A 57,671-nucleotide genomic window follows, 5' to 3' on the forward strand; every position below is an offset into this window, starting at 1 on the left:
GACGGTGGGCCCTCGTGTGACGATCATGAGTCCGCGACTGCCCTGACCGGCCCTCGGGAACCGTCGGGCAGCAGCCGGCCGTCGCCCGTCCCCGGGGCCTCGGTCCCGCGCAGCCACACCCGGCGCACGGCGCCGCGCAGCGCCATCCCGTCGTAGGGCGTTCCGGGGTGGCGGTGGTGCAGGGCGGCGGGGTCGACCTCGGCGACCTCGTCCGGGGCGAAGGCCACGAGGTCGGCGTCGCACCCGGGGGCGATCGCGCCCTTGGCGTCCAGGCCCGCGAGCCGGGCCGGGGCGGCCGCCGTCCAGCCCGCGACGTCGTCGAGGGTGTGGCCGCGCCCGGCGGCGCCGGACCACAGCACGCGCAGCGCGACCTCCAGCGAGGACACCCCGGTCGCCGCCGCGGCGAACCCGCCGTCCCGGGCCCCGGGCGGCCACGAGGCGTGGTCGGAGACGACGGCGTCGAGGCGGCCTGCGCCCAGCGCGCCCCACAGCAGCTCCCGGTTGGACTCCGAGCGCACCGGCGGGCAGCACTTGCCGAGGGTGCCCGCCATCGACTCGGCGGCCAGCGCCAGGTGGTGGGGACACGTCTCGGCGGTGAGCCGAGCCCCCGCGTCCCGGGCGGCCCCGATCTCCTCGGCCGCCTCGAACGCGGACACGTGCAGGACGTGGATCCGCGCGCCGGTGCGGCCCGCGACCGCGGCGAGCCGCAGGACCGCCGTGGTCTCCGCGCCCGGGGGATGGGCGGCGAGGAACGAGCGGTAGTCCGGGCCGGCCGGCGGCGCCTCGGAGAGCACGCCGTCGTCCTCGGCGTGCACGAGCAGCGGGAGGCCCTCCTCGGCGCAGGTCGCGGCGGCCAGCTCCAGGTCCTCGTGCCCGAGCGGCGGGAACCCGGGGACCCCGGCGTCGGCGAGGTGGCAGACGAGGCCCCGGACCCCGGCCCGCGCCAGCGCCGTCAGCCGTCCGCGGTCGACCCGTCCCGCCGCGTCCGGCACCCCGTCGCACAGCGGCACCGCCGCACCCCAGAAGGCGACGTCGACGGCCACCTGGTCGCGCGCCGCGTCCCGCGTGGCGGCCAGGGCCTCCGGGTCGAGGACGGGCGAGCGCACCGGCATGTCCACCAGCGTGGTGACGCCCCCGGCGGCGGCCGCGCGCGTCGCCGTCGCGAACCCCTCGCCCGCGGTGTGCACGTGCGTGTCGACCAGGCCGGGCAGGAGCACCTCGTCGTCGGCCAGGTCGACGACCGGTCCCGTCACCGGGGCGTCGTGCGGATCGACCGCTGCGATCCGTCCAGCTCGCACGGTCACGACGGCGGGTGCGGTCCCGCCGGGCAGGACGGCCCGGCGGGCGCGCACCACGAGATCGGGGGAAGGCATCGCCGGAGGACCCTAGAGGCCTCCCGTCGGCCCGGGGGCGGTCACCCGTTCGTCGCCGCGTCTCCGCGCACGGGGTTCGTCGCGTCCTCGGCGGCCACGGTCTCGCCGTCGCGCCGGCGGCGACGCCACCGCGAGAGCCGGCCGCCGCCCGGCCGGGGGCGCGACGAGGCGAGGAGCTCCTCGTCCGTCGGGCGGGGCGCCTGCGAGGGGTGCTCGTCGTCGGAGCGGGCCCGGGCGTCGATCTGCTCGTTGAGGTAGCGGACGATCTCGGCCGCCACCGCGACGACCGGGACGGCGAGGAACGCCCCGACCACGCCGGCCAGGCTGCTCCCACCGGTCACCGCCAGGATGACCACCGCGGCGTGCAGCCCGAGGCCCTTGCCCTGCACCAGCGGCTGGAGCAGGTTCCCCTCGATCTGCTGCACCGCGAGGATCAGCACCAGGACGATCACGGCGTTCGTCAACCCGTTGCTCACGAGCGCGACGAGCACCGACAGCGCCCCCGCGAAGAGCGCGCCGACGATCGGGATGAAGGCGCCGAAGAAGGTCAGCACGGCCAGCGGCAGGGCGAGCGGGACCCCGAGGATCACCAGGCCGACCCCGATGCAGGCCGCGTCGACGAAGCCGATGATCGCCTGGGAGCGGATGAAGCCCCCGAGCCGGTCCCAGGCCCGTCCGCCGACGGCCGCGAAGTGCCCGCCGGCCCCCGTCCCGACCTGGCGGCGCAGCCACGGCAGGAAGCGGTAGCCGTCCTTGACGAACAGGAACGCCAGGACGAGCGCGAGGACCAGGTCGATCAGCCCGTTCGCGATCGCGGTGATCCCGGTGACGAGCGTGCCCGCGATGGCGGTCGCCGAGTTCTGCAGCTGGTCGACGCCGGCCTGGACCGCCTGCCCGATCTGGCTCTGCCCGAGACCGAAGGTGCTCGAGAGCCACGTCTGGACGTCCTCGACCCCGCCGGTGGCGCTCTGCACCAGTTCCGGGATCTGGTTGGCGACCTGCGGTGCGATCGCGGTGATGATGCCGCCGACGATCGCGAGCGCGCCGAGGACGACGATGATCGCGGCGAGCAGCGGCGGGACCCGGTGCTGACGCAGCCAGGTGGCCGGTGGCTCCAGGACGGTCGCGATGATCAGCCCGAGCAGGACCGGCAGGACGACCGACCACAGCTCGCCGATGACGAGGCCCACCAGGACCACGCCGAGCGCGGTGAGGATGAGCCGCCCGCTCCACTGCGAGGTCCAGGCCAGCCCGTCGCCGATCAGCTGACCCCGGCTGCGCCGGACGCTCGATCTCGTCGTCCCGACGGGGGCCGGGGTCTCCTGCGTCACGGTCGCGTCCTCTCCTCACCCGCGCGTCCGGGGTCCGCAGGCGCGGGTCGCGTACCCGAATCGGACGGGTGACACCCGCGGGATCGGCGCGCGTGGAGGAGGTCGTTCAGCGGTCCGTGCGTTCGGCGGTGTCGCCTGGTGCCGACGGCGGCGGGGCGTCGGCCGGAGCAGGCGGATCGTCGTCGGTGTCCGGCTCGGTGTTCCCGGTGTTCCCGGTGTCCCCGGTGTCCTCGCCGGTCCGGCGGGTCACCTGCTGGTCCAGGTAGCGGAAGATCTCCGCGCCGACCGCGGCGACCGGGACCGCGAAGAAGGCCCCCGCGATGCCGAAGAGGCTGCTCCCGCCGGTGACGGCGAGGATGACGACCGCCGAGTTCAGGCCGAGCCCCTTGCCCTGCACCAGGGGCTGGAGCAGGTTCCCCTCGATCTGCTGCACCGCGAGGATGAGCACCAGCACCCCGAGCGCGACCGTCGGCCCCTGGACCACGAGCGCGATGAGGACCGCGAGGGCACCGGCGACGAAGGCGCCGATGATCGGGATGAACGCCCCGAAGAAGGTGAGGACGGCGAGCGGGAGCGCGAGCGGCACGCCGAAGATCACCAGGCCGATGCCGATGAAGAGCGCGTCGACCAGTCCGATCAGGGCCTGGGACCGGATGAACCCGCCGAGCCGGTCCCACGCGCGGCGACCGACCGCCTCGAGGTGCGCGCCCGCCCGCGGCCCGGTCCGGCGGCCGATCCACGGCAGGAAGCGGGGCCCGTCCTTGACGAACAGGAACGCCAGGATGATCGCGAGGACCCCGTTGATCACGCCGTTCGCGACGGCCGTGATCCCCGTGACGACGCCGCCGGCGATCTGCGCGGCGCTCTGCTGGAGGCGTTGCACCGCCAGGTCGAGGTAGCCGCCGATCTGGCTCGCGCCCAGGTTCAGCGGCGGTCCCTGCACCCACTGCTGGATCTGCTGGAGGCCGCCGACCGCGCCCTGCGCGATCGCCGGGGCCTGGCCCGCCACCGACGGGGCGAGCAGGGCGATCACGCCGCCGAGGATCGCGAGGCCGGCGAGGACGACGAGCAGCGCCGCGAGCGTCGAGGGCACCTTGCGTGCCCGCAGCCACGCCACCGGCGGGTCGAGCACCGTCGCGATGATCAGCCCCAGCAGGACCGGGAACACGATCGACCACAGCTGGCCGATCACCAGCCCGACGACGACGAGCGCGGCGGCCACCGCGAGGAAGCGCCAGCTCCACCGGGCGGTCCAGGCCAGTCCGTCGCCGATGACGCGGCCCCGGGTCGGGGCATCCGGATCGATCACGCGGCGCAGTGTGTCAGCCGACCCGTCGTCCGGGACGCACGAAGGGCACCCCCGGCAGCGCCGGGAGTGCCCTCCGGGAGTGCGGGACGGCTCAGGCCATCGCCTTCTGCAGGCCCTCGTCGATCGCGTCGAGGAAGTCCTGGGTGTTGAGGTACGGCGCGTCCTTGGCGATCAGCAGCGCCAGGTCCTTGGTCATCTTGCCGTCCTCGACGGTCTGGATGCAGACCTGCTCGAGCTTCTCGGCGAAGTCGACCAGCGCGTCGTTGGAGTCGAGGCGACCGCGCTGGGCCAGCCCGCGCGACCACGCGAAGATCGACGCGATCGGGTTGGTCGAGGTCTCCTTGCCCTGCTGGTGCTGGCGGAAGTGCCGCGTCACCGTGCCGTGGGCGGCCTCGGCCTCGACGGTGCCGTCCGGCGTCATGAGCACCGAGGTCATCAGGCCGAGCGAGCCGAAGCCCTGCGCGACGATGTCGGACTCGACGTCGCCGTCGTAGTTCTTGCAGGCCCAGACGTAACCGCCCTCCCACTTGATGGCGGCGGCGACCATGTCGTCGATCAGGCGGTGCTCGTAGGTGAGACCGGCCTTCTCGAAGTCGGCCTTGAACTCCGACTCGAAGATCTCCTCGAAGGTGTCGCGGAACATGCCGTCGTACGCCTTGAGGATGGTGTTCTTGGTCGACATGTAGACCGGGAAGCCGCGGTCCAGGCCGTAGCGCAGCGAGGCGCGGGCGAAGTCGACGATGGAGTTCTTGAAGTTGTACATGCCCAGCGCGACGCCCCCGTCCTCCGGGAACTTCGCGACCTGGAACTCCATCGGCTCGCCGTCACCGTCGGGCGTGTAGGTGATGGTGACGGTGCCGGGCCCGGGGACCTTGAAGTCCTGGGCGAGGTACTGGTCGCCGTGGGCGTGGCGGCCGACGACGATCGGCTTCGTCCAGTGCGGGACGTAGCGCGGGATGTTGGACGCGACGATCGGCTCGCGGAAGATCGTGCCGCCGAGGATGTTGCGGATCGTCCCGTTGGGCGACCGGTACATGCGCTTGAGGCCGAATTCCTCGACCCGCGCCTCGTCCGGGGTGATCGTCGCGCACTTGACGCCGACGCCGTGGCGCTTGATGGCGTTCGCGGCGTCGACGGTGACCTGGTCGTCGGTCTCGTCGCGGTGCTCGATCCCGAGGTCGTAGTACTCGAGGTCGATGTCGAGGTACGGGTGGATCAGCTTGTCCTTGATGAACTGCCAGATGATCCGGGTCATCTCGTCGCCGTCCAGCTCGACGACGGTGCCCTCCACCTTGATCTTCGCCACTCTTCGGGCTCTCCTCTCGCGCCTGGCATTCGGCGCCGCACGGATCTCGGGGGCGCGCGCCGGGCCCGGCCGGAGTCGGGAGGCCCGTGCGTTGCCTCTTTCCCAGACGCTATCAACGCGACACGTGCGGCGACCGTGCGTGGCGGGTCGCGCTCCTCACCCGGTCAGCGGACGGCGAGCGGCCCGCCGGTGATGGTGAGCGACAGCAGGATCACCACGGTGCCGAACAGGGCGTAGGTGAGCACGTCGGTGCGCCGGGGGCGGACGGCGAGCAGGCCGGCGGTGCGGTCGGGCAGCGCCACGCGCAGCACGGCCGCGAGCACCAGGGCCGCCCCGAGGATCGTCGTGCCGTCGCGCCAGTGCTGCAGCCCGATCCGCACGAACCCGAGCACGACGACCGCCAGGACGACCGCCAGGGGCGCCTGCGCCCGCAGCCGGTGCAGCAGCGCGCGGGCGTAGTCGCCGGCGGTGCGGGGTGGGCGCAGGTGCCGGGGACCCTCGGATCCCTCGGATGCCTCGGGTGCCTCGGGCACCTCCGGTGCGAGCAATGCGTCACTGCTGGCGCTGGGTGCCAGGTTCGCCGCACCGTCGTCGGTCTGCGTTCCCGACGCCGGGTCGGGGCCGGTCGTGTGCGCGGTGTCGTCGCCCGCCGTCGTCATGACCTCTCAGGCCCCCTCGGCGCGCTCGACGACGTTCGTGAGCAGCATCGCGCGGGTCATCGGGCCGACGCCGCCCGGGTTCGGGGCGACGAAGCCCGCGACCTCGCGGACGTCCTCGGCCACGTCGCCCAGGATCCCGTCCGGACCGCGGGAGACACCGACGTCGAGGACGGCCGCCCCGGGCTTGACCATGTCGGCGGTGATGATCCCGGGCACGCCGGCCGCCGCCACGATGACGTCCGCCGCCCGGGTCTCGGCGGCGAGGTCGCGGGTGCCGGTGTGGCAGAGGGTGACCGTGGCGTTCTCGGTGCGGCGGGTCAGCAGCAGCCCGAGCGGCCGCCCCACCGTGAGTCCGCGGCCGAGCACCGTGACCTTGGCGCCGTCGAGCGGCACGTCGTAGCGCCGGAGCAGTTCGACGATCCCGCGCGGGGTGCAGGGCAGCGGCGCGGGCTCGTTCAGCACCAACCGGCCGAGGTTGGTGGGGTGCAGCCCGTCGGCGTCCTTGTCCGGGTCGATCCGCTCGAGCACCGCGTTCGCGTCGACGCCCTTCGGCAGGGGGAGCTGGACGATGTACCCGGTGCAGGCGGGGTCGGCGTTGAGCTCGTCGACGGCCCGCTCGACGTCGGCCTGGGTGGCGTCCGCGGGCAGGTCGCGCCGGATCGAGGTGATCCCGACCTTGGCGCAGTCGCGGTGCTTGGCGCGCACGTAGGACTGCGACCCCGGGTCGTCGCCCACGAGCACGGTGCCGAGGCCGGGCGTCCGCCCGCTCGCCGCGAGCTTCGCGACCCGCTCGGTGAGCTCGGCGCTGATCGTCGCGAGGGTGGCCTTGCCGTCCAGGATCGTCGCGGTCACGCGGCCCATCATGTCCCGCCCGGCCCGGACGCGGCAGGGGCGCCGGCCCGTGAGGGCGTCGGTCAGTCCCGCGCGAGGGCGGCGCCGGTCCCGGCCACCGCCGCGGCGTAGACGACGTGCTGGGCGAGGCTCACGGTCATCAGGCGGGGCGTCCACCGCCACGGCACCGGGGTGTCACCGAGCACCGGGAACAGCGAGAGCGCCATCGTCTGGCAGCCCAGGAAGAAGGCGACCCCGGCCGCGGGCTCGCCGAGGTGGTGGCGCAGCTCGGCGTGGGTCGCGCCGACCACCGAGCCGTAGCCCCAGTGCACGAGCCAGAACAGGGCCCGCCGCGCGCCGGGGGACTCCGGGGCCCGGCCCACCACGGCCCGCAGCACCCGCGACGCGGCGACGACGACGTGGTCCGAGTCGTCGTAGTCGAGGATCTCGGTGATCTCCGAGGGGGCCATCCCCCGGCGCCGGGCGTACACCTCGCGGTGCAGCCGTCCGGTGACGGTCATCGCGGCCGTGCCGGTCGCGCCGGCCAGGGCACCGGCGAGGAGCCGGCGGGGAATCCCGCCCGCGCCACTCTCCGACCGGACGGGACGGAGCAGGCGTCGCATGGACCGTGAGCATGCCTGAACCGGTTCACGATCCGTCATGGCAGGCGCTTGCCCCTACGGACGGTCGGTTACCCGTGAGCAGTGCGTGAGATCACACTCGACCGGTCAGCGGGAGGTCGGGGTGCGCCGGGAGCAGGTGGCACGTCCGACCGGCCCGTCATCTCTGCACGAAGGAGTGGCGATGACCACAGTCGACGAGAGCACGGGGGCGCACGCCGCCGACGCCCGGGCGGCTGATGCAGCAGCCGCCGAGACCGCCGCGGCAGCGGCCAACCCGGCCCTGGTCGGTGTCCCCACGTTCGTGATCGGGTCGATCGCCCTCGGCCTCTACCTCGTGGGGTTCACCGGCTCGTCGGACAACGCGGCGATCGGCATGGTCCCGATCCTGTTCATGTGCACCGGGCTCGGTCAGGTCATCGCCTGCATCTGGGCGATCCGGACGGGGGCCGGAGCGGTCGCGGCGATCTTCGGCATCTTCTCCGGGTTCTGGTTGAGCTTCGCGCTGCTCGTGGTGGGGCTCGGGCACAACTGGTTCGGGGACGCGACGGCGGAGGGCGCGGCGGTCGCGGCCCAGGAGACGTTCCTGCTGACCTGGCTGATCGGGGTCGTGGTGCTGACGCTGGCGTCGCTGCGCCTGCCGTCGGTGTTCACGGTGCTCTTCGTGCTGGTCGACGTCGCGCTGCTGCTCGTGCTCCTCGGCACTGCGGGCGGGTCGACGGGGCTGCTGTTCGGCGGCGGGATCGCGGTGTTCGCGTTCACGCTGGTCGGCGTCTACCTGTTCTTCGACGCGATGGGCGCGGCTGCCGGCGGCAAGCCGCTGCCGATGGGCAAGCCGCTCGTCGGGGGCTGAGACCCGCACGACCCGCACGACCGCTGACGGGGGTGCCCCCGGCCGTTCGCACCGGCCGGGGACACCCCCGTCAGTCTGCCGGGATCCGGACGTTCCGCCCGTCCGGCCCCCGCGAGAGCGACATGACGCAGGATTCCGGGCCCCGGAGGCTGCCTGGAGTCGCACTCGACGAACGCGGCCCCCGGACGTCACTGGAAGTCGCGCGACCGGGACGGCACCACCAGGTCCAGGCGCTCCACCCGGTCGGCCACGAGGTTGACCACGCTCGGGGCGTCGTGGGCCCGCTCGACCCGGCCACGGATCACCAGCGCCGCGCTCGTCCGCGCCACGACCCGGTGGCGCGCCCACAGTCCCTCCGAGCAGACCACGTTGAGCATCCCGGTCTCGTCCTCGAGGTTGAGGAACGTCGTCCCGCCCGCCGTCGCCGGGCGCTGGCGGTGGGTGACGACCCCGCCGACCTCGATCCGCTCGCCCTCGGGCACCGTCGCCACCCCCGCGACGCTGTACGCGCCCCGCCGGTCCAGCTCGGCCCGCAGGTGGGTCACCGGGTGACCGTCGGGGGTGAGACCCGTGGCCCAGACGTCGGCGATCGTCAGCTCCACCGCGGACATCCCGGGCAGCGCGGGGGCCTCGAGGCCCACCGCGGTGTCGGGCAGGCGGTCCTGGCGGGCGCCCCCGCGCACCACCGCCGTGCCCGCGGCCGCCGCCCCCGCGGCCCACAGCGCCTCCCGCCGCTCCAGCCCGAAGCACATCAGGGCGCCGCCGGTGGCCAGGGCCTCCAGGTGCGCGGTGGTGAGGTCGGCGCGGCGGGCGAGGTCGGCCGGCCCGTCGAACGGGGCGCTCGCGCGAGCCGCCACGATCCGCTCCGCGACCTCGTCCCCGAGTCCCCGCACGGACGCGAGCCCCAGACGGACGGCGACCTCTCCCTCGCTGTCGGGGTGGGCCTCCAGGTCGGGTTCGGCGCGGCTGCGGGTGACGTCCGGCCCGAGCACCACGACCCCGTGCCGGCGGGCGTCGGCGACCAGGCTCTGCGACGAGTAGAAGCCCATCGGCTGCGCCCGCAGCAGGGCCGCGCAGAACGCCGCCGGGAAGTAGTGCTTGTACCAGGCCGACACGTAGACCAGGGACGCGAAGCTGATCGAGTGGCTCTCCGGGAAGCCGAAGTTCGCGAACGCCTTCGTCTTGGCGAAGATCCGGTCGGCGAGCTCCCCGGTGATCTGGTTGCGGGCCATGCCGGCGTAGAAGCGTTCCCGCATCCGCTCGAGGCGTTCCTCGGAGCGCTTCGCCGAGAGCGCCCGGCGCAGCTCGTCGGCCTCGGCGGCGGAGAACCCGGCGACGTCGGTGGCCAGCTGCATCAGCTGTTCCTGGAACAGCGGCACCCCGAGGGTCTTGTGCAGGGCGGGCTCGCAGAGCGGGTGGTCGTAGACCACCCGCTCGTCGCCGTTGCGCCGCCGGATGTAGGGGTGCACCGACCCGCCCTGGATCGGGCCGGGCCGGATGAGCGCGACCTCCACCACCAGGTCGTAGAACCTCCGGGGCTTCAGCCGCGGCAGGGTGGCCATCTGGGCGCGGGACTCCACCTGGAACACCCCGACCGAGTCGCCCCGCGCGAGCATCGCGAAGACCTCGGGGTCGGTGGGCTGCAGCTCGTGGAGCTCGATGCGCCGCCCGTGGTGGGCGGCGACGTAGTCGCTGGCGTAGTGCAGCACCGAGAGCATGCCCAGCCCGAGCAGGTCGAACTTGACCAGGCCGACCGCCGCGGCGTCGTCCTTGTCCCACTGGATGACGCTGCGGTCCTCCATCCGCGCCCACTCCACGGGCACCACCTGGTCGACCGGCCGGTCGCAGATCACCATGCCCCCGGAGTGGATGCCGAGGTGGCGGGGGAAGCCCGCGATCTGTTCGGCGAGGGTGGCCACCGCACGCGGCATCCCCGGCACCTGGTCGCCCAGGTCGGCCCCCGGGCCCCACCGGTCGATGTGCTTGCTCCACGCGTCCTGCTGGCCCTGGGAGTGCCCCAGCGCCCGGGCGGCGTCGCGCACCGCCGAACGCGGCCGGTAGGTGATGACGTTGGCGACCTGCGCGGCCCGGTCCCGCCCGTAGCGGCGGTAGACGTACTGGATGACCTCCTCGCGCCGGTCGGACTCGATGTCGAGGTCGATGTCGGGGTAGCCGTCGCGCTCCGGGGAGAGGAACCGCTCGAAGAGCAGGTCCATCTGCACCGCGTCGACGTGGGTGATGCCCAGCGCGAAGCAGACCGCCGAGTTGGCCGCCGACCCGCGGCCCTGGCAGTAGATGTCGGCCTCGCGGCAGAACCGCACGATGTCGGCGACGATGAGGAAGTAGCCGGGGAACCCCTGCCCCTCGATGATCGCCATCTCGTGGTCGATCACCTCCCAGGCGCGGGGGCTGTCGGTGCGGCTGCCGTACCGCCCGCGGCCGCCGTGGTCGACCAGGTGGCGCAGCCAGCTCGCCTCGGTCTCCCCCTCCGGGACCGTGAACGGCGGGAGCTCGGGCGCGAGCAGCGCCAGCTCGAACGCGCACTCCCGGCCGAGCACCGCGGCGTGGGTCACCGCCTCGGGGTGGCGGGCGAACCGCGTGGCCATCTCCGCCCCCGAGCGCAGGTGCGCCGTGCCCGGCGGCAACCAGCCCTCCGCCTCGTCGAGGCTGCGCCGGGCCCGCACCGCCCCCAGCGCCGCCGCGATCCGGGCCCGGTCGGGCGTCGCGTAGTGCGCCGCGGTGCTCGCGACGGTGGGCAGGCCGGCCCGGGCCGCCAGGTCGGCCAGCAGGTCGTTGCGCTCGACGTCGACCGGCAGCCCGTGGTCGGTGAGCTCCACGGCCACCGAGTCCGCGCCGAACAGCCCCACCAACCGGTCCAGCGCCGCGGCCGCCGCCTCCGGCCCCCCGGACGCCAGCGCCCGGCGGACGTGCCCCTTGCGGCACCCGGTGAGCACGACCACCCGGTCGCGCAGCGTCGCCGCGGTGCGCTCCAGGTCGTACACCGGGTGGCCCTTCTCCGCCCGCGGGTCCATCGCCGCCTCGGTGACCGCCCGCGAGATCGCGCGGTAGCCGTCCGGATCGCGCGCCAGGACCAGCAGGTGCTCACCCTCCGGGTCGGCCACCCCGTTCTGCGGGGCCGACAGTCCCAGCGAGAGCTCGGACCCGAAGACCGTGCGGATGTCCAGCTCGTGCGCGGCCTCGGCGAACCGGACCACGCCGTACATCCCGTCGTGGTCGGTGAGGGCGATCGCCTCCAGCCCCAGCCGGGAGGCCTCCTCCACGAGCTCCTCGGGCTGGCTCGCGCCGTCGAGGAAGCTGTAAGTGGAGTGGGCGTGCAGCTCGGCGTAGGGGACCGTGGCCGTGCTGTCCGCCCGGGGCGTCCGCGGTGGCGAGTACGGCGCCCGGGTGCGGCTCCAGGCCGGGGAGTCGCCCCCGTCGCCGGGATGCGCCACGTCCCGTGACCGGCTGGGACGCACCGGGACCGAGGTGACGTCGGCAGGGTGGACGGTGCCCGGGCCGTCGACCTCGCCCCGGGGACGTTCCCGCGACGGCGACCGGGCCGGCTTCCCCGCCAGGATCCGCTCCATCTCCGACCAGCTGACCGCCGGATTGCCCCAGCCCATCCCTCGGCCTCCCCGACCTCGATCTCGAACACCTGTTCGACATCGACGACTGTAGCGGGAGGGTCCGACAGCGTGCCGCGCGTTCACCGGATCCAGGTCGGTGCTTCTTCCACATCTTCTGGTCCTGATACCGTACCGCGATGGCTCCGGTGCTCCTGGCCCTGCCCACCGACGACCGCGTCCGTACGCACGCCTTCTACCGCGACCTCGGGTTCGACGCGGTCGGCGAGCCCGCCGAGGACGGCGTCCCGGAGCCGCTGCAGGTCGTGGTGAACGACGGACTGTGGCTGATGTTCATCCCGCGGGGCGGGTTCGGATGGGTCACCGGGGAGCACGACGTGGCCGCGCCGGGGGTCTCCGAGTGCCTGCTCGGGCTGTCCGCGGACACGGCCGCCGAGGTCGACACCGTGTTCGCCCGCGCGGAGGCGGCGGGCGCCGCGGTGGTCGAGCGGCCGACCGCGCCTCCGTGGGGCGGCTACTCCGCCACGTTCGCCGACCCGGACGGGCACCTCTGGCAGGTCGCCACCCCGCCCGGTCAGTCGTAGATCCCCTCGATCGCCCACCGGTCGTCACGCAGGACGAGCAGCAGCGCCAACCCGGCGGCATCGGCCGAGGAGGCCACCGGGTCGGGGGCGAGGTCGGCGGCCGGGTCGGGGTCCGAGTCGTCCTGCACGCACACCACCTGGATCCGCAGGCAGCCGGCGGCCGCCGCCGGGTCCCACCAGCGCCCCTCCTCGGGCCACGGACCGCCCCAGGCCCGCACCGGCGCGTACTCGCCGTCGCCGATCCCGACGAAGGCCGGCGCCGCAGTGAGCCGACCGCGGGGCGCCGCACGGACCGACCGACCGGCCGCGTCGAGGACCCGCGCCGGCGCCGGCTCGGGCGGGACCGTGGACGGCGACGGGGCCGGGAGCACACCGGGCCACGGCGCCTCGGGGTCGAGCGTGGGCGCGCGTTCGTCGCCCCACGGCACGGCCCGGATCCGTTCGGCGGGTCCGCGTCCTCCACCGGGCACCCCGGTGAGCACCGCCTCCGGCCCGAGCAGGCCCTGCACCCGGACGAGGGCCCGCCCGGCACGCTCGTCGGCCGCCCCGGTCTCCCCCCAGAGCCCGAGCTGCAGCCGCCCGGCGTCGACGACCTCCTCGGGCACCAGCCGCAGCACCGCCAGCCCGTCCCCGCTGCGCCCCGTGCCCGCGCGCTGGGACAACCACCCCTCGAGCTGCCAGCGCACCCGGTCCGCGGTGGCGGACGGGGTGAGCGGCTCGGCGCACCGCCAGGTCCGCGCGAGGTCGTCCCCACCGGTGGTGCGCGCCTGCACCCCGAGCCGGGTGCACGCCAGCCCGGCCTCGCCCAGGACGTGGTGCAGCCGCTCGGCGAGCGCCCGCGAGGCGAACGCGGCGGCGTCGACCCGGTCGACCGGCGGGTCGAGCGGGACCTCCACGGTCAGCTCGTCGGGCACCTGACGCCGGGACGGCGGCCGCTCGTCGAGGCCCCGGGCGAGCCGGTGCGCCCGGACCGCGGCGGCATCGAACCGGGAGGCGACGTCGACGGCCGGGAGCGCGGCGAAGTCGCCGAGCGTGGTCAGCCCGAGGCGGCGCAGCAGCCCGATCAGGTCCGCCCGGGCGGTCGTCCCCGGTCCGTCGGCCCCCGCGGTGTCCGGCTCCACCCCCGGCTCCAGTTCCAGCTCGATCACCGGACGCGGCGCGAGGAAGGCCCGCGACCCCCCGGGCAGCACGATCGTGCTGCGGCGCGCGGCGAGCGAGGCCGCGAACACCCCGTCGGCCACTCCGACCTGGCACTCCACCCGAGCCCGCGCGGCGACGTGGTCCACCAGCCGCTCGGCCACCACCTCCTCGCCGCCGAAGTAGCGCGCCGGCCCGCGGGCGGCGAGCACGACGAGCCCCGGCCGGATCACCTCCACCCCGGGGGTGAGCTCCTCCACCGCCGCGGCGACCGTCTCGAAGGCGCGCGCGTCGCGGTCGGCGTCCCGACCGAGCACCGCCAGGTCGGGGCACCGCGCCTGCGCCTCGCGCCGCCGCAGGCCACGCCGGATCCCCTGGGCCCGGGCGGTCGCGGAGCAGGCCACGACACGGTGCCCGACCAGCACCGCCGCCGGGCGGTCGGCCGGGATGCCGGACTCCGCGCAGGCCGCGACCACCGGCCAGTCCGGGCACCACAGCGCGACGACACGGGTCGAGCTCCGCTCCGCTCCGTCTCCCGCCACCCGGGTCGAGCTCCGCTCCGCTCCGTCTCCCGCCACCCGGGTCGAGCTCTCCGTCACCCCGCCCTCACGGGTGCGAGGTCCGCCCCGACCGGACCCGACTCGTCGTCGGGAACGGCGCAGCGGCCCCCGGGACCCGGCAGGAGGACATCGGAGCGCAGGTCCCGTGCCCGTCCGCGCGCGGCGCAGCGCAGGTGCACCCGCCGGGACCGCAGCCGGCCCGCACCGTCGCCCAGCAGCCCCGACCAGGTGCCGCCGGTGGCCTGCAGCTCGACGTCGGCCCCCGGCCACGCCCCGACCGGGACCAGCACCGCCCCCTTCTGCCGGACCCGGGCGGCGAGCCGCTGCCGGTCCCCCGCCCGCCACGCCGACGCGCCCCCGAGCACGACGACGTCCACCCCGTCGACCAGCGCCGCCACCACCGTCGCCGGGCGCGGACCGGGCCGCGGGACGAGGGCGGTGCGCGCGAGGTCCATCCCCGCCTCGTGGGCGGCCGCCATCCCGACCCCCGGCAGCCCCACCAGCGCACACCACGACCCCGCCCGCGAGGCCTGCGCCACCAGCGCGAGCAGCAGGGCGGTCGACCCGTGCACCGACACCGTCGAGCCCCGCCGCAGACCACCCCACGGGAGCAGACCGCCGAGCGGGCCGGGCACCGGCAGCAGGGCCTGCTCGGGATCGTGCGCGGGCTCCGGCTCCGGATCGTGTGACGACTCGGGCGAGGCCGGCACCGGGGCCGGGCGGGTGTGCGAGGCTGCCGCCCGGGCACCCCGCGCGGGCAGCTCCGAGGCCCGGACGAGCCCCAGCTCCGCGACCCGACCGGCCAGCAGGTCGTGCGCCACCGACATCGCAGCCTCCTCGATCATCGAACATGAGTTCGAACGAGGAGAACGGTAGCCCACCCCACCGACAACGCGCCACGACGCGACGACGACGTCACTCGGGCCGGTCGGCAGCTCACCCGACAGCTCGGGGACGCACGCACCGAGCCCGGTCGTCCTTGATCAACGAGCACCCCGGGGGGGCACCTCGGCCACCAGCCACCGGCAGTGCTCGTTGATCAAGCCAACCTCACGGATGCCGGTCGATCGGGCCGAGGTCGTCCTCGGTCTCGTACTCGAGATCGGCGATCGCCGGGGCAGGCCCCGGAGGAGGCGGGTAGTCCCTCGACACCATGCATTCGCAGGGGACGAGCCGCCGGGTCTCCCCCTCCGGCATCGGCCAACCGTCGAACCCGATGTCGCCATAGCAGAGAAGCACCTTGAGCAACTCGTGCAGAGGCTCGTCGTCGGTGCCCCATCGTCCGCTGAGTCGACGGTGGTGGAGCCAGAGCCAGAGGAACTCCGGCAGGTCGTCCGGGTAGTCGCAGTCCGCGAGGCTGCACCAGTTCCAGAGGTGGTTCCGGTAGAACGAGTAGAACGACGCCCGGTCCCACCCTCGGTGGGACGTCTGCGAACGGTCGTCGTCTTCGACCGCGTGCACCAGTGCAGCGACATCTGGATTCACGTCCCGTCCCATCACCGCGCTCCAGGCGACGAACGTGTCGATCGTCGCCGCGTGCTTCACGCGGGCGGCGGCGACCACATCGGACAGCGGCGTCGGACGACGGATCGTCAACGGACCGGGTTCGGACGGTATGCGGCGCAGGGTCACGGGACCTCCTCGACGATGGGAGCACCCGACAGGGCGCCCTCACCTCTTGGAGTGGTCACCCGCAGCGTCGGTTCCCACGAATCCCATGACGACCACGAGAGCTACACCAGGCACGTCCGAACGCCCCCGAAGCTGCCTCATGTAGCTCTCGGAACCCACCGGGCCCGGACCCGCCCCCGAGAGCTACACCAGGCACGCAGGGACGCCCCGGGAGCTGCCCGGTGCAGCTCTCGGCGAAAGCCACCTAGTGCGCGAAGTGCCGCGTCCCCGTCAGGTACATCGCGACGCCCGCCTTCTCGGCGGCCTCGATCGTCGCCGCGTCACGCACGGACCCGCCCGGCTGCACCACCGCGGCGACGCCGGCCTCGGCGAGCACCTCGAAGCCGTCGGGGAACGGGAAGAACGCGTCCGAGGCGGCCACCGAGCCGCGGACCCGGTCGCCGGCCCGGGCGACGGCGAGGCGGGCCGAGTCGACCCGGTTGACCTGCCCCATCCCCACACCGACCGTCGCCCCGCCCGAGGCCAGCAGGATCGCGTTCGACTTCACCGCCCGGCACGCCCGCCACGCGAACGCGAGGTCCGCGAGCACGGAGTCCGACACCGCGGTGCCGGTCGCCAGCGTCCACGACGACGGGTCGTCCCCGGGGGCGTCCACCGCGTCGCGCTCCTGCACGAGCACGCCGCCGGAGATCGGCCGCTGCTCGACCGCCGCGGGCGACCACTGCGCCGTCAGGACCCGGATGTTCTTCTTCCGCGCGAGCACGTCGACCGCGCCCTCGGCGTAGGACGGTGCCACGACGACCTCGGTGAAGATCTCCGCGATCTGCTCCGCCGCGGCCACCGTGACCTCGGCGTTCACCGCGATCACCCCGCCGAACGCCGACGTCGGGTCGCACGCGTGCGCCCGGGCGTGCACCTCGGCCACGTCGGAACCCACCGCGATGCCGCAGGGGTTCGCGTGCTTGATGATGGCCACGCAGACCTGGTCGTCCGCGTGGTCGTGCGCCGCCCGCCACGCCGCGTCGGCGTCGACGTAGTTGTTGTAGGACATCTCCTTGCCGTGCAGCTGCGTCGAGCCCGCCAGCCCCGAGGCGTCGCCCGGCTCGCCGTAGAGCGCCGCCGCCTGGTGCGGGTTCTCGCCGTAGCGCAGGGTCTGGCGCAGCCGGCCGGTGGAGCCCACCCAGTCCCCGAAGCCCTCCGAGGGTGCCAGCGTCGACCCCATCCACGTCGCCACCGCCACGTCGTAGGACGCGGTGTGCCGGAACGCCTCGGCGGCGAGCGCCCGCCGGTCGGCGAGGGTCACGCCGCCGTTCTTGGCCTGCTCGAGCAACCAGGCGTAGCGCGTCGGGTCGGTGATCACGGTCATCGTCTCGTGGTTCTTCGCCGACGCCCGGATCATCGCGGGACCGCCGATGTCGATCTGCTCGACGCAGTCGTCGGGCGAGGCGCCGGAGGCCACGGTCTGCGTGAACGGGTAGAGGTTGACCACGAGCAGGTCGAACGGCGCGATGCCGAGGTCGGAGAGCTGCTGGACGTGCTCGGGCAGCCGCGAGTCGGCGAGCAGGCCGGCGTGCACGCGCGGGTGGAGGGTCTTCACCCGGCCGTCGAGGCACTCCGGGAACCCGGTGAGCTCCTCGACGCGGGTGACCGGCACCCCGGCGTCCGCGATCCGCGACGCGGTGGAGCCGGTCGACACGATCTCGACGCCCGCGGCGTGCAGGCCGGTCGCGAGGTCGAGCAGACCGGCCTTGTCGAACACACTCACGAGCGCGCGGCGGATGGGCCGGCGGCCTTCGGTGTCGCTCACGGGATCCTCACTGTCCGTCCGGTGGTGGTGGCGCCGTGGCGGACGAGCGCCCCCACGGTCTCGACGAGCATGCGGCGCTCCACGACCTTGATCCGCTCGTGCAGCGACGCCTCGGTGTCGTCCGGCTCGACGACGACGGCCTCCTGGGCCAGCACCGGGCCGGTGTCCACGCCGTCGTCGACGAGGTGCACGGTGGCGCCGGTGACCTTCACCCCGTACGCGAGCGCGTCGCGGACGCCGTGCGCGCCGGGGAAGGCGGGCAGCAGCGCGGGGTGGGTGTTGATCGTGCGCCCGCCGAACCGGGCGAGGAACGCCGGGCCGAGGACCTTCATGAAGCCCGCGGAGACCACGAGGTCCGGCGCGGCCGCGGCGACCGTCCCGGCCAGCGCGGCGTCCCACGCCGAACGGTCCGGGTGATCGGAGACCTTCACGACGGCGGGTCGGACGCCGGCGGCGCGCGCCCGGTCCAGGGCGGCCACGCCGTCGCGGTCGGAGACCAGGGCGACGATCTCGACCCCGCACCCGTCGGCCTCGTCGAGCAGGGCCTGCAACAGGCTGCCGGAGCCGGAGGCGAGGACCACGACGCGGGCGGGCGCGGGAAGCTCCCAGCGGGTCTGCGTGCTCAGCGGGACTCCTTGCCGCCGTGCACAGACCTGGGCTCCGGCGTCTCGACGATCCTCGCCGACCACCCTAGCCGCGCGCGGGATCCTCCGGCGTGTCGGGCTCGACACGCTCGACGACCGGCTCCGCGACGACGGGTCGGGCCGGGGCGGGCGCGGCGAGCGCGGCCACGACCGCCCCCGGCACCCCGATCCACGCGAACCCGGCGAGCAGCGTCCACCCGACCGGCACGACCACCGGGTCGAACGGCCCCGCACCGAGCCGCCCACCCGCGAGCAGGGCGGCGACCGCGAGGGCGAGGCCGGTGGTCCCCGCGGCGACCGCGACGGTGCGCAGTCGGGTCGCGGTGTCCGGTGACGAGGTCGCTAGCGTCCAGCCCACGACGCTGCCCACTGCGAGCGGCAGCGCGAACACCACCCCGGCCCAGGTCGGCGGGGTCCCCGACGGGAGCAGCGCGGCCAGGGGGAACGGTGGCACGAGTCCCGGGACGGCCGCGGTGGGCGCGGCGCTCACGGTTCCCACCGCGTAGCCCGGACCGAGCACCCAGGCGGTCGCGGCGACGAGGGCGTTGGGCAGGTAGGCGACCGTGAGCACCCACAGGCCGGCGCCGCTGCCGACCTCCGGCGCGACCGTGGCGAACACGGCCGCCACCGCGTCGGTGTGCGCGAGCAGCACGACCAGCAGGACGAGCGTCCCGGCGGCGAGCAGGGCGGTCGTCGCGGCCACCCCGGTGCGGATCCCGCGCCGCAGCCAGGCGGGCAGGGTGGCGGTGAGCCGGCCGAGCCCGCAGGGACCCGCCACCCCCACGCCGGCCGCCGTCGCCGCGAGCAGCCCCGCCACCACGCCGGCCGCCGCGGGTGAGGCGTCGGCCGGGACAGCGGCGGCGTCGGGCGTCAGCAGGGCCGCGGCGAGGACGCCGGCGGCGGCGTGCACGGCCGCGGCCGCCGCGACGACCGGGACGGCGCACGAGGTCCACCGGTGCTGCTCGGTCGCCGGGGTCAGCAGCCGGCGGACACCCCGGCGGGCCAGGGCGGCGACGAGCACGGCGACCCCGATCGCCGGGCCCAGCGGGAGCGCACCCAGGGGCGCCCCGGAGATCGTCAGCGGGACCAGGTGCACGGCCAGCCACAGCGGCACGCCGGTCCCGAGGGCCTGCGCCAGCCCCGGGTCACCCCCCGGGGAGGTGCCCGACGCGGCCGCCGTGATCAGCGCGGCCAGGACGACCACGGCGAGGTAGGAGACCGCCACCGGCACGAACGCGACCTCGGCGAGCACCGCCAGCCGCGGGGCAGCCGGTGTCGCCGGTGCCGACGGCACCGCCGGACGGACGGTGGTCGGGTCCTCCGTGTCGTCCGGGGCCGGTGCGTTCACGCGCGCCGACGATTCCAGGCCCGGGCCGCGACGGGCGGCTGCCACGCCGGGACGTCGGCGGTGACCCGGTCAGCGCTCGTGCGCCCCGGGCCGCTCGGAGTTCGGGCCCTGGCCGTCGCGGTCGGGCACACCCCAGCCGGTCGGGCGGGGGATCCCGGACGGCGGGGTGTCCTCGGACTCCGACGCCCGGTGCTCCTGGGACGGCGTCCCGCCGCCGCTCTGCGAGGCCATCATGGCGCTCGCCGGACGGCCGCCCTCGCCCGCGGAGGGACCCGACGCCGCCCCGGCGTCGGACGGGGCCTCGCCGGACGGGGACACGGCCCGGCCGTCGGTGACGGGTGCCGACGAAGGGTTCGCGGCATGGTTCGCGGCGTGCGGGGAGGACTCCCGCGTCGGTTCGTCCGTGGTCCGCGACTCCGTGCCCGGCGCCGACTCGGCCGCGACCTCGGTCGTGGACGACGCCGGTGAGGTCGCGACCACCTGGGTCCGCGCGGCCGCGTCCTCCATCGACGGCTGCGGCCCCGTGGCCCCGCGGGACGGACCCGACGGACCCGAGGCCCCGAACGACGGCGCCACCTGGGTGGGCGCCTGCTGCTGGGGTGCCTGCGGGTGGTGGACGCGCTGGGTCGCCTGCTCGGGCGGGCCGGAGAACGCCGGCGGCGCGCCGAAGGGCGACGCCGGCCCCGGACCGCGGTTCTGCCCGGGGGCGGCGGCCGGAGCCGCGGCCACCGACCGGGTGCCGCCACCCGCGATGAGCCCGACCGCCGAGAGCGCCGCGACGACCGCCGCGGCCGCCGTCAGGACCGCGAGCACGACCACGACGATGTCCGAGCCGTCGGTCACCGACAGCGTCTGCAGGCTGACCAGGGCCGCGGTCAGCGAGACCACGGCACCCGGCACCACGGTGCGCGGGGCCGCGGGCAGCACGGCCGCGCCCACGAGCAGGCCGCCGCCGACGACGAGGGCGGGCAGCAGGCCGGCGGGGTCGAAGCTGGTGAAGAAGGTCGCGATGAAGGTCAGCAGCCCCAGCCCGGCGGCCGCGAGGGCGGCGATGCGGCCCGGACCGGCCGGGACGCCGTCGGTGGTGCCCGTCGACGGGGAGCCCGACGACGCAGCGGACGACGGGGCGGACGACGCGGCGGGGGCGGCGGGGACGGTCGCCGCCGCGTACGGGTTGGGCGCCTGCGGACCCGCCGGGACGCCCCGGCTCGGGGTCGGCGGCGGTGCGGGGCGGCCCCACGGCGACCCCGGGGCGGGCGCCTGCCCGCCGGGGGCCGGGCCGGACCCTGGCGCGCCGGCTCCGGCCCAGGAGGACCCGCCGTAGGGCGACTGGCCGCCGAACGGCTGGCTCGGGGGCCCGGCGGCCGGGTTCGGAGCCGACGGCGGCTGCCCCGGGTGGGGCGGACCGCCTCGACCGGGCGGGCCGCCGGGCCCGGACTGCTGCGCACCCGCCGTGGGTCCACTACTCATCGGACGAGCCCTCCTGCGGTGACGACACCGTCGAGCCGACCGCGGGAGCGCCCCGCGGTCGGCCCACCCTGCCTCAGACCGGACCTAGGAGACCAGCGACCGGGCGAGGTCGGCGGTCTCGGTCGGGGTCTTGCCGACCTTGACGCCGGCGGCCTCGAGGGCCTCCTTCTTGGCCTGGGCGGTGCCGGCGGAGCCGGACACGATGGCGCCGGCGTGGCCCATCGTCTTGCCCTCGGGAGCGGTGAAGCCGGCGACGTAGCCGACGACCGGCTTCGTCACGTTCGCCTTGATGTAGTCGGCGGCCCGCTCCTCGGCGTCGCCGCCGATCTCACCGATCATGACGATGGCCTCGGTCTCGGGGTCGTTCTGGAACGCCTCGAGCGCGTCGATGTGCGTGGTGCCGATGATCGGGTCGCCGCCGATGCCGATGCCGGTGGAGAAGCCGATGTCGCGCAGCTCGTACATCATCTGATAGGTCAGCGTGCCCGACTTGGACACCAGACCCATCTTCCCGGGGCCGGAGATGTTGGCCGGGATGATGCCGGCGAGCGACTTGCCGGGGGAGATGATCCCGGGGCAGTTCGGCCCGATGATCCGGGTCCGGTTGCCGTTCGCGGTCGCGTGCGCCCAGAACCACGCCGAGTCGTGCACCGGGATGCCCTCGGTGATCACGACGGCGAGGCCGATGCCGGCGTCGACGGCCTCGACGACCGCGTCCTTGGCGAACTTCGGCGGCACGAAGATGACCGAGACGTCCGCCCCGGTCTCCTTCATGGCCTCCTCGACGCCGCCGTAGACGTTCACCGAGGTGCCGTCGACGTCGACCTGGGTGCCGGCCTTGCGGGCGTTGACCCCGCCGACGAGCTGCGTGCCCGCGGCCAGCATCTTGCGGCCGTGCTTCATGCCCTCGGAGCCGGTGAGCCCCTGGACGATGACCTTGCTGTTCTCGTTCAGGAAGATCGACATCTCACGCACCAGCCTTCGCGGCAAGCTCGGCGGCCTTCGCGGCCGCGTCGTCCATCGTGCCCACCACGGTGACGAGCGGGTGGTTCGCCTCGGCGAGGATCCGCCGGCCCTCCTCGACGTTGTTGCCGTCGAGGCGCACGACCAGCGGCTTGGTCGCGTCGTCACCCAGGATCTTCAGCGCCTCGACGATGCCGTTGGCGACCGCGTCGCAGGCGGTGATGCCACCGAAGACGTTGACGAAGACGCTGCGGACGTCGGAGTCGCCGAGGATGACGTCGAGCCCGGCCGCCATGACCTCGGCCGACGCGCCGCCGCCGATGTCGAGGAAGTTCGCGGGCTTCATCCCGCCGTGGGCCTCGCCGGCGTAAGCGACGACGTCCAGGGTCGACATGACCAGACCCGCGCCGTTGCCGATGATGCCGACCTGGCCGTCGTCGAGCTTGACGTAGTTCAGGCCCTTGGCCTTGGCCTTCGCCTCGAGCGGGTTCTCGGTGCGCTCGTCGACGAGCGAGCCGTGCGCCTCGTGGCGGAAGTCCGCGTTCTCGTCGAGGGTGACCTTGCCGTCGAGCGCGACGACCCGGTCCTGCGGGTCGCGCACCAGCGGGTTCACCTCGACCAGCGTGGCGTCCTCGCCGACGAAGGTCTCCCAGAGCTTGACGATGACGTCGGCGGCCTCGTCGGCCACCGCCGCCGGCAGGTTGCCCTGCTGCACGATCTCCTGCGCCTTGGCCTTGTCGACCCCGGCGATCGCGTCGATCGGCACGCGGGCCAGGGCCTCGGGGCGCTCCACCGCGAGCTCCTCGATCTCCATGCCGCCCTCGGCGGAGCACATCGCGAGGAAGGTGCGGTTGGAGCGGTCGAGCAGGAAGGAGAAGTAGTACTCCTCCGCGATGTCGCTGGCCTGGGTGACCAGCACGCGGTGGACGACGTGGCCCTTGATGTCCAGCCCGAGGATCCCCTGGGCCTTCTCCTTGGCCTCGGCCGGGTCCTTCGCCAGCTTGACGCCGCCCGCCTTGCCGCGCCCGCCCGTCTTCACCTGGGCCTTCACGACGACCGCGCCGCCGATCTCACCCGCGGCGGCCTCGGCGTCGGACGCCGTGTCGACGGTGCGGCCCGGCAGGACCGGCACTCCGTGCGCGGCGAAGAGGTCCTTCGCCTGGTACTCGTACAGGTCCACTCGTGAACTCCTCCATCACTGACCGGCAGCATCCGTCGGTGGACTCCGGCGGCGGTCCCGCGGGGCGCACGGACCGCGCTCGGCGGCCGGAGACCTCGTCGGCGGGAACCGTGGCGACCCTAGCGGCGCGCCGGGTGCCTCGGCCGTGCGGTCGGGGTGAGGTGCACTACGCGCCCGCGGACGACTGCTCCCGGGCGCGGGAGCGGACCTCGACCACGGACACCACAGCAGCCCCCAGGGTCACCAGGAGACACACGATCGCGGCCCAGGTGCCGATGCCGACGCTCTCCCCCGGTCGGGGTGGGGTCAGCACGAGCGCCGAGAGCCGCACGACGAGCAGGGCGCCGGCCGCGCCGAGCAGGGCGAGCGCCCGCGCCGGGCGGGCCCGCGGCGCGAGCAGCACCGCGATCGCCACCCCGACGACGCCGGCCAGCGCACCCCAGGCGGCCGCGCCCGGGTTCTGCCACACCCCACCGGCGGCGTTCGCGGCCAGCGCGTCGCGGGCCAGCGGGCCGCCGAAGCCGGGGACGGCGAGCACCGCGGCGAGGGCGCACATCGGCAGCATCGTCGGGTCGGGCTCGACGGTGTCGGTGCCGTCGGCCGGCCGGGCGCCCAGGGGGGCGGACGCGCCGACGTCGCGGCGCTCCGCGAACCCCGCCCCGACCGCCAGCACCGCGGTGAGGACCGCCAGGACCAGCGCCGCGACCACGGCCCACCCGCCGGGACCGACGTAGGCACCCGGCGTCGGGAAGGGGCTCGGTCCGAACGGCGTCGCGGCGGGCGCCGCGCTGTCGAGGGCGGCGAGGACGAGGTCCAGGGCGGGCCCCGCCGCGAAGGGCACGGTCAGCCAGGCGACCGAGAGCGTCGGGCGCGCCCGGACGACCAGGCGCGGAGTCCCGACGACGACGAGCAGCGCGGGCACCGCGAGCACCGCGGCCGCGGGCAGCAGGAGGATGCCGGTGCCGGTGTCGACGGGGGCGGTCGAGCCGGACGGGACGCCGGAGAGCACCGTGGTCGGCAGGAGCGCGCCGAACAGCGCGACGCCCGCCGTGAGCAGGGCCGCGACGCCCGCCGCGCGGGACCGGATCACCGCGGTCCGCGCGGGCATCCCGATCAGGAGCAGACCGCCCGCGACGACGAGGACGGCGCCCGGCGACACCGCGAGACCGTCCCGGGCGACCGACGCCGCCACGATCGGGGCCGCCGTCGCGAGGGCACCCGCCCCGAGTGCGGTGTGGATCGCGCGCCGGACCCGCATCCCGGTCTCGGCGTCCGCGTCGCCGGCGGCGGGCTCGGCCGGGCGCACCCCGGGCGCGAGGGCGACGACGACGAGGGTCAGTGCCAGCAGCGCCGCCCCGATCCCGGCGGGTGGCGCGGTGTCCGGGACGGCGTGCGGCGCGAAGCCGGTGACGGAGCCGACGACGGTGAAGGGGGCGGCCACGAGCCCGACGGCGGCCAGGAGCGCGCCGGACCCCGGCCGGACCAGCGTCCCCGGCGGATGGGTGCCGAACACCGACCGGCCCGCGGCGCGGCCGGTGCGGACGAGGCCGAGCCCGGCGACCACCGCGGCGAGCACCAGCGCGAGGTCGGCCGCGACGAGCAGCGCCGCGACCGTCGCGGGCAGCACCGCCGTGCCGGAGGGCAGGAGATCCGGCCGGGCGGCGGACACCGGGTCGGTGAGCAGGGTGAGGTCGACGAGCAGGGCACCGACCCCGAGCACCCCCAGCGCCGCGGGCGCCGCCAGCGACGCCACGCCCGGCCGGCGCCGGGCGCGGCGCGTGGCGAGCCCGGGGGCGAGGGCCGCGACCAGGGCGACGATCGGCGCGAGCACGCCGGCCGCCCGGGTGGGCGCCCCGATGGGTCCGGGGGCGACGACGGCAACGGTGATCCGCAGCGCGGCGGCGAGCACCACGAGGGCCGCCGCGATCCACCAGACGCGGGCGGCCGGGCCCGCGCCGGACCGGTCGTCACGCACGTCGGCGGGCCCGGGAGGGCTCGGCCGCGGCTCGGCTCTGGAGGCCGTCATGTCCGCGAAGGCTAGGCGTGTACCCGATCGTTCCTCGCACTCACCCGCCGGTGGCCCCGAGATCGACTCTGGATCGATCTGTTGACGCGCCCGGGGCGACACGCCGGTGAACGTCGCCTAACGTCGACCTCATGGACGTGACCGCGGTTACGTCGCCGACGCCGGCGGCGGACCGACCCGGCTCCCTGGGGGCGATCGCCTCGCACGCCTGGGGAGCGCTGTCGTACGCGGCCCGCACGGTCGGCGTCCCCGCCGGCGTCCGGGGTCTCGCGGTCGAGCTCGCCTGGACCGCGGTCCACCTGTCGGTCTATCCGTGGGGCCTGATCGACGAGGCCCTGCGCCCGGGCGGTGTGCACGCCCACCACCGCACCGAGACGCTCTCCCCCGGCGAGCGCTCGCTGATGGTCTCCGACCTCGACGGGTCGTCGACCCCGGTCCTGCTGGTGCACGGCATCGTCGACAACCGGTCGATCTTCCACTACCTCGCCCGGGCCCTGCGCCGCCGCGGCCACGGCACCGTCCAGGCCGTCAACTACAGCCCGATGACCGCGTTCACGGGCGACATCCGCACGGCCGCCCGCGACCTGGGCGACCACGTGGAGCGGTTGTGCGCGGCCTCCGGCGCGGACCGGGTGCACGTCGTGGGCCACTCCCTGGGCGGTCTGATCGCCCGTTACTACGTCCAGCGCCTGGGCGGGGACGCCCGGGTGGACACGCTGGTGACGCTGGGGACGCCGCACCGGGGATCGGCGATCGCCCACCTGCTCCCGCCGACCCTCGTGCCGCGCCAGCTCCAGCCCGGCTCGGATCTCCTGCGCGAGCTCGAGGAACCGGCGCCGGGCTGCCGGACCCGGTTCCTGGCGGTGTGGAGCCGGATGGACCAGCTGATCATCCCGCAGCGCAACGCCCGGCTCGAGCACCCGGACCTGCAGGTGGAGAACGTGCGCCGCGACCACGTCGGGCACATGGCCATGACGATCGACCCGACGGTCGTCCACCTCGTGGCCTGCCGGCTCGCACGTACCACCTCGCCGCGCGACCGCGTCCAGACGGTGGCGGCGGCCGCGGGCTGACGCCCGACCCCGCCACCGGTTGTCCCACTCACCCGACCGTGTGACGACCGCTCGGCGCGCACGGACGCGCACACGGCGTGTGGGACGGGTGATCCGTGGGTCGTCGTTTGCCGGGACCACGGGTTCCGTGACACCGTCCGCTGGTCCAGCATCACGGTGCGGTCACGAACGACTCACGGATCGACCCCGACGATCCGTCCGGCGCCCCCACGCCATCGTCGTTCGCGCCCGGCCCCGACCTGCGGAAGGAAGGTCTTGGCGCGTCACAGCTCCCCCCGCCCGGCCGTCCCCTTCGCTCCCCGGTTCGACGGATTCGCCGGCTTCGGAGCGCCCGCCCTCGCGGGCGCCGGAGGCCCCGGCCTCCTCGGCGGCGGTCCTCGCTTCGTCCCGGCCCGCCCGGCCCCACGCCCGGTGGACGACGGCCGCACCTCGGCCTTCGTCGGCGGCTCCGGCCGCGCCCCGGCCCTGCCCGCCCGACCCCCGGCCTCCGTGCGCCCCGCACCCCGGCCCGCCGACGCAGGCCCCGGCCGTCCCGAGCCCCGGCGGACCTCGAACCCGCTCACGGGCCGCCTCGCCGTGGCCGCCGTCGCAGCCGGTGCCCTGGCCACCGCCGGGCACAGCGTCGTCTCCAGCGGCCTCGACGCCCCGACCGGGGAGACCCGCGCCGACCTGGCCCTCTCCGCGGGCACGTCGACCGCGGACGTCCCCTCGGCGGCCGCGGCCGCTCCGTCGCGGGACGCCCTGGACGCGGCGACCACCGGCGTCATGGCGATCGCCCCGTCCGCCTCCGAGGGCAGCCAGGTGTCGTCGCTGTCGAAGGCCCGCAAGGTCGCCGACGCGGCCGCCGCCCGCGAGGCCGCTGCGCGCGCCCCGAAGTTCGTCAAGCCGGCCGAGGGCCGCTTCACCTCCGGCTTCGGCGCCCGCTGGGGCACCTCGCACCGCGGGGTCGACATCGCGAACTCGATCGGCACCCCGATCGTCTCGGTGGCCGACGGCACGGTCCTCGAGTCCGGCCCGGCCAGCGGCTTCGGCATGTGGGTCCGCGTGCAGCTCGAGGACGGCACGATCAACGTCTACGGCCACATCAACCGCTCCTACGTCAAGGAGGGGCAGAAGGTGAAGGCCGGCCAGGAGATCGCCGAGATCGGCAACCGCGGGCAGTCGACCGGGCCGCACCTGCACTTCGAGGTCTGGACCTCCGGCGGCTCGAAGATCAACCCGCTGCCGTGGCTCGCGGAGCGCGGCATCTCGCTCGGCGCGTCGTCGGACTGAGCCCCGGAAATCCACGAACGGGCCGTTCGGCACCGTCTTCGGTGATCAACGGCCCGTTCGTGGGTCCGGGGGTCGACCGAACGGCCGTATCAGGCGCCGCGCACCAGGTCGCGGGCGCGGGCGATCCGCGGCGGCATCGGCGGGTCGGGCAGCAACGTCGTCACGCCCCGGGTGAGCCGGAGCGCCACCGTGGTGGTGGCGTCGGTGGTCGGGAGCCCGGGCAGCCCGTACAGGCGCCGCGCCCAGCGGGGCAGGGTGCCGAGCGCCAGCCCCGCGATGGTGGACAGGGCGACGGCGATGCCGGCGGGGGCGTGCGGTTGCGGGCGCATCAGTCCGCCCACGCCGAGCCGGGCCTCGTCCGTGAGGCGCAGTCCCGGGCGCACCCGCCGGAAGTAGTCGGCCATCTCCTCCCGCGACGCGGGCACGATCGCCGGGTCGAGGCCCACCACCTCGGCGGCGCGCACGCTCTCCGCGAGGTAGGCGTCGACGCCGGCGTCGTCGAGGACTCCCCCGCGGCGCGCGACGTCGGCGTAGGAGTCGATCTCGCAGGCGTGCACCCAGAGCAGGTGCTCGGGCTCGTCGAGGCGGAAGTCGGTCCCGGTGTCGGGATCGTGCCCGCGCAGCGTCGCGTGCAGGCGGCGGACCCGGCCCGCGGCGGCCTCGACCTCGGCGGTGCTGCCGAAGGTGCGGGTGCCGACGAACTCCACGGTCCGCTGGAAGCGGGGCCAGGCCTTCCTCGGGTCGAACAGGGCGGAGTTCTGATAGGTCCCGCGCATCACCCGGGGGTGCAGCGACTGCAGCAGCAGCGCCCGCATCCCGGCCACCCAGAGCACCGGCTCGAGGTGCACCCTCCAGGTGACCGAGCCCGGCCCGAACAGCCCGTCGTCGTGCGTGATCCCGGTGTCCACACCGCTCCCCGACCGCGGCTACGGCGTCCGCGGCCCCCTCAGAACTACCCGCGCCCCCGAGGCCCGGCAACCGGGGACCGCTCAGGCCGGGAGCGAGACGTGCTGGTGCACCAGCACCCACCGGTCGTCCCGCCGGGCGAACACCCGCGTGCCACGGGACCACACCTCGAACGGCTCGCCGTCATGGCCGGTCCCGCGCACGTGGTCCAGACCCCAGGAGACCGCGGTCGCCCCGTCGACCCGCACGGTCAGGTCGGGCGTCTCCATCGTCACGTGCGCGGCCGCGTCGAGGCCGGTCGCGCACACCTCCCGGACGGCCGGTGCCCCGCGGTACTCCAGCGGACCCTCCTGCTCGTAGGAGACGACGTCGGTGTCGATGCCCTCCATGATCGTGTCGAGGTCCTTCTCCTCGGTCGCCCGTGCCCATCTCCGGTGCACGTCGCGGACCGCGTCCGCCGTCGCGCCCGGGTCGGTGAGGTCCGCGAACGAGTGGTGCTCGTGGGCGATGGTCCATCGCCCGTCCACGCGGCGCAGGCCCAGGGTGAGGCGGAGCCGGACGTCGGGCGCCGCCGCCAGCTCGGCCTCGGTCCCGCACCGCAGGAGTGCGAGGGCCCAGGCCACGTCGCCTCCCGCGGTGACCTCGAGCTCGTCGATCTCGAAGCACGCGCCGGACGCCTGCCACGCGAAGAACCCGGGCCACACCCCGCGGTAGGCATCGGCGCCCCGCACCCCGCGGTGCGGCGGCGGGACGTCGAACATGACCACGTCGTCGGTGTGGTCCGCCGTCACGCCCGCCAGGTCGCCGATGTGCACGGCCGTCGCCCACCGATGGATCAGCTCGCGGATCGCGGCCTCGTCGTCCACGTCGCACCTCATCGTCGTCGGTTGTGAAAACGAACCGGACGATAGCAAGGAACAACGTCGCACCGAAGGCCGTCGTCGTCCTGCGCCAGGCCCTCGACGCCACGTCCTGGGCCGACGCGCACCGCATCGCGGTCGAGCGCGGCTGGATCGTCCGAGGCGCTACAGCTTCTGCATCGGCACGCCGCCGATGAGCATCAGCCGCACCGTGCCGGACGAGCCGAAGTCGATGGTCGCCGTCTGCTTGCTGCCCACCCCGTCGACCACCGTGACCAGCCCCAGCCCGTACTTGTCGTGGCTGACCCGGTCGCCCACCTCGAGGTGCAGCGCCGGGGCGCTCGACGCCGAGCGCATCGGCGAGGGGCGCGACCGCGACCCGGTCAGGTCGCGGCCCCAGGAACGCCCGGACCCGAACCCGGTCGACGCCGACGGGGCCGCACGTTCCGGGGCGGACCGCCGCCAGTCCACGACCTCCACCGGCACCTCGTCGAGGAACCGCGACGGCGGGTTCGCCTGCGGCTGCCCGAAGGCGGAGCGCATGAGTGCGCGGGACAGGTAGAGCCGCTGCTGGGCGCGGGTGATGCCGACGTAGGCCAGCCGGCGCTCCTCGGAGAGCTCCGCCGGGTCGGCGAGCGCCCGCTGGTGGGGGAACACGCCGTCCTCCCACCCGGTGCAGAACACCACCGGGAACTCGAGGCCCTTCGCGGTGTGCAGGGTCATCAGCGTGACCACGCCGTCGCCGCCGTCGGGGATCGAGTCGGCGTCGGCGACGAGCGAGACCCGCTCGAGGAAGGCCTCCAGCGAGCCCGGGTCGGGCCCGTCGGCGGCCGCGACGACCCCCGCCGGCACCTCCGCGGCGCCGTCCGCCTGGGCGGCCTCGGCGACCGCGGCGTTCGCCCGCGCGTCGCCGACGAACTCGCGGGCGACGCTGACGAGCTCGGTGAGGTTCTCCAGGCGCGACTGCTCCTGCGGGTCCTCGGAGTTCTCCAGCTCGGCGCGGTAGTGCGACATGTCGAGCACCGCGTCGAGGGTGTCGGCGACCTCCTGGCCCCCCGCGACCCCGGCGGCCAGGGCGTCCATCATCTCGACGAAGTCGGCGATGTTGCGCTGCGAACGGGTGGCCAGACCGTGCACCTCGCCCGCCGCCGCGCGGCGCAGGGCCGCCGCGAACGTGACGTGCTCGCGCTCGGCGTGGTCGGCCACGACCGCCTCCGCGCGGTCGCCGATCCCGCGCTTGGGCACGTTGAGGATCCGCCGCAGCGAGACGGTGTCCTCGGGGTTCGACAGCACCTTGAGGTAGGCCAGCGCGTCGCGGACCTCGCGGCGCTCGTAGAACCGCACTCCCCCGACGATCTTGTACGGCATGCCGAGCCGGACGAACACGTCCTCGAACACGCGCGACTGGGCGTTGGTCCGGTAGAAGACCGCGACCTCGCCGAAGCGCACGTCGCCGGCGTCGACGAGCCGGTCGATCTCGGCCGCGACGAACGCGGCCTCGTCGTGCTCGTTGTCCGCGACGTAGCCGACGACCTTCTCGCCGTCGCCGGAGTCGGTCCACAACCGCTTGTCGCGCCGGTCCGGGTTGCGCGCGATGACCCCGTTCGCCGCCGAGAGGATCATCTGGGTGGAGCGGTAGTTCTGCTCCAGCAGGATCGTGCGGGCCTCGGGGTAGTCGCGCTCGAACTCGATGATGTTGCGGATCGTGGCGCCGCGGAACGCGTAGATCGACTGGTCGGCGTCGCCCACCACGCACAGCTCGGCCGGCGGCACCGACCCGTCGGGCGAGCCGCTCGCGAGGGCCCGCACCAGCTCGTACTGCGCGTGGTTGGTGTCCTGGTACTCGTCGACGAGCACGTGCCGGAAGCGGCGGCGGTAGTGCTCGGCGACGTCTCCGAAGCGCTGCAGCAGGTCGACCGTGCGGGAGATCAGGTCGTCGAAGTCCAGCGAGTTCGACTGCTGCAGCCGCTGCTGGTAGGTCGTGTAGACCTCGGCGCACCGGCGTTCGTAGTCGTTCGCCGCGGCCTCGGTGGCCGTGACCGGGTCGGTCAGCTCGTTCTTCCACGCGCTGATCTGGCCCAGCAGCCCCCGCGGCGGGTAGCGCTTCGGGTCGAGGTCGAGCTGCTTGGTGATCGTGGCGACGAGGCGTCGTGAGTCGTCCGCGTCGTAGATCGAGAACGTGCTCGACAGGTCCAGGTGCTTGTACTCGCGGCGCAGGATCCGCACGCACATCGAGTGGAAGGTGGACACCCACATCGCGTTGGCGCGGCGCCCGACGAGCGCCGCGACGCGCTCGCGCATCTCCGCCGCGGCCTTGTTGGTGAAGGTGATCGCGAGGATCTGCCCCGGGTGCGCGCCGTGGGCGAGCTGCCAGGCGATGCGGTGCGTGAGCACCCGCGTCTTGCCCGAGCCGGCGCCCGCGACGATGAGCAGCGGCGACCCCGAGTGCGTCACGGCCTCGCGCTGCTGCGGGTTCATGCCCTCGAGCAGCTGCTGCGCGCGCTCGTCGCGGCGCTCCCGCTCCGAGGACGGGGGCTGCTGCCCCGGCGATCCCGCGGAGGGACGGTCCTCCCCCGTGCGCCGCAGCGCGGTGGTGCCCGCGGCCCCGGCGAGCCGCGCGGCGAGGCCGGCCGCGGCGCTCGGCCGGGTCCCCCGGGCCGAGCCGGTGTCAGTGCTACTCATCGCCTGGCCACGCTACCCGGCCCCCCTGACAGTCCGGGGGCGGTTCCCCGCCGACCGTGGCGCACACCGGAGGGTCGGTCTAGTGTCCGTCCCGTGCACGCGACACGGCGATTCGCCTACGGGAACCGGCTCCCGGTCCCCGTGGTCGCCCGACGCTAGTCGCCACCCACCACCGCCCCGGAGTCGCCAGACCCCGGGGCGTTCCTCGTGCCGGGGCTCCGATGCTCCGACACACCCGGAGGACCACCACCGTGACCGACACGCCGACCAGCACCGACGCTCCCGGCGAGCTCGCCCCGGCCACCGCCGAGGAGATCCCCGACCTGCGCGTCGAGATCGACGCCATCGACGCCGAGCTGCTGCGCCTGATCAAGCGCCGCTCCGAGATCTCCCAGCGCATCGGGCTCGCCCGGATGGCCGCGGGCGGCCCCCGGATCGTCTACAACCGCGAGATGCAGGTGCTCGCCCGCTTCCGCGACCTCGGCGCCGAGGGCCGGGAGCTCGGGATGCTGCTCCTGCGGCTGGGCCGGGGCCGGCTCGGCGGCCGCTGAACCGGCACCCACCTCACGCCCGCACTGGCATCCTGGGGTCATGGGAACGGTCATCGACCTGATCGCGACGATCGTCGCCATCCTCGGTCTGCTCGCCGCCGTCGGGTACGGCGGCTACCTGTTGATGCTGCGGTCGGTGGCCACGAAGCGCCCCGGCGCCTCGCACCTGGCCACGGACGCCCGCAAGCGGCTGCCGGCCGCCGGCGGCCTCGTCGTCGCCGCGCTCGTCGCGTGGGCGCTGACGGGAGCCGACAGCGTCCCCGTCGACGTCATCGGCCTGCTGCTCGGCGGCGGGATCGGCCTCGCGTCGGTCTCGCAGCTGCAGGGCGCCCGCAAGCGCCTGGCGAACCCGCCGTCGTCCTACTGAGACGCCCCCGCGCCACCCGAACGGCGCCGTGGTCCGGTCCGGCCGTTGCCCGGCCGGAGTCGGACGTCGGCCACGATCGGTGACGGACTGCTCCGCAGCGTCGCCGAGCGGCGCGGTCGGCGCGCCGAACGACCGTCACTCCATCGGGGCGTCGTCGTTCGGAGGAGTGCAGACCCCTCGCGGTCGGCGGTGCGCGCGACACGCCCGCACGGCGACGGAGAGCGGTCGATCGTCGTCGGACGGTCTCGATCCCCTGGGCCCACCGTCACCCGGTCGAGTACACAGTCACCTCACGAACGACAGGTGGCGGGGGCTGACCGATCGGAGTGGCGCAGTGAGCGTGTCCGCGGCGGGTTCTGCACGGGGCCGGGGTGACCGGCGTGGCTGGTACGGCCTCTCGGGGAGCGCGGGACCACAGGACCCGGCGCTGCCGCCCCTGCCGGAGGTCCCCCGGCGGCGGGCGCGCGACCGCGGTCGGCACGCCGACGGCGTCCCGGTCGCCGAGATCGTGGTCCGGGAGGACACCGGCGCGCTCCCGACGACGGGGGCGATCGTCACCGCGAGCGGGCGCATGCACCACCACGCCGCCCCGCTGTCCCTGACCCGCGGCACCGCGGCGACCCGCGTGACCACGGCCGCCGTCCTGGTCGGCGGCACCGCCGTCGGCGTCATCGGGGCGGTCGCCGGTCCGTCGTTCATCCCGCCGATCGACGACTCGCCCAGCCACTCCCCCTTCGCGGAGGGCTCCGCCGTGCCCGTCCCGGGCGCCCCGGGCAGCGTCGAGACGGTCGCCCCGGGCTCGGTCGCGTTCGCGGCCTTCAGCACCTCGGCCGAGAGCCTCGGCCTCACCGCCGGCGGCCCCCTCCGCGGAGGCCCGCTGGCCGGCACGACGTCGCTCCCCGGCGCGACCGCCGCCCCCGCTCCCGGTGTCACGGCGCCGGGAGCGGGGGGTACGGCGCCCGGTGGGCCCACGAGCCCGCTGGTCCCGCTGACGCCCGTGACGGGTGGCGGGCAGAACGGCGGGGGCGCGCCCTCGGCCCCGACGCCCGGCCCCGGGACCGGCCCCGGCGGGACGACGCCCCTCGTCCCGATCGTCTCCGGCGCCGTCGGGGACACCGGCACGGCCGTGGGCGAGATCCTTCCCCCGCTGGCGCCCGTCGTCACGCCCGTCACCGACGCGGTCTCGGGTGTCACCGACACCGTGCAGACCACCGTGGTGAAGCCGGTGGGCGCGACGGTCGGGAACACCGTCGACGGCGTGGGCACGGTCGCCGCCCCGCTCCCCGTCGTCGGGAACACGATCGCCGGGCTGACCGACACCACCTCCGACGTCACGACCCTGCTCACCGGCGGCGGGAAGACCCCCTCGGGCCCGGGCGTCGCCGGCGCCACCGGGACGTTGCTGCAGGACACCGGCAGCACCCTCGGCGCCGTCGCCCCGCCGCTGGCGGGCACGGTCGCGACCACCACGAGCACGGCCGCGGACTTCGTCGCCCGGACGACGGGCACCGTCACGGAGCCGGTGACCCGGACCGTCGACGCCGTGGGCACGGCGACGAAGGACGTGCCCGCGGTCGGACCGACCCTCCAGCGGACCACGACGACGCTCGGCGCCACGGTCGACACCCTGCTCAACGGGGCGGACGCCGCGGGCACCTCCTCGAAGTCGGCCTCGAAGTCGAGCTCCGAGCCGTCCGCGAAGTCCTCGGAGGAGTCCTCCCAGGACGACGAGTCCGGGTCCCAGGAGGCCGACGCCCGGGAGTCCGCGTCCGACGAGGAGACCGCATCCGGCGAGGAGGCCACGACCGACGACGGGGCGGACCAGGACTCGCAGGACGACGAGGGGGCCGACGAGTCCTCCTCCGACGACGACGGCGCGGGCGACCCGGTCTCCACGACCACCGACACGGTGACCTCGCTGCTCGGCGGCCAGGACTGAGGCGCACATCGGCGCCGTGACACGTCACCCGACCGTGGGACCCGACACGTCCCGCCCTCTACCCTGATGCCGCACGAGGGCCCGCGGGCCCGTCAGTCTCGGGCGGAGGGAGGCCGGTGACACCTCGTCGTGTCGTCGCCGGGCGGTATCGCCTCGAGGAGCGCATCGGCTCGGGCGCGATGGGCGTCGTCTGGCGCGGGACCGACGAACGTCTCGGCCGGGTGGTCGCGGTCAAGCAGGTCTTCCTCAACCAGGGTCTCGACGAGGCCGAGGCCGACGAGGTCCGCCAGCGGACCCTGCGCGAGGGACGGATCGCGGCCCGCCTGCAGCACCCGCACGCGATCTCGGTGTTCGACGCCTCGATCGAGGGCGACGAGCCGTGGCTGGTCATGGAGTACCTGCCGTCGCGCAGCCTCGCCGCGATGCTCGCCGAGCAGGGCCCCCTGGACCCGCGGCTGGTCGCCCGCATCGGCCGCCAGGTCGCGGATGCGCTGGACGCCGCGCACCAGGCCGGGATCGTGCACCGCGACGTGAAGCCCGGCAACGTCCTCATCGGCAGCGACGGCACCGTCAAGATCACCGACTTCGGGATCTCCCGCGCCACCGGCGACCTCACGCTCACCCGCACGGGCATGCTCGCCGGGACGCCCGCCTACCTGGCGCCGGAGGTCGCGCGCGGGGAGGACTCCACGTTCGCCTCGGACGTGTTCTCACTGGGCGCGACGCTCTACGCCTCGGTCGAGGGCATCCCGCCCTTCGGGTCCGACGACAACGCCCTGGCCCTGCTGCACGCGGTCGCCGCGGGCGCGGTGCATCCCCCGGTGCAGGCCGGCCCGCTGACCGCGCTGCTCATGCGACTGCTGCGCTCGGACCCGAGCGAGCGGCCCACCCCCGCCGAGGCCCGGCGCGAGCTGGGGCGCATCGCGCACTCCGCCGGGTCCGCCTCCACGGCGACCTGGGCCCGCCCGGACGTCGAGGAGGCCCGGATCCCGGACTCGCGGCGCTCCACCGAGTCCGATCCGGTCGTCTCCGGCCGGAGCCGGGGCGAGGGGCGGACGCCGCCGCCGACCTGGCGGGGCAGCCCCAGCTTCGACGACGGGACGCCCGACCCCGGACCCACGTCCGGCGACGCCGACCAGGTCCCGCCGCCACCCCCGGCCGCCCGGTCGAACGGCTCCGCGCCCCGCCCCGCCCCGGTGGCGGCCCCGGCCGCGCCGCGCGCGCGGCGTCGCCCGACCACGGTCGTCGTGATCGCGGTCCTGGTGGTCGCCGTCGTGGCCGGCGTCCTGCTCGCGATCGCGCTGACCAGCAGCTCCGGCGGCACCGAGGGCGCCTCGCTGGGCGGCCCGACGACGAGCGAGGGAGAGTCCGGCCCGACCGACCAGCGCACGCAGATGGTGGCCGCGGTGCGGGACTACTACTCGATCGTCACGGCGAACCCCGGCGCCGGCTGGGCCCGCCTCGGCGCGACGATGCAGGACACCACGAACGGCTTCGCGAACTACCAGAACTTCTGGTCGACGATCGCGTCGGTGCAGGTCACGGAGGCCACCGCGGTCGACGACGACACCGTCCGGGCGACCCTCGTGTTCTCCCCGCGCAGCGGCTCCCCCATCCGGGAGGTCCACGAGCTCGGCTTGTCCCGCGGGACCGGCGGCGCGTGGCTGATCAACTCGGACCGTCTCGTGTCCAGCGGCTGAGGCGAGGACGTACCTTCTCGACGTGAGCGCGCAGATCGTCGACCAGGCGACCCTCCCCGTCGGCCGCGGACCGCACCCGGCCGCGAGCCCCTTCGAGAAGCGGGTCGGGGAGGCCGTCGGGCTCACGGCCTTCGGCCTCTACCAGATCGAGCTGCCGGCGGGCGCCGAGACCGTGGCGCACGACCATCGCGACGACCACGCCGAGGACGCCTACGCCGTCCTGCGCGGGAGCGGGTGGGTCGTCGTGGACGGGGAGGAGATCCCGGTCGCGCCCGGTCAGTTCATCGCCGTGACCGAGGAGTCGTCCCGCCACCTCCGCGCCGGGGACGACGGCCTCGTCTTCATCGCCGTCTGCGCCTGACGACGCGCTGGTCGGCGCCCGGACGCGGAGCACCACGACGTGCCGTAGGCGACCGCGCACGGTGCGAAGTACTGCTTGACGGCGCGTCCGACCGGTCGTCTGATTGGTTGGTCTACCAGACAGGATCGGCGGTGACCCCGTGTCCGACAAGCGCACCGCCATCGTGGAGGCGGCCCTCGAGGTGATCGGCGAGACCGGGCCGGCCGGCTTCACCCAGCCCCGGGTCGCCGCCCGCGCGGGCCTGCGCCAGAGCCACCTCACCTACTACTTCCCGACGCGCGACGACCTCCTCGTGGCGGTCGCCGAGGAGGCGGTCCGCCGACGCGTCGCCCTGCTCCGCGAGGCGCAGGAGGGCGCCGGGACCACCGAGGAGCAGGTCAGCGCCCTCGCCCGCGTGCTGACCTCGCCCGAGCAGACGCGCGTCCTGCTCGCCCTGACCCAGGCCGCCGACCGCAACGAGGCGGTCCGGACGGCCTTCCACGACCTCGCCGCCGGGATCGGCCCGATCGGCGAGGGCATGCTCGCCGCCGCCGACGCACCGGTCGACCCGGCCGCGGTCGGGCTGCTCCAGGCCACCTCGACCGGCATCGCCGTCCTCGCCCTCGCCCGCGGCGGAGACGCCACCGCCGTGACCGGCCTCGCCGAACACCTGCTCCGCACCCTGCTCCGCGGGCTCGCCCGGAAGGACACGTCATGACCCTGCAGATTCCCCTCAGGCGCTCGACCGCGGGCCCGCAGTACGCCGGCTGGACCCCGCGCGCCGTCGCCACGGAGGGTCTGGGCAGCCGGACCCTGGCCGGGCAGCGGGTGCCCGTGAACGGCGGCGTCACGCTCAACGCCGACGTCTACACCCCGACGACGCCGGGGCGATATCCCGCCGTCGTCAGCTTCGCGGCCTACAGCACCGAGTGGCACACCGCCGGCCTCCCCACCGGCTCGAACGAGATCGGCTCCCCACCGGTGTTCACCGACCGCGGCTACTGCCCCGTCGTCGTCGAACGCCGCGGAATGGGCCGCTCCGGTGGTGAGCCCGGGATGTTCTTCTCCGAGCAGGACGTCGACGACCACGAGGCCGTCATCGCCTGGGCCGCCGAGCAGCCGTGGTGCAACGGCGAGGTCGTGCTCTTCGGGACCTCCTACTACGGCATGACCCAGCCCCAGGTGGCGGCCCGTCGGCCGCCGGCGCTCAAGGCGTTCTTCGCCAACGAGATCTGCACCGACTTCGTCCGCCAGTTCCAGCAGTTCGCGGGCGTGCCCAACAGCTTCTTCCTCGCTCTCTGGCTCGGCGCGAACTTCACCGACGCCCGCGACGCCGGGCGGATGTCGCCCAACCGACGGGCCCTGATCAGCCGGCTCACCAACGGGCCGCTGCACTCCCTGCTCGAGAAGGTCGTCCACCGCAACGTCGGCACCGTGTTCCGGAAGTTCATGGCCGCGACGCCCAGCGCGTGGGCCCGGCAGATCTTCGCGCACTGGACGTTCGACGAGAAGTCCCGCGAGTCCTCGACGATCCCCGAGGGCTCCACGGACGTGCTCGGCGAGATCGACGTGCCGTTCGCCGTGGTGCAGAACCTCGGGTACGTCAACTTCCACCAGTACGGCACCTACGACCTCTACGAGAACGCGGCCACGCCCGCCGACCGGAAGTGGATGATCCTCGGCCCGGCCGAGTACGACCTGCCCGTGTTCGCCTGGCAGGGCGAGGCCCTCGCCTTCTTCGACCACGTCCTGCACGGCACCGACAACGGCTACGGCGACCTGCCCCGCGTCCGCTACTGGGTCGACGGGGCCGACGACTACGCGACGGCGGAGGCGTTCCCTCCGCCCGACGGCGAGCCGCGGCGGCTGTCCCTGGCCTCCTCCGGCGCCGACCACGCGACGCACCGGCTCACGACGGGGACCGCCCCCGCCGGGTCGAACTCCTGGGCGGCCGTCCCGCTCGGCGTGCCCCTGCCGGGCGGGATGGAGGAACTCGCCAACCAGCTCCTGACCTTCGAGCTGCCCGTCACCGAGGACGTCCGGTTCGCCGGAGCGGTCACGGCCCGGCTCTCGTTCAGCAGCACCGAGATCGACTCCTTCGTCCTCGCCCGCCTCAGCCGCGTCGACACCACGGGGACCGCGCACCAGCTCTCGCTCGGCGCCGTGCGCCCCGTCGCCCGTGCCGAGGACGCGCCGCGGAGCACGTCGATCGAGATCGCGCTCGACCCCGGTGCCCGCGAGCCCCTGGTCCCCGGCGAACCGGTCGTCCTGCGCTTCAGCCTCACCCCCGGCCCGGTGCTGCTGCGCGCCGGCGAGACCCTGCGCCTCGACCTCGCCAGCCGCACCGACCTCGTCCGGAAGGGCCCGGGCGAGGGCTATCCGCAGTTCGACCTGCCCGTCCCGCCCTACCTCGCCCGCAACACCGTGCACTTCGGCGGGGAGAGCTGGCTCGACCTGACCGCGGTGCCGGTTCGTCCTCGATGACTGTTCCCGACATCATCCGTGCGCGTACGGTGCCCGACGAAGGGGAAGGGGTGCGCCGCGCGGTGACCGACGGGGAGGGGCTGCGCTTCCGCGATCTCGGCGCGGTCGAGGTCGAGGTCGGCGGCACCGTGCGGGCGCCGAGCGGCGGGGTGCTGCGACGCCTCCTGGCGCGGCTGCTCGTCGACGTGGGCCGACGGGTCGAGCTGGATGCACTCGCCGAGGCGGCGTGGGGCGACGGGAGGCTCCGAGCAGCGTCGACGCTCGAGTCGCACCTGTGGCGGGTGCGCCGCTTCCTCGAACCGGACCGTCCGCGGGGCGACGGCCCGGGCCTGCTCGTCGCGGATGCCGGCGGGTACCGGCTGACGGCCGCCCCGGGGCAGGTCGACTCGCTGCGTTTCGCGGACCTGGTCCGCGATGCGGAGGATCTCCTCCCGACGAGCCCGCAGAGCGCGGTCGACCGGGCGCAGGAGGCCCGGGTGCTGTGGCGCGGTCGTCCGTACGGCCCGTGCAGTGACGAGGAGTGGGCGCTCCCGGCCGTCGCCCGGCTCGAGGAGCTGCACGACCAGCTGCTCGACACCCTCGTCGGGGCGCTCCTCGCCGCCGGTCACCCCGATCGTGCGCTCGTCGAGCTCGAACCCGTCCTGGCGGGCGCCCCGCTGCGGGAGCGGCCCTGGGAGCACTACGTGCTCGCGGCGGCGCGATCGGGCCGCCTCGACGAGGCGCTCGGCGGGTACCGCCGCTTCGAGCGCCTGTTCCGGACGGAGCTGGGGGTCGACCCGAGCGCACGGATGCGGGCCCTGCAGGCCGACGTGCTCGCCGGCGACGTCGCCCCGCGCGGACGGGTCGACCTCGCGGCCGCGGCGACCGCACCGCGCGAGGTCCACCTGCCCCGCGAGCGCGCCCGCCTCGTCGGTCGCGACGCCGACCTCGCGGGCCTCGTCGCCGGCCTCGACCGGCCGGGGCTGCACACGCTCGTGGGCGGGGCGGGCTGCGGCAAGACCACGGTAGCGGTGGCGGCCGCCCACCGGGCCGCGCCCGACTTCGCCGACGGCGTGTGGTTCGTCGACCTCACGTCCGCCCTCGACGACGCCGACGTCGCCCCCGCGGTCTCCTCCACGCTCGGTCTCGCCGGGGACGGCGGCGCGATCGGGGCGGTCGCGGCATTCGCGGAGCCGCGACGGATGCTCCTCGTGCTCGACAACTGCGAACACGTCCTCGACGGGTCCGCGGAGCTCGTCGAGCACCTCCTCGACGGCGCCGGCCACCTCTCCGTGCTGGCCACGAGCCGAGAACCCCTCGAGGCCGCCGACGAGACCGTGGTCGACCTGCGTCCCCTCCCGCCGGGGCCGGCGGTCGAGCTGTTCACCGAACGCCTCACCCACGCGCGCGGTGGCGCCGCGCCGAGCGACGACGAGGCGACACTCGCCACCGCCGTCTGCGCCGCCGTGGACGGGGTGCCCCTGGCCATCGAGCTGGCCGCCGCCCGCGGCCGGGCCTTCGCGGTGGCCGAGATCGCCGAGCAGGTCCGCGCCGACCCGAGCGCGCTCGCGCGGGTCGGCGGGGGGCGCCGCGGCCAGCAGACCGTCCGGGCCGCCGTCGAACGCAGCGTCCGGCTGCTCGGGCCCGCAGAGCAGGAGCTGCACACGGCGATGTCCGTGGTGCCGGGCCCGATGACCGCCCGGATGGCCGCAGCGCTCGTCGACCGGCCGCCGGCGGAGGTCGACGCCCTGCTCGCGGGCCTGGTGCACCGGTCGCTGGTGGTCGCGGAGGGACCGCTCCTCCCGGGCGGACCCTCGCGCTTCGCCCAGCTGGCCATCGTCCGGGGCCACGGGGCCCACCAGCTCGATCCGGAGACGGCCGACCGCATCGCCGACCGCCGCGACGGATTGGTCGTGTCCACCGTCGTCGGCCGCCCCCGCATGGGCGCTCCCGGCGACCGGGTGTTCCAGGACGCCCTCGACGACGACCTCCCCGCCCTCCGCGCCACCCTGCACCGCACCCTGATCGACCGACCGTCCTGGGGTGGCCCGGCCCTGGCCGCCGGGCTCGGCATGTACTGGTACTACCGCGGCATGCTCCTCGAGGGCGGCCGGTGGATCGGGCTCGCGTTCCGGCACCGGGCCCTCGCCCGCCCGGTCGACGACGCGGTCCTGGCGTCCTCGGGCGTCGCCCTCGGCGTGATGTCGAGGGACCTGGATGCGGCCCGCTCGCACCTGGACGCGCTCTGCCGGCTCGCCGACGGCCTCGAGGGCGAGGACCTGCTCCATGTCGGCGACGAGTTCGCCGGGCTGGCACCGCCCGCCCTCCCGACCGGCGACCGTGCCCTGCTCGGGACGCTGGCGGACCGGGCGCGCGACGTCGCGGACCGCACCGGCGACCCGACGTCGAGGTTGATGGCCCGTGCCGCGACCCTCAAGGCCCGTCCCCGTGAGCCGGAGGACCAGCTGACGGAGGCGGCCGCCGTCCACGCGGCGGCGCTCGACCTCGACCACCACTCCCTGGCGTGGATGGCCGCCTCCGACGCGTTGCGGGCGTGCCTGGCGGTGGCCGACGTCGACGGCGCCTATGCGTGGTCGGGCCGGGCGCTGGAGGGCGCGCTCGCCCTCGGGGCGCGGGAGAGCCCGGCGCGGGGAGGACGAGGCCGCCGTCCGGGTCCTGTCCGGCGCGCACACCCAGAACCGGCGGGCCGGTATGCGCTGGCCCGCCCGCCCGGAGACCGTCACGCTGCTGGACGAGGTCGCTGCACGGCTCGGCCCGGACGCCTACGACCGCGCCTGGGGGGAGGGCAGCGACCTGCACCTCGCGGACCTGCACCTCACCGACCTCCCGACGGTGCTGCCCGCACCGCGGCCGGGCCCGACGGCGATGGCCGCCCGGTCGGCGCCCTGAGCCGGACCCGAGCGGTTGGAACGACATTGGAAGCTCGTCGGCGACCGTGCTCGCACCGGTCGCCCGCAGGGGGCGGTCCGTCCGAAGGGCCAGGACATGACGGTCGAGCAGCTTCTCCCCGGGCTTCCTGCCCCCCACCCGCACGCGGTCGGGACGCGCCCGGCCCCGGTCGGACCCGACGTGCACCTCACCGGCCCCTTCGCGCCGGTCGTCGCCGAGGTCGACGTCGCCGACCTGACGGTCGAGGGTGAGCTGCCGCCCGACCTGGACGGGTCGTACGTCCGCAACGGCCCGAACCCCCGCTTCTCCCCCCTCGGGTCCTACGTCTTCCCGCTCGACGGCGACGGGATGCTGCACCGCGTGACCCTGGGCGACGGGCGGGCCCGGTACGACAACCGCTTCGTCCGCACCCCGATGGTCGTGGTCGAGGAGCGGGCCGGGCACGCGATCTGGCCCGCCGGTCCGATGTCGGCCTACCGACCGGGTGCCGACGAGGTGGGGCCGGAGCTGGCGGGCACGAGCCGCGAGCTGCCCGACATCAACGTCGTGCGCCACCACGGCCGGCTGCTCGCGCTCGCCGAGTGCGACCGGCCCTACCGGATGGGGCCCGAGCTGGAGACGCTCGGGTACGAGACGTTCGGCGGGGCGCTGCCGGCCGGCATCTGCGCGCACCCCAAGATCGACCCACGGACCGGGGAGATGCTGGCGTTCTCCTACCACTCCGGCCCGCCGTTCCTGACCTGGACGACGATCGCTCCCGACGGGACGGCGACGCCGCCGCGGGTGGTGCCCGGTCTCGACCGCGCGAGCATGATCCACGACATGGCGATCACGGCCCGCTTCGTCGTGCTGGTCGTGTCGCCCCTGTACTTCGACGTCGCGGCCGCGCGCGACGGCGGGTCGCTGCTGGCGTGGCACCCCGAGGACGGGACCCGCATCGCCCTGGTGGCGCGCGACGGATCGGCCGTGCGCTGGTGCGCCGGCGAGACGTTCTGGCTCTGGCACACGGTCAACGCCCACGACGACGGGGAGCAGGTCGTCCTGGACTACGTCGAGTGGGCCCGGCCGAGCGGGCTCGCGCCCGGTCCGCCCGCGGACCCCCACCTGGCCCGTGCGGTGATCGATCCCGTCCGTGGGCAGGTCCGGCGCCGTCCGCTCGTGGACGACCTGACCGTCGAGTTCCCCCGGATCGACGACCGGCGGCTCGGGACCGGGTACGGAGTGGCGGCGACGGTCACGCGCACCGGTCGCGACCTCCCGCACCCCGGGTGCTGGGACGCCCTGGCCTTCCACGACGTGCGCAGCGGCGACGTCCGCCGGTGGACGCCGTCCGACCTCGCGCTCGGCGAGCCGGTGTTCGCCCCCGATCCCCGCGACGACGGGGACGACGCCGGCTGGTGGCTGGTGCTGGGCACCAGCTTCAGCACCGGGGCGAGCAGCCTGTTCGTGCTGCCGGCCGCCGACCCCGGGGCCGGACCCGTCGCGACCGTCCGACTGCCCGTGCGCGTGCCGCTGGGGCTGCACGGCAGCTGGCTGCCGAGCTGAGCTGCGCCGGGCTGAGAGGGCCGCGCGGTCGACGAGGGTGACCTCCTCTCCCGAGCGCCACGCGCGGTCGACGGCGGCCGCGCCGAGGCGGCCTCCGCCGCGTGGCCTCCCAGGATGGCCACCATCCAACCGATCTCCCGGTTGTCGGCCCGCTCGGCCTCGGTGTGCACGGCCTCGACCTCGGCGAGCCGCCGTACCGGGTCGGGCTCCGGCGACACCGTCAGCGCGGCCGGCCGGGCCTGCAGCGCCGTGATCGGGTCCCCGGACCTCCCGCGATCTCGCCGATGCGCTCGACGAGGCGGCGCCGGACCTCGTCGGCCAGCGACTCCCGGAAGTCGCGCAGCGCGGGGGACGCGTCCACGCCGTCCCGCTCGAGCGCCACCGCGCTGAGGTCGACGAGTCGGCTCCGGCCGTCGAACTCCCGCTGCGCGTGGTACTGCGCCAGCCAGCCCTGCGTCGGATCGTCGCCCTCCGGCGAGGTCAGCCATCCGGCGTTCGCCGGGTCCGCGAGGAAGTCGACGGAGAACAACCAGGGACACACCAGGGGGAAGACCGGGCGCATCGACCCGCCCGCGGCGACGACGTCCCGGACCGCGTCGAGGAACAGCCGCGCCTGCGGGTTCATGACGGCGTAGGTCGAGGCGAGGACGAGCCGGTCGCGGTCCGGGTGCCCGGTCGCGAGGGCCTGGGCGACCAGGCCGCCCATCGAGAACCCGACGACGTGCGCCCGGGCGACGCCGGCGGCGTCGAGGACGTCGCGGACGGCGTCCACAACCCCTCGATCATCGCCGGTCCGTCGGGTACCGGCGATGCTCCCGACCCGGGGAGGTCGACGGTCAGGACGCGGAACTCCCCGGCCCAGCGCGTGCCCTCGGCGGCCCAGAAGCCCGCGTCCCCGCCGAGACCGTGCAGCAGCACCACTGGCGGGCCGTCGCCGGCCTCGCTCCACCCGAGCGCGGTCACCGCGGGTCGGCCGGGACGGTGTCGTCGAGCCAGTCGAGGATGCGTTCGCCGCGCAGGGCGGGCGCGAGGGGTTCGCAGTGCCGGTCGGCCCCCTCGGCCGCGGTGAAGGGCACCACGGTCACCGGGCAGGTCAGGGACCGGGCGAGCTCGGCCGACTGTCCGGGCCAGAACTGCTCGTGTTCCGGGTCGGTGATCAGCATCGGGCAGCGGATGCCTGCGAGGTCGTCCGGGGTGAGCCGGTACTGCTGCGCCGCGGTGAAGAAGTCGTAGGGGGAGTCGACGCCGTAGGGGCGCATGCGCCAGGCGAGCGTGGTGGCGAGGCCGCCGCGGGAGAACCGCAGGCCCCAGGCCATCTCCTGGTCGAACATGTGCTTCTCGCCGGCGTCGAGGGTCCTCCGCAGGAAGCCGGGCAGGTTCGCCAGCCCCGCGGTGGACACGTCGACGACGCCGGGGTCCGCGACCGCGGCGGCGACGCGGTGCTCGTGGGCGACCGCCCGCGGCACCCAGAAGCCGCCCTGGCTCAGGCCCAGTACCGCGATCCGGTCGCCGTCGACGTCGTCGCGGGTGATCACGTGGTCGATCAGCGGGGTGAGCACGGCCTCCCAGTCCGGGCGGAACGGGATGCCCTGCCGGACGAGCGCGGCGTTCTGGCCGGGGCCGTCGACGGTGACGACGGTCCATCCACGCGCGAGGGCGTCGGCGGCGCCGTCGGTCCAGGCGCTGACCACCGAGCCGTCACTGCCGTTGACGAAGACCAGAGTCCGGCGAGGCCCGGCGCCCGGCCGGGTGAACACGTAGCCGGGCAGGGTGCTGCCCCCGTAGGGCACCGCGATGCGCTCGATCGCGAGGTCGCCGATCGCCGTGGTCAGGTCGCAGAAGCGGTCCCAGGCGTCGCGGTGGTGCTCCCAGAGGCCGGTGAACACCTCCGCGGTGTCCGCGGAGTCCGTCGCCCGGGCGTAGTAGTTCGCGGCGCGCAGCCAGCGGGCGGCCGCGCTGGCCCGGTGTCCCGCCGCCTCGGCGCTGCGGGCCTCGTCGGCCACGCGGTCGGCCGTGGCGGTCCACTCGGCGACCCACGCCTCGGGCCTGCCGTCGGGGATGCGGGCGATGGTGCTGAGGACGTCCCCCGGGTCCGCGGCCCCGTGGCGGACCCCACCGAGGGTGACCTCGACGGCGAACTGGAAGCCGTTGTCGGAGAAGAAGGGGCGTCGGGTCGTCGCGTGGCCGAACATCGGGGCTCGTCTCGGGTCGGGGTAGGGATGCGGTCAGCGGTACGACTCGTGGCGCGACGTGTGCTGGGGCGTCGGACCGCCGGCGACGCGCTGGGAGTAGCGGACGGTGGCGAGCACCAGCAGGCCCGGGATCACCCAGTTCAGGATCAGGTCGCCGGGGCGCTGGGTCAGGTAGCCGGTGGACTCCGCGGCGTTCGCCGCGAGGGCACCGGCGATCAGGTGACCGAGGGCCATGACGGCGATCGTGCCGCCCCAGGCGGCGCTGATCCGGCGGTTGATCGCGTGGAAGGCCGGGGTGTCCCAGTACTGCCGTGGGGCCGACTCCCGGGCGTACTGCTCGGTGAAGGGCCGGAACGGCAGTGTCACGAACACGAGGACCGCGAGGGCCAGGGACGCGAGTCCGCGTCCGTAGAAGGCGAAGACCGCGTCGGAGGCGGGCTCGATCAGGGCGATCGCACCGACGACCGCGAAGACGCCGATCCCGGCGAGCTCGAGGAGTTTCGGCGACTCCCCTCGTCGCACGGTGCGGGCGGTCAGGACCACGGCGACGGCGAGCGCGAGCAGGGCGGCCATGCCGACCGCGCCCGGTCCGACGCGGGTGGCGACGAGGCTGAATGCGATCCAGGGCAGGAAGCCGATGAGGATGCTCTTGGCGGACACGGTGACTCCTCGGTGCTCCGCCGCCCCGGTCGGGCGGCGATGGCGACCACGGTCCGTCTCCCCCTTCCAATCCGGTTCCAACGCGTGCGGCCGCCGGTTGGAGGGACATTGCGGTATGCGAGGGCACGGTGCTGCCACGGGACGGAGCCTCCGTCCTGTGAGCACCGGAGCCGCCCCGTGGACACGATGAGCATCTGGACGTTCGACACCGCCGACGGCGCCGACCTCGCGCTGCGGACGGTCGAGCGGCTGCAGCTGCGCGGGACCATCGCCGTCGCCGACGCGGCCGTGGTCGCCTGGGCGCCCGGCTCGCACCGGCCCCGCACCTACCAGGTCGGCTCCGTCGAGGGCACCGCGGCGCTGTCGGGCGCGTTCTGGGGGCTGGTGTTCGGCACCGTGTTCCTGCTCCCGATCACGGGCCGGGACGTCCCGGCCGGCGGAGAACTCGAGCACCTGGGGTTGTCCGACGACCTGGTCGGCACGCTGCGCGAGCGCGTGGTCGCCGGGCGCTCGGCCCTGTTCCTCGTCGTCGGGCGGGCGACCGTGCCGGCCGTCGCCTCGGCTCTCGCTCCGGGGCGCCCGGAGCACTGGGAGGCCGACGTGGCGCCCGACCACCGGGTCGGGTTGTGGCGGGTCTTCGCCGACGACCCGACGACGCTGCCCTGACCCCCACCCCTCGATCCCACCGTCACCCGAGGAGAACCCGTGAACCCCCGTGCTCTCGCCGCCGCCCTGTGCCTGGCCGCGACCGTGACCCTCGCCGGCTGCTCGCAGGAACCCAGCGGACCTGCCGCCGAGGACCTCGACAATTCGAAGCCCTACTCCCTGACCCAGACCGTCCAGAACAACAGCACCATGGACCTCACCGTCCAGTCCGTCCGCGCCGACAACGGGGGCGCCGTCACGCCGGGCTGGCCTGCCGTGATCAAGGCCGGGACCGCCGGGACCTTCGCCGCCACCAACACCGGCAACGGCGTCCAGGTCTGGATCACCCTGCTCGGCACCTCCGGCCAGGTCGTCACCGTCGACTCCGACGTCCACCGCGTCGACACCAACACCAGCAACGCGACCCTGAGCGGCTCCCAGACCCTGCTCAACATGGGCGCCATCTCCATCGGCGGCGGCGACGACCCCACCGCCTCGTTCACCATCGACCCCTGCGCCCCGAAGGCGACATGCTTCCCGGTGGCCCCGTTCTCCGTCGGTCCGTAGTCGCCGCAGGTGCCGTGTCGCAGAACAGGAAAGGACCCAGCATGGCCAGCAGCATCGGGACCGAGATCGCCGAGACGGCGCTCGGGCCCGTCGAGTACGCCGTGGTCGGCACCGGCACGCCGGTGCTCGTGGTGCACGGCAGCCCGGGCGGGATCGACGCGGCCGACCTGATGGCGCGCATCCTGCCGCGCGAGAGGATCGCCGCGATCCTGCTCTCCCGACCCGGCTACCTCGGGACGCCGCTCGACGGGCGCGCCGAGATCGACCAGCAGGCCGACCTGCTCGCCGCGCTGCTCGACCACCTCGGTCAGCCGCGGGCTGCCGTCTACGCCTGGTCCGGCGGCGGGCCGGCCGCGTACCGGCTCGCCGTCCGGCACCCCGAGCGGGTCACCCGCCTCGTCGTGAACGCCGCCGTCAGCCAGGCCTACCACCTGCCCGACCAGGACCTCGCGACGCGGCTGATGTTCACCACCGCGCCCGGGCGGTGGCTGCTCCGGGTGCTCGCCGCGCACCAACCCGAGCAGTACGTCCGCGGCGCGCTCGCCGGGGAGGGGGACCTGACCGACGAGCAACTCACCGAACGGGTCCACGAGGTCCTCGCCGACCCCGCGAAGCGCGACTTCGTCCTCGACCTCGGACCGACCGCGGTCCCCGACGCACGTCGCCGCGCCGGCTACCGCAACGACCTCGACCGGTTCGCCGCGATCACCTCGCTCGAGCTGGAGCGCGTCCAGGCGCCGACGCTCGTCGTGCAGGGCTCGGCCGACAGCGACCTGCCGCCGGAGCAGAGCGCCTACGCCGCCGCGACCGTCCCCGACGCCGAGCTGCTCACGCTCGACACCGGCACCCACCTCGCGCTCTACACCCACCCGGACGCGGAGGACGCCCAGCGGCGGGTCGTGGAGTTCCTGACGTCGGGGTGAGCCGGCGCGGCGACGAGCTGCCGGCGCGCGATCGTCGTGGCGCGTCACTGATGTCCGGTGTCAGTGGTGGCACACGGCTGACGCCGCGCACGCAGCAGGTCAGACCAGCCGACGGTCCGACGCCCAGCGGGACAGCTCGTGGCGGTTCGACGACTGGGTCTTGCGCAGCACGCTGGACACGTGGGTCTCGACGGTCTTGATCGAGATGACCAGCTCGGCGGCGATCTCCTTGTAGGCGTAGCCCCGGGCGAGCAGGCGCAGCACGTCGCGCTCGCGGCGGGTGAGCTGGTCGACCTCCGGATCCACCGGGGGCGCGGCACCCGGCCGGTCGGCGAACGCGTCCAGCACGAACCCGGCCAGGCGCGGCGAGAACACCGGGTCGCCGGCCTTCACCCGCACGACCGCGTCGGCGAGGTCGCGGCCCGAGATCGTCTTCGTGACGTAGCCGCGAGCGCCCGCGCGGATCACCGAGATGACGTCCTCGGCCGCGTCCGACACCGACAGCGCCAGGAACACGACGTCCGGGTACTCCGTCCGCGTCCGGGCGAGCACCGCGGCACCGCCGCCGTCGGGCATGTGCACGTCGAGGAGCACCACGTCGGGCCGGTAGTGCCCGATCCCGGCCACCGCCTCGCCCACGGACCCCGCCTCGCCGACGACGCTCACCCCGCTCACGCCGGGGCCCTCCAGCTCCGCGCGCACGCCGCGCCGGAACAGGGCGTGGTCGTCCACGATGAAGACCCGCGCGGGGTCGGTGTCCACGGTCGAGCTCATGCCACCTCGCTCGGTTGCTCGGTGCGGGGCATCGTCAGCCCCACCTCGGTGCCCTCGCCCGGCGCGGTCCGTAGCCGCACGGTGCCGCCGTGCCGCTCGACGCGGGCGTGGATGGAGTCGGCGAGGCCGTGCCGGTCGGTGGGCACCGCGTCCGGCTCGAAGCCCTTCCCGCGGTCCCGCACGAACACCGAGACGGTGCCGTCCTCGACCTCCGCGTAGACGCTGACCTCCTCGACCCCGGCGTGCTTCGCCGCGTTCGTCATCGCCTCGCGGGCGGCGGCGACCAGCGCCGCGGTGCGCACGTCGAACACCGCGTCCCCGACGATCACCGGCGCGACCGACACCGCGAAGGTGTCCTCGACGTCGCCGGCCGCGGTCCGCAGCGCCGCGCCGAAGCAGGTGGTCTCCGGGGTCGGCGTCTCGTCGCCGGCCTCCTGGTAGAGCCAGTCCCGCAGCTCCCGTTCCTGACGACGGGCCAGCCGGCGGACCTCGCGGGCGGTCTCGTCCCCGGCGACCTCGGTGTGGCGCTGGATCAGCGCGAGGGTCTGGAGCACGGAGTCGTGCAGGTGCGCCGCGATCTCCGCGCGTTCCTCGCTGCGGATGCGCTCCCGACGCTCGGCCGACAGCTCCCGGACCAGCCGCATCCACCACGGGACGGTCAGGACGACGACGCCCACGAGGGTCGCGGTCGCGGCCAGCAGCCCGAACTGCAGCGCCCCGACGTCCAGGCTGCCCAGCAGGAACGCCAGGATCCCGCCGGCCACGAACAGCGCGCCGAGCACCGCGCGCAGCACCCCGGCGCGGCCCGAGACCAGGCGCGAGCGGCCGCGGCGCCCCGTGTCGGTCCCGCCGTCGGCCTCCCGCCACACCACGGCCGCACCGACCAGCGCGACGCCGAGCGGCCCCAGGATCCAGCCGGAGATCTGGTCGCCCACCGCGGAGAGCACGAGCGCGAGGGCGAGCCCGAGGGCCACGAGCCCGTAGCCGCGCAGCCGGTCGCGGTCGTCGACCTCGCGCTCGGTGTCCGCGGACTCGAGCGGGCAGAACACCCACAGCCCGCCGTAGGCCAGGACCCCGGCGCCGCCGAGCGCGCAGAGGACGGTGAAGGCGATCCGCACGCGCAGCACGGGCAGGTCGAGGTGCTCGGCGACCCCGCCCGCGACCCCCGCGACGACCGCGCCCCGGCGGTGCCGCCGCACGCGGCGCTCCCCCGCGGTGGGCGTCACGGCCTCCGCGGGCCCGGGGTCGGTCTGGGTCATGCGAGCCATCGTCACACGGATGCACGCCGACGGACCTCGGGTCCACCGGGTGATCGACCCCGGGAAATCCCAGGGTCGCCCGGGGTCATGACCGGGGTCGTCCCGGACGATCCGCGCCGGCGCGCTCGGCAGTCTCGGTGCCGTCACCGGCGCAGAACCGAGAGGATGGGCCTCATGAGCGGGGCAGGAGTCAAGGACGGGACGGACGTCGCGGCCGTCGCGCGGGGGGTGTGGGAGACCCGGCCCGCCCGCCGTGAGGAGGACACCAAGGTCGCGGGGGTGGCCGGTGCGATCGCCCGGCGCTACGCCCTCGACCCGACGCTGGTCCGGGTCGCTTTCGTCGTCTGGGCGATCGTCGGCGGCGGGGTGCTGCTCTACCTGCTCGGCTGGCTCGCCCTCCCGTCCGACCCGGCGGACCCGGTCCGCCGCGACCGTGCGGTCGGCGGCGGGCGCCGCGGGGCACCGACGCTCGTCCTGATCGCGACCGTGGTGGTCGCGATCGCCACGCTCGCGCCGGCCTTCGACGGCCGCGTCATGACCTTCGTCGCGCTGGGCGTCGCCGCCGTCGCGGTGTACCTGCTGCACACGGGGCGGTCCGACCTCGGCGTCCCCGGCACCCCCGGCCGCCCGCCGGTGCCGTCCGCCCGTCCCGACGACGGCCCGGTGCCGGTCGCCTGGGACGCACTGGGCGCGGATCCCCGCCGCTGGAGCCTGCCCTCCGCGCCGGCGCCGGCGCCCGCCGTCGCCACCGAGCCCCGGCCCCGCCGGGTCCTGACGCCGGTCACCCTCGCCCTCGCGCTCGTCGCGGCCGGCCTCGCCGGGGTGGCCCTGCTGCTCGGCATCCCGGGCGTCACCGGCGTGTGGGTCCCGGCCGCCGCGCTCGCCGTCGTCGGGCTCGGCCTGGTGGTCGGCTCCATCCGGTCGCGGGCGACGGGGTGCTCCCGGCGCGGGCTGGTGTTCGTCGCGATCCCGCTGCTGATCGCGACCGTGATCGGGTCCCTGGCCGTCACCAGCCCGGACACCGAGGACGGCTTCACCGGCGACCAGCGGGGCGTCGGGGACGTCGCGGCGACGCCGCTCGCGGCCGCCCAGGTCCTCCCCGGCTACCGCACCGGCCTGGGCGACGTGACCCTGGACCTGTCCCGTCTCGCCCCCGGCGGCCCACCGGTGCGCACCAGCGTCGAGTCCGGAGCGGGCGACCTGACCGTCACCGTGCCGGCCACCGCCGACGTCACCGTGACCTGCGCGCACGGGCTGGGCGACATGGACTGCCTCGGCCGGTCGGGCAACGCGGTCACGGGGCTGGTCGACCTCGGGCCGGACGGGCCCGGCGGCCCGGTGATCGACCTGCAGGTGCGCAACGGTGTCGGTGACGTGGAGGTGCGTCGTGGCTGAGTCCGGATTCGACCCGAAGGGCTGGGCCCCGGCCGAGCCGTTCACGGTGCACGCCGACACCGACCGCACCGCCGACCGGACCGGGACGGACGCGGCCGCCGGCCCGCCCGCGCGGCGCCGGCTCGACGTGTTCACCCTGCTCGTGGGCCTGGTCTGCGTGGCGGTCGCGGTGTTCGCGATGGCCGCCCCTGCGCTGCTCGTGGCCGCGGACCCGCGGTGGGTCCTGGCGGGCGCCGCGATCGTGATCGGCGGCGGCGCCCTGCTCGCGGGCGCGCGCCGGGTCGGCGGGCGGCGCGCGCCGGGGTAATACCTCCGACGTGCACCTCACCCCGCGCGAGCACGAACGGCTCCTGCTGGCCGCCGCGGCCGACCTCGCCCGCCGCCGCCTCGCCCGCGGGGCGCGGCTCGGGGCCACCGAGGCGGTCGCGCTGGTGTGCGACGAGGTGTGCGAGATGGCGTGGGACGGGATGGCCCACGACGAGGTGGTGGCCCGGGCCCGCCGCCTCGTCGACCCGTCCTCACTCCTCGACGGTGCCGCTGCCGCGGTGCCGTCGGTGCAGGTCGAGGCCCTCTTCCCGCACGGCACCGCGCTCGTCCACGTCGACGCCCCGTTCGGCTCCCCCGGCGACGACGACGCCGGGGCGGTGCGGGTCGGCGACGGCGAGGTCGTCCTCGCGCCCGGCCGGGAGCGGGCGGAGGCGACGCTGCACAACACCGGCCCCCTGGACGTCTGGGTGTCCTCCCACGTCCCCCTCGACGCCCTGAACCCCGCGCTCGTCGTCACCACCCCGCCCGGCCGGTGGCGCCTGGACGTGCCGGCGGGCACGGCGCTGCGGGTGGCGCCGGACGAGCAGCGGGCGGTCGACGTCGTCGAGATCGTGGGGACATGGTGATGGACCGCCGTGACTACGCCCGCCGCTACGGCCCCACCACCGGCGACCGCGTCCGGCTCGGCGACACCGGGCTGTGGGTCGAGGTGGAGGCCGACGACGTCGAGCACGGCGAGGAGATGCTCGGCGGCTGCGGCAAGACCGCCCGCTACGGCGCCCTCGTCACCGGGCGCGCCGGTCGGGACTCCGCCCTCGACCTCGTGATCCTCGGGGTCCTGCTGATCGACCCGCTGCTCGGCGTCCGGAAGACGTCGATCGGGGTGAAGGACGGCCGGGTCGTCGGGATCGGGCGGGCCGGCAACCCGGACGTCGTCGCGGGCGTGGACCTGGTCGTCGACGCCCACACCGCGATGGTCCCCGGTGAGGGCCTGATCGCGACGCCGGGCGCGGTGGACTCCCACGTGCACCTGTCCAACGCCGACCTCGCGCCGGCCGCCCTCGCGACCGGCGTGACGACGCTGGTCGGGATGGGCATCGGCGGGGTGTGGGACGTCGGTGCGAACCCGGCGACCAACCTCCACACGCTGATGGCGTCCTGGTCGGCCGCGCCGGTCAACGCCGCCTTCCTCGCGCGCGGCTCGACGTCCTCCCCGGCGCTGCTCGAGGCCGCGGTCGAGGCCGGCGCGGGCGGCTTCAAGGTGCACGAGGACTGGGGCGCGGGCCCGGACGCCGTCGACACCTGCCTGTCCGTCGCCGAGGCGGCCGACCTGCCGGTGGCCCTGCACACGGACACGCTGAACGAGTCCGGGTTCCTGGCCGACACGCTCTCCGCTGTGGGCGGGAGGACCGTGCACGCGTACCACGTGGAGGGCGGCGGCGGGCACCCCGACCTGCTGTCGATCGTCCGCGAGCCGCACGTCCTGTGCTCCTCGACCACCCCGACGCTGCCGCTGACCACGGCCACCGTCGCCGAGCTCGGGCCGATGACGCGGACCGTGCACCGCGCGCACGCCGACGTCGACTCGGACCTGGCCATCGCCGCCTCGCGCATCCGCGAGCACGCGATCGCCGCCGAGAACGCCCTCCACGACCTCGGCGCCATCTCGATCGTCAACTCCGACGCCCTCGGCATGGGCCGGATCGGCGAGACCGTCCGGCGGTGCTGGCAGCTCGCGCACGTCAACGCCGCGCTCGCCGGCGAGACCGGACCCGACGTCGCGAACAACGCCCGGGTCCTGCGGTACCTGGCCAAGCTCACCGAGAACCCGGCCCGGGCGCACGGGCTCGCCGCCCACGTCGGGTCGCTCGCGCCGGGGCGGCTCGCGGACGTCGTGCTGTGGTCCCCGGCGTGGTTCGGCACCTCCCCCGAGCTGGTCCTGACGTCGGGCTTCGTCGCCTTCGGGGCGGCCGGCTCCGGCTCGGGCTCGACCCGCCTCGGGCAGCCGCGGCGGATGCGGGCCTTCCACGGCGGGCGGGGCGGGGCACCGGCCCGGCTCGCGCACCTCTTCGTCGCGGCCGCCGCGACCGACCTGCCGTCGGGACCGTCCTACCTGCGCGTCGGGGGTTCCCGCGGCCTGGGCAGCGCGGACATGCTGCACAACACGGCCACCCCCGTCGTCGAGCTGCCGGGGGAGCCGAGCCCGGTCCGCGTCGACGGCCAGGAGGTCCCGCTGGAACCCCGCATCGACGCGGCGCGCGACCTGCCGCTGACCCGTCTGCACCATCTCGCCTGAGGAGTTCCGTGGAGATCGACCTGCACCTGCACGACGCGGCCGTGCTGACCCTCGACGGCGACGGCCTCGGCCGGACCGCGCGGGGACTGGCGATCCACGGCGGCCGGGTGCTGGCCGTCCTGGACGACGGGTCGTTGCCGGCGGGGGTCACCGCGCGGCGGACCGTGGGCTGCGCGGGAGCCACGGTGGTGCCCGGCTTCGGCGACGCCCACAACCACATGGCCTGGTACGGCCAGACCCTCGCCGAGATCGACCTCGCGGGGATGCGGACGCTCGACGAGGTCTACGACGCGGTGGCGCAGCGGGCCGCAGAGCTGCCGCCGAACGCCTTCGTCGTCGGCTCCGGCTACGACGACGTGCTGCTCGGCGGCTCCCCGCACCACGCCGCGCTCGACCGCGCCGCCGGAGGCCGCCCGGTGCGGCTGCAGCACCGCTCCGGACACGTGTGCGCGGCGTCGACCGAGGCGCTGCGGCGGGCGGGAATCCTGTCCGGCACGGTCATCGCACCCGAGGGCGGGAAGATCGTGCTGGACGACGAGGGCGCGCCCACCGGCGTCGTCGAGGAGGCCGCGCAGCCGCTGATCGCGGACCTGATGCGGCCGTACGCGGTCCCGGACGTCGCCGAGGCCCTCGGCCGCGCGTCGGCGGTCTACGCCGCGCAGGGCCTCACGCAGGTCACCGAGTGCGGCATCGCGGCCGGGTTCATGGGCCGCACCCCGCGCGAGGCCGGCGCCTACCAGCTGGCCCGCGAGCAGGGGCTGCTCGCCCAGCGGGTCGTCGTCATGCCGGTGGACGCGGCGCTGCACGAGGTGTCCGGGGGCGAGGGCGTGGGGGTCGACCTCGGGATGCGCACCGGGTTCGGCGACGACCGGCTCCGTCTCGGACCGATGAAGATCTTCCTCGACGGCGCCCTGAGCTCGCGGACCGCGGCGATGAGCGAGCCGTTCGTCGACCGCGACCACGCCGGCTACTACCAGGACGACCCCGACCACATGCACGACATGATCGTCGGCGCGCACCTCGCGGGCTGGACGGTGGCCGCGCACGCGATCGGCGACCGCGCGGTGGCGATGGGACTCGACGCGTTCGCGGACGCCCAGGCCCGCCTGCCCCGCCCGACCGTCCGGCACCGGATCGAGCACGCGGGCGTCGTGTCCGACGAGGAGATCCAGCGCTTCGCCGCCCTCGGCATCACCCCGGTGCCGCAGGCGCGGTTCCTGGTCGAGATCGGCGACTCGATGGCCGCCGCCGTCGGCGACCGCACCGACCTGCTCTACCGGCACGCCTCGTTCCTGCGCGCGGGCGTGCGGGTCCCGTCGTCGTCGGACCGCCCCTGCGTCGCCGATGGGCACCCGCTGCGCACGATGGCGGCGATGGTGACCCGCCGGTCGTCGTCGGGACGGCTCATCGGCCCCGACGAGCGCGTCGACGCGGTGACGGCGCTGCGCTCGCTCACCGTGGACACCGCCTGGATCGCCGGCGACGAGGCCCTCCGCGGGTCGCTCGCCGTCGGGAAGTACGCCGACCTGGTCGTGCTCGGCGACGACGTCACCGCGATCGACCCGGACCGCATCGGCGACACCGAGGTCGTCGCGACCCTGCTCGAGGGCGAGCCCACCCACGGCGCCGCCGCCCTCGGACTGGACTGACCACCAGGAGGTCCCCCGTGACCGATCACGACCTCACGACCCGGCCGGCGGTGAGCGAGCGCGACGCCCGCCGCGTGGCGTTCGGCGCGTTCGTCGGCACCGCGCTGGAGTGGTACGACTTCTTCCTCTTCGGCACCGCCGCGTCGCTGGTGTTCAACCGGCTGTTCTTCGTCTCGGGCAACCCGGCCGCGGCCACGGCGGGCGCGTTCGCGACGTTCGCCGTGGGTTTCCTCGCCCGACCGGTCGGCGGCATCCTGTTCGGCCACCTCGGCGACCGGATCGGGCGGCGCACCTGCCTGATCGTCACCGTCGTCATGATCGGTGTCGTCACCGGGCTGATCGGCCTGCTGCCCACCTACGTCGACATCGGCGTCGCCGCACCGGTGCTGCTGACCGCGCTGCGGCTGCTGCAGGGCATCGCGGTCGGCGGGGAGTGGGGCGGCGCGGTGACGCTCGCCGTCGAGCACGCCCCGCCGGAGAAGCGCGGGCGCTACGCCGCGATGCCGCAGGTCGGCTCGCCCATCGGCACCCTGCTCTCGTCGGGCGCGTTCCTGGTGGTCGCGCTGCTGCCGCCGGAGGACTTCGACGCCTGGGGCTGGCGGCTGCCGTTCCTGGCCGCGTTCCCGCTGTTGCTGATCGCGCTCTACCTGCGTCGGCGGGTCGAGGAGTCGCCGCTGTTCGCGCAGCTGCTGGCCGAGGACGCGCGGGCGTCGTCGCCGGTGCTCGAGGTGGTCCGCCGGGCGTGGCCCGCCCTGCTCGTGGGCGCCGGCACCGCCTTCCTCGGCGTCGGTGGCTTCTACCTCGTCACGACCTTCGTCATCAGCTACGCCACCGCCGAGCTCGGTATCCCGCGCTCGCTGATCCTCACCGCGACGCTCGTGGCGGCAGCGGTCGAGATCGTCGTCCTGCTCGTCGGCGGCCGGCTGGGCGAACGCTTCGGCGCGGCGCGGGTGACGGTGGTCGGCGGGATCGCCTCCGCGCTCGGCGCCCTGCCGATGTTCTGGCTGATCGACACGACGAACGCGGTCCTGGTGATCCTCGCGGTGACGGTCGGCGTCGCGCTGCTGTCGATCCCCTACGCCGTCTCCGGCGACCTGCTCGCCCACCTCTTCCCCGCGCGCCTGCGGTACTCCGGCATCGCGCTCGCCGCAAACGTCGCCGGGGTCGCCTCCGGCTTCGTCCCGCTCGCCGCGACCGGCACGCTCGCGCTCGCCGGGGG

The 57,671-nt window shown here is 75.2% G+C and carries 48 protein-coding genes (1 of these 48 running past the window's edge); 22 read left to right on the plus strand and 26 right to left on the minus strand.

The features are described 5' to 3' along the window. Window positions 1-23 precede the first annotated feature (23 nt). The 7 genes from allB to WCD74_RS10720 all read right to left on the minus strand — a co-directional run bounded on the left by allB (window position 24) and on the right by WCD74_RS10720 (window position 7,432). Window positions 24-1,373: an allantoinase AllB gene (allB, locus tag WCD74_RS10690; protein WP_337694847.1), complete on the minus strand. Its 1,350-nt coding sequence runs from the start codon at window positions 1,371-1,373 to the stop codon at window positions 24-26. Between the two features lie 41 nt (window positions 1,374-1,414). Beyond that, complete coding sequence (locus WCD74_RS10695; protein ID WP_337694848.1) at window positions 1,415-2,704, minus strand: AI-2E family transporter; 1,290 nt, start codon at window positions 2,702-2,704, stop codon at window positions 1,415-1,417. A gap of 106 nt (window positions 2,705-2,810) precedes the next feature. After that, entirely contained in the window at window positions 2,811-4,013 is a 1,203-nt protein-coding gene (locus WCD74_RS10700; RefSeq protein ID WP_337694849.1) for an AI-2E family transporter, read from the minus strand. 91 nt (window positions 4,014-4,104) lie between these two features. Continuing rightward, window positions 4,105-5,319 (minus strand): NADP-dependent isocitrate dehydrogenase, encoded by a 1,215-nt coding sequence (locus WCD74_RS10705; protein WP_337694850.1) that lies wholly within the window; start codon window positions 5,317-5,319, stop codon window positions 4,105-4,107. Between the two features lie 164 nt (window positions 5,320-5,483). Further along, window positions 5,484-5,978 (minus strand): DUF3017 domain-containing protein, encoded by a 495-nt coding sequence (locus tag WCD74_RS10710; RefSeq protein ID WP_337694851.1) that lies wholly within the window; start codon window positions 5,976-5,978, stop codon window positions 5,484-5,486. Window positions 5,979-5,984: 6 nt separating this feature from the next. Next, a complete protein-coding gene (locus WCD74_RS10715) occupies window positions 5,985-6,830 on the minus strand; it encodes a bifunctional methylenetetrahydrofolate dehydrogenase/methenyltetrahydrofolate cyclohydrolase (protein ID WP_337694852.1) in 846 nt (281 codons plus the stop codon). Between the two features lie 62 nt (window positions 6,831-6,892). Further along, on the minus strand, window positions 6,893-7,432 hold the full coding sequence (locus WCD74_RS10720; protein WP_337694853.1) for a hypothetical protein: 540 nt from the start codon (window positions 7,430-7,432) through the stop codon (window positions 6,893-6,895). A 181-nt stretch (window positions 7,433-7,613) separates the two neighbouring features. On the opposite strand from WCD74_RS10720, the gene WCD74_RS10725 reads away from it, so the two are divergent. Next, a complete protein-coding gene (locus WCD74_RS10725; RefSeq protein WP_337694854.1) occupies window positions 7,614-8,282 on the plus strand; it encodes a GPR1/FUN34/YaaH family transporter in 669 nt (222 codons plus the stop codon). Window positions 8,283-8,470: 188 nt separating this feature from the next. Here WCD74_RS10725 and WCD74_RS10730 read toward each other — a convergent pair whose 3' ends face one another. Further along, complete coding sequence (locus tag WCD74_RS10730) at window positions 8,471-11,905, minus strand: error-prone DNA polymerase (RefSeq protein ID WP_337694855.1); 3,435 nt, start codon at window positions 11,903-11,905, stop codon at window positions 8,471-8,473. Window positions 11,906-12,045: 140 nt separating this feature from the next. Between WCD74_RS10730 and WCD74_RS10735 the strand changes: the two genes are divergently transcribed. Beyond that, on the plus strand, window positions 12,046-12,450 hold the full coding sequence (locus WCD74_RS10735) for a VOC family protein (protein ID WP_337694856.1): 405 nt from the start codon (window positions 12,046-12,048) through the stop codon (window positions 12,448-12,450). On the opposite strand, the gene WCD74_RS10740 is transcribed toward WCD74_RS10735, so the two are convergent. The 10 genes from WCD74_RS10740 to WCD74_RS10785 all read right to left on the minus strand — a co-directional run bounded on the left by WCD74_RS10740 (window position 12,441) and on the right by WCD74_RS10785 (window position 25,217). After that, window positions 12,441-14,129: a Y-family DNA polymerase gene (locus WCD74_RS10740; RefSeq protein WP_337694857.1), complete on the minus strand. Its 1,689-nt coding sequence runs from the start codon at window positions 14,127-14,129 to the stop codon at window positions 12,441-12,443. The two genes, WCD74_RS10735 and WCD74_RS10740, sit on opposite strands and share 10 nt — an antisense overlap. A gap of 53 nt (window positions 14,130-14,182) precedes the next feature. Continuing rightward, a complete protein-coding gene (gene imuA' / locus WCD74_RS10745; RefSeq protein WP_337694858.1) occupies window positions 14,183-14,974 on the minus strand; it encodes a DnaE2-dependent mutagenesis accessory factor ImuA' in 792 nt (263 codons plus the stop codon). A gap of 223 nt (window positions 14,975-15,197) precedes the next feature. Further along, window positions 15,198-15,779: a hypothetical protein gene (locus WCD74_RS10750; RefSeq protein ID WP_337694859.1), complete on the minus strand. Its 582-nt coding sequence runs from the start codon at window positions 15,777-15,779 to the stop codon at window positions 15,198-15,200. 244 nt (window positions 15,780-16,023) lie between these two features. Further along, complete coding sequence (purH, locus tag WCD74_RS10755; RefSeq protein ID WP_337694860.1) at window positions 16,024-17,586, minus strand: bifunctional phosphoribosylaminoimidazolecarboxamide formyltransferase/IMP cyclohydrolase; 1,563 nt, start codon at window positions 17,584-17,586, stop codon at window positions 16,024-16,026. Beyond that, window positions 17,583-18,167, minus strand: coding sequence for a phosphoribosylglycinamide formyltransferase (purN, locus tag WCD74_RS10760; protein WP_337694861.1), 585 nt, complete (start codon window positions 18,165-18,167; stop codon window positions 17,583-17,585). Before purN ends, purH begins: the two co-directional genes overlap by 4 nt. A 109-nt stretch (window positions 18,168-18,276) precedes the next feature. Then, window positions 18,277-19,578 carry a cell division protein PerM gene (locus WCD74_RS10765; protein WP_337694862.1) on the minus strand — a complete coding sequence of 434 codons (1,302 nt, stop codon included), beginning with the start codon at window positions 19,576-19,578 and terminating at the stop codon, window positions 18,277-18,279. 69 nt (window positions 19,579-19,647) lie between these two features. Further along, window positions 19,648-21,048 carry a DUF5336 domain-containing protein gene (locus WCD74_RS10770; RefSeq protein ID WP_337694863.1) on the minus strand — a complete coding sequence of 467 codons (1,401 nt, stop codon included), beginning with the start codon at window positions 21,046-21,048 and terminating at the stop codon, window positions 19,648-19,650. 84 nt (window positions 21,049-21,132) lie between these two features. Next, a complete protein-coding gene (gene sucD / locus WCD74_RS10775) occupies window positions 21,133-22,014 on the minus strand; it encodes a succinate--CoA ligase subunit alpha (protein WP_286051617.1) in 882 nt (293 codons plus the stop codon). 1 nt (window position 22,015) lies between these two features. Beyond that, complete coding sequence (sucC, locus tag WCD74_RS10780; RefSeq protein ID WP_337694864.1) at window positions 22,016-23,191, minus strand: ADP-forming succinate--CoA ligase subunit beta; 1,176 nt, start codon at window positions 23,189-23,191, stop codon at window positions 22,016-22,018. 166 nt (window positions 23,192-23,357) lie between these two features. Beyond that, a complete protein-coding gene (locus WCD74_RS10785) occupies window positions 23,358-25,217 on the minus strand; it encodes a hypothetical protein (RefSeq protein WP_337694865.1) in 1,860 nt (619 codons plus the stop codon). A 131-nt stretch (window positions 25,218-25,348) separates the two neighbouring features. On the opposite strand from WCD74_RS10785, the gene WCD74_RS10790 reads away from it, so the two are divergent. Together WCD74_RS10790 and WCD74_RS10795 are read left to right on the plus strand one after the other, a co-directional pair. Continuing rightward, the gene (locus WCD74_RS10790; RefSeq protein ID WP_337694866.1) at window positions 25,349-26,290 is read left to right on the plus strand and encodes an esterase/lipase family protein; all 942 of its coding nucleotides are present in this window, start codon (window positions 25,349-25,351) and stop codon (window positions 26,288-26,290) included. 489 nt (window positions 26,291-26,779) lie between these two features. Beyond that, entirely contained in the window at window positions 26,780-27,562 is a 783-nt protein-coding gene (locus WCD74_RS10795; RefSeq protein ID WP_444876341.1) for a M23 family metallopeptidase, read from the plus strand. 89 nt (window positions 27,563-27,651) lie between these two features. Here the strand turns inward: WCD74_RS10795 and WCD74_RS10800 are convergent, their stop codons facing one another. The 3 genes from WCD74_RS10800 to pcrA all read right to left on the minus strand — a co-directional run bounded on the left by WCD74_RS10800 (window position 27,652) and on the right by pcrA (window position 32,010). Continuing rightward, entirely contained in the window at window positions 27,652-28,470 is an 819-nt protein-coding gene (locus tag WCD74_RS10800; protein WP_337694868.1) for an oxygenase MpaB family protein, read from the minus strand. A gap of 81 nt (window positions 28,471-28,551) precedes the next feature. After that, window positions 28,552-29,334: a YybH family protein gene (locus WCD74_RS10805; protein ID WP_337694869.1), complete on the minus strand. Its 783-nt coding sequence runs from the start codon at window positions 29,332-29,334 to the stop codon at window positions 28,552-28,554. Between the two features lie 159 nt (window positions 29,335-29,493). After that, window positions 29,494-32,010, minus strand: coding sequence for a DNA helicase PcrA (gene pcrA / locus WCD74_RS10810; protein WP_337694870.1), 2,517 nt, complete (start codon window positions 32,008-32,010; stop codon window positions 29,494-29,496). A gap of 221 nt (window positions 32,011-32,231) precedes the next feature. Between pcrA and WCD74_RS10815 the strand changes: the two genes are divergently transcribed. The 9 genes from WCD74_RS10815 to WCD74_RS10855 all read left to right on the plus strand — a co-directional run bounded on the left by WCD74_RS10815 (window position 32,232) and on the right by WCD74_RS10855 (window position 43,825). After that, window positions 32,232-32,561: a chorismate mutase gene (locus tag WCD74_RS10815; RefSeq protein WP_373696058.1), complete on the plus strand. Its 330-nt coding sequence runs from the start codon at window positions 32,232-32,234 to the stop codon at window positions 32,559-32,561. A 40-nt stretch (window positions 32,562-32,601) separates the two neighbouring features. Beyond that, entirely contained in the window at window positions 32,602-32,928 is a 327-nt protein-coding gene (locus WCD74_RS10820; RefSeq protein ID WP_337694872.1) for a hypothetical protein, read from the plus strand. 334 nt (window positions 32,929-33,262) lie between these two features. Beyond that, the gene (locus WCD74_RS10825) at window positions 33,263-34,867 is read left to right on the plus strand and encodes a hypothetical protein (RefSeq protein WP_337694873.1); all 1,605 of its coding nucleotides are present in this window, start codon (window positions 33,263-33,265) and stop codon (window positions 34,865-34,867) included. Between the two features lie 116 nt (window positions 34,868-34,983). Next, complete coding sequence (locus tag WCD74_RS10830) at window positions 34,984-36,567, plus strand: serine/threonine-protein kinase (RefSeq protein WP_337694874.1); 1,584 nt, start codon at window positions 34,984-34,986, stop codon at window positions 36,565-36,567. Window positions 36,568-36,589: 22 nt separating this feature from the next. Beyond that, window positions 36,590-36,928 carry a cupin domain-containing protein gene (locus WCD74_RS10835; protein ID WP_337694875.1) on the plus strand — a complete coding sequence of 113 codons (339 nt, stop codon included), beginning with the start codon at window positions 36,590-36,592 and terminating at the stop codon, window positions 36,926-36,928. A 139-nt stretch (window positions 36,929-37,067) separates the two neighbouring features. Then, entirely contained in the window at window positions 37,068-37,625 is a 558-nt protein-coding gene (locus WCD74_RS10840; RefSeq protein ID WP_337694876.1) for a TetR/AcrR family transcriptional regulator, read from the plus strand. Further along, on the plus strand, window positions 37,622-39,391 hold the full coding sequence (locus WCD74_RS10845; protein ID WP_337694877.1) for a CocE/NonD family hydrolase: 1,770 nt from the start codon (window positions 37,622-37,624) through the stop codon (window positions 39,389-39,391). Before WCD74_RS10840 ends, WCD74_RS10845 begins: the two co-directional genes overlap by 4 nt. A gap of 62 nt (window positions 39,392-39,453) precedes the next feature. Next, the gene (locus WCD74_RS10850) at window positions 39,454-42,531 is read left to right on the plus strand and encodes an AfsR/SARP family transcriptional regulator (protein ID WP_337694878.1); all 3,078 of its coding nucleotides are present in this window, start codon (window positions 39,454-39,456) and stop codon (window positions 42,529-42,531) included. After that, window positions 42,461-43,825: a carotenoid oxygenase family protein gene (locus WCD74_RS10855; RefSeq protein WP_337694879.1), complete on the plus strand. Its 1,365-nt coding sequence runs from the start codon at window positions 42,461-42,463 to the stop codon at window positions 43,823-43,825. The genes WCD74_RS10850 and WCD74_RS10855 overlap by 71 nt, the downstream gene beginning before the upstream one ends. Window positions 43,826-44,045: 220 nt before the next feature. Here the strand turns inward: WCD74_RS10855 and WCD74_RS10860 are convergent, their stop codons facing one another. Genes WCD74_RS10860 through WCD74_RS10870 form a run of 3 tightly spaced genes read right to left on the minus strand, consistent with a single transcriptional unit; the run spans window position 44,046 to window position 46,677 of the window. Then, the gene (locus WCD74_RS10860) at window positions 44,046-44,774 is read right to left on the minus strand and encodes an alpha/beta fold hydrolase (protein ID WP_337694880.1); all 729 of its coding nucleotides are present in this window, start codon (window positions 44,772-44,774) and stop codon (window positions 44,046-44,048) included. A 10-nt stretch (window positions 44,775-44,784) separates the two neighbouring features. Beyond that, a complete protein-coding gene (locus tag WCD74_RS10865) occupies window positions 44,785-46,017 on the minus strand; it encodes an alpha/beta hydrolase family protein (protein ID WP_337694881.1) in 1,233 nt (410 codons plus the stop codon). Window positions 46,018-46,050: 33 nt separating this feature from the next. Beyond that, the gene (locus tag WCD74_RS10870; protein WP_337694882.1) at window positions 46,051-46,677 is read right to left on the minus strand and encodes a hypothetical protein; all 627 of its coding nucleotides are present in this window, start codon (window positions 46,675-46,677) and stop codon (window positions 46,051-46,053) included. Between the two features lie 186 nt (window positions 46,678-46,863). On the opposite strand from WCD74_RS10870, the gene WCD74_RS10875 reads away from it, so the two are divergent. From WCD74_RS10875 to WCD74_RS10885, 3 genes are read left to right on the plus strand one after another with little or no spacing between them, the layout of a single operon-like run. Continuing rightward, a complete protein-coding gene (locus tag WCD74_RS10875) occupies window positions 46,864-47,343 on the plus strand; it encodes a DUF1269 domain-containing protein (RefSeq protein WP_337694883.1) in 480 nt (159 codons plus the stop codon). Between the two features lie 39 nt (window positions 47,344-47,382). Further along, entirely contained in the window at window positions 47,383-47,889 is a 507-nt protein-coding gene (locus tag WCD74_RS10880; RefSeq protein WP_337694884.1) for a hypothetical protein, read from the plus strand. A gap of 41 nt (window positions 47,890-47,930) precedes the next feature. Beyond that, window positions 47,931-48,812 carry an alpha/beta fold hydrolase gene (locus WCD74_RS10885; RefSeq protein WP_337694885.1) on the plus strand — a complete coding sequence of 294 codons (882 nt, stop codon included), beginning with the start codon at window positions 47,931-47,933 and terminating at the stop codon, window positions 48,810-48,812. A gap of 99 nt (window positions 48,813-48,911) precedes the next feature. Here the strand turns inward: WCD74_RS10885 and WCD74_RS10890 are convergent, their stop codons facing one another. Together WCD74_RS10890 and WCD74_RS10895 are read right to left on the minus strand one after the other, a co-directional pair. Beyond that, window positions 48,912-49,586: a response regulator gene (locus tag WCD74_RS10890; RefSeq protein ID WP_337694886.1), complete on the minus strand. Its 675-nt coding sequence runs from the start codon at window positions 49,584-49,586 to the stop codon at window positions 48,912-48,914. Continuing rightward, a complete protein-coding gene (locus WCD74_RS10895) occupies window positions 49,583-50,845 on the minus strand; it encodes an ATP-binding protein (RefSeq protein ID WP_337694887.1) in 1,263 nt (420 codons plus the stop codon). The genes WCD74_RS10890 and WCD74_RS10895 overlap by 4 nt, the downstream gene beginning before the upstream one ends. Before the next feature lie 174 nt (window positions 50,846-51,019). Between WCD74_RS10895 and WCD74_RS10900 the strand changes: the two genes are divergently transcribed. The 6 genes in view from WCD74_RS10900 to WCD74_RS10925 are tightly spaced (at most 17 nt apart) and all read left to right on the plus strand, a layout consistent with a single transcriptional unit that may run on beyond the window. Further along, window positions 51,020-52,240: a PspC domain-containing protein gene (locus tag WCD74_RS10900; protein WP_337694888.1), complete on the plus strand. Its 1,221-nt coding sequence runs from the start codon at window positions 51,020-51,022 to the stop codon at window positions 52,238-52,240. After that, window positions 52,233-52,547: a hypothetical protein gene (locus WCD74_RS10905; RefSeq protein ID WP_337694889.1), complete on the plus strand. Its 315-nt coding sequence runs from the start codon at window positions 52,233-52,235 to the stop codon at window positions 52,545-52,547. Before WCD74_RS10900 ends, WCD74_RS10905 begins: the two co-directional genes overlap by 8 nt. 10 nt (window positions 52,548-52,557) lie before the next feature. Continuing rightward, window positions 52,558-53,133, plus strand: coding sequence for an urease subunit gamma (locus WCD74_RS10910; protein WP_337694890.1), 576 nt, complete (start codon window positions 52,558-52,560; stop codon window positions 53,131-53,133). Then, window positions 53,133-54,803 carry an urease subunit alpha gene (locus WCD74_RS10915; RefSeq protein ID WP_337694891.1) on the plus strand — a complete coding sequence of 557 codons (1,671 nt, stop codon included), beginning with the start codon at window positions 53,133-53,135 and terminating at the stop codon, window positions 54,801-54,803. Before WCD74_RS10910 ends, WCD74_RS10915 begins: the two co-directional genes overlap by 1 nt. 8 nt (window positions 54,804-54,811) lie before the next feature. Further along, the gene (locus WCD74_RS10920) at window positions 54,812-56,452 is read left to right on the plus strand and encodes an amidohydrolase (RefSeq protein ID WP_337694892.1); all 1,641 of its coding nucleotides are present in this window, start codon (window positions 54,812-54,814) and stop codon (window positions 56,450-56,452) included. Window positions 56,453-56,469: 17 nt separating this feature from the next. Next, window positions 56,470-57,671, plus strand: partial view of an MFS transporter gene (locus tag WCD74_RS10925; RefSeq protein ID WP_337694893.1) — the 5' portion only. The gene runs 94 nt beyond the window's last position; 1,202 of the gene's 1,296 nt are visible here — the first part of the coding sequence; the start codon lies at window positions 56,470-56,472; its stop codon lies off the right edge, out of view.

This window comes from Actinomycetospora aurantiaca (assembly GCF_037401875.1).
GTDB classification, from domain to species: Bacteria; Actinomycetota; Actinomycetes; order Mycobacteriales; family Pseudonocardiaceae; genus Actinomycetospora; species Actinomycetospora aurantiaca.

Coding starts and splice junctions, on each gene's coding strand:
- WCD74_RS10865 (WP_337694881.1), bottom strand. CDS start 46,017: ATGTTCGGCCACGCGACGACCCGACGCCCCTTCTTCTCCGACAACGGC.
- sucD (WP_286051617.1), bottom strand. CDS start 22,014: ATGTCGATCTTCCTGAACGAGAACAGCAAGGTCATCGTCCAGGGGCTC.
- WCD74_RS10770 (WP_337694863.1), bottom strand. CDS start 21,048: ATGAGTAGTGGACCCACGGCGGGTGCGCAGCAGTCCGGGCCCGGCGGC.
- pcrA (WP_337694870.1), bottom strand. CDS start 32,010: ATGAGTAGCACTGACACCGGCTCGGCCCGGGGGACCCGGCCGAGCGCC.
- WCD74_RS10885 (WP_337694885.1), top strand. CDS start 47,931: ATGGCCAGCAGCATCGGGACCGAGATCGCCGAGACGGCGCTCGGGCCC.
- imuA' (WP_337694858.1), bottom strand. CDS start 14,974: ATGTCGGTGGCGCACGACCTGCTGGCCGGTCGGGTCGCGGAGCTGGGG.
- allB (WP_337694847.1), bottom strand. CDS start 1,373: ATGCCTTCCCCCGATCTCGTGGTGCGCGCCCGCCGGGCCGTCCTGCCC.
- WCD74_RS10845 (WP_337694877.1), top strand. CDS start 37,622: ATGACCCTGCAGATTCCCCTCAGGCGCTCGACCGCGGGCCCGCAGTAC.
- WCD74_RS10730 (WP_337694855.1), bottom strand. CDS start 11,905: ATGGGCTGGGGCAATCCGGCGGTCAGCTGGTCGGAGATGGAGCGGATC.
- WCD74_RS10820 (WP_337694872.1), top strand. CDS start 32,602: ATGGGAACGGTCATCGACCTGATCGCGACGATCGTCGCCATCCTCGGT.
- WCD74_RS10815 (WP_373696058.1), top strand. CDS start 32,232: ATGCTCCGACACACCCGGAGGACCACCACCGTGACCGACACGCCGACC.
- WCD74_RS10895 (WP_337694887.1), bottom strand. CDS start 50,845: ATGACCCAGACCGACCCCGGGCCCGCGGAGGCCGTGACGCCCACCGCG.
- WCD74_RS10900 (WP_337694888.1), top strand. CDS start 51,020: ATGAGCGGGGCAGGAGTCAAGGACGGGACGGACGTCGCGGCCGTCGCG.
- WCD74_RS10875 (WP_337694883.1), top strand. CDS start 46,864: ATGAGCATCTGGACGTTCGACACCGCCGACGGCGCCGACCTCGCGCTG.
- WCD74_RS10710 (WP_337694851.1), bottom strand. CDS start 5,978: ATGACGACGGCGGGCGACGACACCGCGCACACGACCGGCCCCGACCCG.
- WCD74_RS10790 (WP_337694866.1), top strand. CDS start 25,349: ATGGACGTGACCGCGGTTACGTCGCCGACGCCGGCGGCGGACCGACCC.
- WCD74_RS10785 (WP_337694865.1), bottom strand. CDS start 25,217: ATGACGGCCTCCAGAGCCGAGCCGCGGCCGAGCCCTCCCGGGCCCGCC.
- WCD74_RS10720 (WP_337694853.1), bottom strand. CDS start 7,432: ATGCGACGCCTGCTCCGTCCCGTCCGGTCGGAGAGTGGCGCGGGCGGG.
- WCD74_RS10915 (WP_337694891.1), top strand. CDS start 53,133: ATGGACCGCCGTGACTACGCCCGCCGCTACGGCCCCACCACCGGCGAC.
- WCD74_RS10890 (WP_337694886.1), bottom strand. CDS start 49,586: ATGAGCTCGACCGTGGACACCGACCCCGCGCGGGTCTTCATCGTGGAC.
- WCD74_RS10735 (WP_337694856.1), top strand. CDS start 12,046: ATGGCTCCGGTGCTCCTGGCCCTGCCCACCGACGACCGCGTCCGTACG.
- WCD74_RS10725 (WP_337694854.1), top strand. CDS start 7,614: ATGACCACAGTCGACGAGAGCACGGGGGCGCACGCCGCCGACGCCCGG.